Annotated in this window: 53 protein-coding genes and 4 tRNA genes (1 of these 57 running past the window's edge); 26 read left to right on the forward strand and 31 right to left on the reverse strand. The window is 59.3% G+C overall.

The features are described 5' to 3' along the window. Positions 1 to 75: 75 nt before the first annotated feature. From SOP97_RS15255 to SOP97_RS15285, 7 genes are all read right to left on the reverse strand, one after another. Positions 76 to 900: an SDR family oxidoreductase gene (locus tag SOP97_RS15255; RefSeq protein WP_322949972.1), complete on the reverse strand. Its 825-nt coding sequence runs from the start codon at positions 898 to 900 to the stop codon at positions 76 to 78. Positions 901 to 1,043: 143 nt separating this feature from the next. Further along, a complete protein-coding gene (locus SOP97_RS15260; protein ID WP_322949973.1) occupies positions 1,044 to 3,032 on the reverse strand; it encodes an acetyl/propionyl/methylcrotonyl-CoA carboxylase subunit alpha in 1,989 nt (662 codons plus the stop codon). 84 nt (positions 3,033 to 3,116) lie between these two features. After that, entirely contained in the window at positions 3,117 to 3,914 is a 798-nt protein-coding gene (locus SOP97_RS15265; RefSeq protein WP_322949975.1) for an enoyl-CoA hydratase/isomerase family protein, read from the reverse strand. A 133-nt stretch (positions 3,915 to 4,047) separates the two neighbouring features. Continuing rightward, positions 4,048 to 5,208 carry a citronellyl-CoA dehydrogenase gene (gene atuD / locus SOP97_RS15270; protein ID WP_322949977.1) on the reverse strand — a complete coding sequence of 387 codons (1,161 nt, stop codon included), beginning with the start codon at positions 5,206 to 5,208 and terminating at the stop codon, positions 4,048 to 4,050. A gap of 18 nt (positions 5,209 to 5,226) precedes the next feature. Then, positions 5,227 to 6,843 (reverse strand): geranyl-CoA carboxylase subunit beta, encoded by a 1,617-nt coding sequence (gene atuC / locus SOP97_RS15275; protein WP_322949979.1) that lies wholly within the window; start codon positions 6,841 to 6,843, stop codon positions 5,227 to 5,229. Between the two features lie 4 nt (positions 6,844 to 6,847). Continuing rightward, positions 6,848 to 7,717 (reverse strand): SDR family oxidoreductase, encoded by an 870-nt coding sequence (locus SOP97_RS15280; protein WP_322949980.1) that lies wholly within the window; start codon positions 7,715 to 7,717, stop codon positions 6,848 to 6,850. Between the two features lie 131 nt (positions 7,718 to 7,848). After that, a complete protein-coding gene (locus SOP97_RS15285) occupies positions 7,849 to 9,636 on the reverse strand; it encodes an acyclic terpene utilization AtuA family protein (protein ID WP_322949982.1) in 1,788 nt (595 codons plus the stop codon). A 242-nt stretch (positions 9,637 to 9,878) separates the two neighbouring features. Between SOP97_RS15285 and SOP97_RS15290 the strand changes: the two genes are divergently transcribed. From SOP97_RS15290 to SOP97_RS15300, 3 genes are all read left to right on the forward strand, one after another. Beyond that, positions 9,879 to 10,502 carry a TetR/AcrR family transcriptional regulator gene (locus tag SOP97_RS15290; protein ID WP_322949983.1) on the forward strand — a complete coding sequence of 208 codons (624 nt, stop codon included), beginning with the start codon at positions 9,879 to 9,881 and terminating at the stop codon, positions 10,500 to 10,502. 117 nt (positions 10,503 to 10,619) lie between these two features. Further along, the gene (locus SOP97_RS15295; protein ID WP_322950048.1) at positions 10,620 to 11,390 is read left to right on the forward strand and encodes a substrate-binding periplasmic protein; all 771 of its coding nucleotides are present in this window, start codon (positions 10,620 to 10,622) and stop codon (positions 11,388 to 11,390) included. A 122-nt stretch (positions 11,391 to 11,512) separates the two neighbouring features. Next, complete coding sequence (locus SOP97_RS15300) at positions 11,513 to 12,289, forward strand: substrate-binding periplasmic protein (protein WP_322949985.1); 777 nt, start codon at positions 11,513 to 11,515, stop codon at positions 12,287 to 12,289. A gap of 58 nt (positions 12,290 to 12,347) precedes the next feature. Here the strand turns inward: SOP97_RS15300 and SOP97_RS15305 are convergent, their stop codons facing one another. The 7 genes from SOP97_RS15305 to SOP97_RS15335 form a co-directional block, all read right to left on the reverse strand. Beyond that, positions 12,348 to 12,515 (reverse strand): DUF2897 family protein, encoded by a 168-nt coding sequence (locus tag SOP97_RS15305; protein WP_322949987.1) that lies wholly within the window; start codon positions 12,513 to 12,515, stop codon positions 12,348 to 12,350. A 75-nt stretch (positions 12,516 to 12,590) separates the two neighbouring features. Next, the gene (locus SOP97_RS15310; RefSeq protein WP_322949988.1) at positions 12,591 to 13,937 is read right to left on the reverse strand and encodes a class II 3-deoxy-7-phosphoheptulonate synthase; all 1,347 of its coding nucleotides are present in this window, start codon (positions 13,935 to 13,937) and stop codon (positions 12,591 to 12,593) included. A 131-nt stretch (positions 13,938 to 14,068) separates the two neighbouring features. Then, positions 14,069 to 15,823, reverse strand: a complete 1,755-nt coding sequence (locus SOP97_RS15315; RefSeq protein WP_322949990.1) for an N-acyl-D-amino-acid deacylase family protein — start codon at positions 15,821 to 15,823, stop codon at positions 14,069 to 14,071. Beyond that, the gene (locus SOP97_RS15320) at positions 15,820 to 16,560 is read right to left on the reverse strand and encodes a sulfite exporter TauE/SafE family protein (RefSeq protein ID WP_322949992.1); all 741 of its coding nucleotides are present in this window, start codon (positions 16,558 to 16,560) and stop codon (positions 15,820 to 15,822) included. Before SOP97_RS15320 ends, SOP97_RS15315 begins: the two co-directional genes overlap by 4 nt. Further along, complete coding sequence (locus SOP97_RS15325) at positions 16,560 to 17,342, reverse strand: SDR family NAD(P)-dependent oxidoreductase (protein WP_322949994.1); 783 nt, start codon at positions 17,340 to 17,342, stop codon at positions 16,560 to 16,562. The genes SOP97_RS15320 and SOP97_RS15325 overlap by 1 nt, the downstream gene beginning before the upstream one ends. Further along, positions 17,342 to 18,277: a bile acid:sodium symporter family protein gene (locus SOP97_RS15330; RefSeq protein WP_322949995.1), complete on the reverse strand. Its 936-nt coding sequence runs from the start codon at positions 18,275 to 18,277 to the stop codon at positions 17,342 to 17,344. The genes SOP97_RS15325 and SOP97_RS15330 overlap by 1 nt, the downstream gene beginning before the upstream one ends. Next, positions 18,277 to 19,614: a flavin-containing monooxygenase gene (locus SOP97_RS15335; protein ID WP_322949996.1), complete on the reverse strand. Its 1,338-nt coding sequence runs from the start codon at positions 19,612 to 19,614 to the stop codon at positions 18,277 to 18,279. Before SOP97_RS15335 ends, SOP97_RS15330 begins: the two co-directional genes overlap by 1 nt. A gap of 161 nt (positions 19,615 to 19,775) precedes the next feature. On the opposite strand from SOP97_RS15335, the gene SOP97_RS15340 reads away from it, so the two are divergent. Then, positions 19,776 to 20,549 (forward strand): spermidine synthase, encoded by a 774-nt coding sequence (locus SOP97_RS15340; protein WP_274089420.1) that lies wholly within the window; start codon positions 19,776 to 19,778, stop codon positions 20,547 to 20,549. A gap of 21 nt (positions 20,550 to 20,570) precedes the next feature. Here the strand turns inward: SOP97_RS15340 and SOP97_RS15345 are convergent, their stop codons facing one another. Beyond that, entirely contained in the window at positions 20,571 to 21,362 is a 792-nt protein-coding gene (locus tag SOP97_RS15345; RefSeq protein WP_322949998.1) for a crotonase/enoyl-CoA hydratase family protein, read from the reverse strand. Between the two features lie 387 nt (positions 21,363 to 21,749). Here SOP97_RS15345 and SOP97_RS15350 point away from each other — a divergent pair, with 387 nt between their 5' ends. Together SOP97_RS15350 and SOP97_RS15355 are read left to right on the forward strand one after the other, a co-directional pair. After that, positions 21,750 to 23,426 carry a DEAD/DEAH box helicase gene (locus SOP97_RS15350; RefSeq protein ID WP_274089422.1) on the forward strand — a complete coding sequence of 559 codons (1,677 nt, stop codon included), beginning with the start codon at positions 21,750 to 21,752 and terminating at the stop codon, positions 23,424 to 23,426. A 177-nt stretch (positions 23,427 to 23,603) separates the two neighbouring features. Next, positions 23,604 to 24,260, forward strand: a complete 657-nt coding sequence (locus SOP97_RS15355; protein ID WP_322950001.1) for a thiopurine S-methyltransferase — start codon at positions 23,604 to 23,606, stop codon at positions 24,258 to 24,260. A gap of 54 nt (positions 24,261 to 24,314) precedes the next feature. Here SOP97_RS15355 and htpX read toward each other — a convergent pair whose 3' ends face one another. The 3 genes from htpX to SOP97_RS15370 form a co-directional block, all read right to left on the reverse strand. Then, positions 24,315 to 25,187, reverse strand: a complete 873-nt coding sequence (gene htpX / locus SOP97_RS15360) for a protease HtpX (protein ID WP_274089513.1) — start codon at positions 25,185 to 25,187, stop codon at positions 24,315 to 24,317. A 148-nt stretch (positions 25,188 to 25,335) separates the two neighbouring features. Next, entirely contained in the window at positions 25,336 to 25,788 is a 453-nt protein-coding gene (locus SOP97_RS15365) for a hypothetical protein (RefSeq protein ID WP_322950003.1), read from the reverse strand. A 4-nt stretch (positions 25,789 to 25,792) separates the two neighbouring features. After that, on the reverse strand, positions 25,793 to 27,004 hold the full coding sequence (locus SOP97_RS15370; protein WP_274089515.1) for a pyridoxal phosphate-dependent aminotransferase: 1,212 nt from the start codon (positions 27,002 to 27,004) through the stop codon (positions 25,793 to 25,795). A 241-nt stretch (positions 27,005 to 27,245) separates the two neighbouring features. Between SOP97_RS15370 and msrB the strand changes: the two genes are divergently transcribed. From msrB to SOP97_RS15385, 3 genes are all read left to right on the forward strand, one after another. Further along, positions 27,246 to 27,647: a peptide-methionine (R)-S-oxide reductase MsrB gene (gene msrB, locus SOP97_RS15375; protein ID WP_322950005.1), complete on the forward strand. Its 402-nt coding sequence runs from the start codon at positions 27,246 to 27,248 to the stop codon at positions 27,645 to 27,647. Positions 27,648 to 27,772: 125 nt separating this feature from the next. Next, positions 27,773 to 28,258, forward strand: coding sequence for a glutathione peroxidase (locus SOP97_RS15380; RefSeq protein WP_274089517.1), 486 nt, complete (start codon positions 27,773 to 27,775; stop codon positions 28,256 to 28,258). Further along, positions 28,255 to 28,728, forward strand: coding sequence for a MarR family winged helix-turn-helix transcriptional regulator (locus tag SOP97_RS15385; protein ID WP_274089518.1), 474 nt, complete (start codon positions 28,255 to 28,257; stop codon positions 28,726 to 28,728). The genes SOP97_RS15380 and SOP97_RS15385 overlap by 4 nt, the downstream gene beginning before the upstream one ends. Here SOP97_RS15385 and SOP97_RS15390 read toward each other — a convergent pair. Beyond that, positions 28,704 to 31,016 carry a hybrid sensor histidine kinase/response regulator gene (locus SOP97_RS15390; protein ID WP_274089519.1) on the reverse strand — a complete coding sequence of 771 codons (2,313 nt, stop codon included), beginning with the start codon at positions 31,014 to 31,016 and terminating at the stop codon, positions 28,704 to 28,706. The genes SOP97_RS15385 and SOP97_RS15390 overlap by 25 nt on opposite strands. A gap of 98 nt (positions 31,017 to 31,114) precedes the next feature. Between SOP97_RS15390 and SOP97_RS15395 the strand changes: the two genes are divergently transcribed. Together SOP97_RS15395 and SOP97_RS15400 are read left to right on the forward strand one after the other, a co-directional pair. Further along, positions 31,115 to 32,008, forward strand: coding sequence for an ATP-binding protein (locus SOP97_RS15395; RefSeq protein WP_322950008.1), 894 nt, complete (start codon positions 31,115 to 31,117; stop codon positions 32,006 to 32,008). Then, on the forward strand, positions 32,001 to 32,483 hold the full coding sequence (locus SOP97_RS15400) for a GAF domain-containing protein (protein WP_322950010.1): 483 nt from the start codon (positions 32,001 to 32,003) through the stop codon (positions 32,481 to 32,483). The genes SOP97_RS15395 and SOP97_RS15400 overlap by 8 nt, the downstream gene beginning before the upstream one ends. A 58-nt stretch (positions 32,484 to 32,541) precedes the next feature. Here SOP97_RS15400 and SOP97_RS15405 read toward each other — a convergent pair whose 3' ends face one another. Next, positions 32,542 to 33,204, reverse strand: a complete 663-nt coding sequence (locus tag SOP97_RS15405) for a glutathione S-transferase family protein (RefSeq protein ID WP_322950013.1) — start codon at positions 33,202 to 33,204, stop codon at positions 32,542 to 32,544. Between the two features lie 52 nt (positions 33,205 to 33,256). Next, entirely contained in the window at positions 33,257 to 34,024 is a 768-nt protein-coding gene (locus tag SOP97_RS15410; protein ID WP_274089523.1) for a hypothetical protein, read from the reverse strand. A gap of 222 nt (positions 34,025 to 34,246) precedes the next feature. Between SOP97_RS15410 and SOP97_RS15415 the strand changes: the two genes are divergently transcribed. The 4 genes from SOP97_RS15415 (at position 34,247) to SOP97_RS15430 (ending at position 34,657) form a co-directional block, all read left to right on the forward strand. After that, a tRNA-Glu gene (locus SOP97_RS15415) sits at positions 34,247 to 34,322 on the forward strand. A gap of 38 nt (positions 34,323 to 34,360) precedes the next feature. Then, positions 34,361 to 34,436: transfer RNA gene (locus SOP97_RS15420), tRNA-Gly, on the forward strand. Between the two features lie 42 nt (positions 34,437 to 34,478). Further along, a tRNA-Glu gene (locus SOP97_RS15425) sits at positions 34,479 to 34,554 on the forward strand. A gap of 27 nt (positions 34,555 to 34,581) precedes the next feature. Next, positions 34,582 to 34,657: transfer RNA gene (locus tag SOP97_RS15430), tRNA-Gly, on the forward strand. Between the two features lie 110 nt (positions 34,658 to 34,767). Here SOP97_RS15430 and SOP97_RS15435 read toward each other — a convergent pair. Continuing rightward, positions 34,768 to 35,178: a PA2817 family protein gene (locus tag SOP97_RS15435; protein WP_322950016.1), complete on the reverse strand. Its 411-nt coding sequence runs from the start codon at positions 35,176 to 35,178 to the stop codon at positions 34,768 to 34,770. 75 nt (positions 35,179 to 35,253) lie between these two features. After that, entirely contained in the window at positions 35,254 to 37,701 is a 2,448-nt protein-coding gene (locus tag SOP97_RS15440) for an acyl-CoA dehydrogenase (protein ID WP_322950017.1), read from the reverse strand. Positions 37,702 to 37,852: 151 nt separating this feature from the next. Between SOP97_RS15440 and SOP97_RS15445 the strand changes: the two genes are divergently transcribed. From SOP97_RS15445 to SOP97_RS15475, 7 genes are all read left to right on the forward strand, one after another. After that, complete coding sequence (locus SOP97_RS15445; RefSeq protein ID WP_322950049.1) at positions 37,853 to 38,512, forward strand: transglutaminase-like domain-containing protein; 660 nt, start codon at positions 37,853 to 37,855, stop codon at positions 38,510 to 38,512. Positions 38,513 to 38,734: 222 nt separating this feature from the next. Next, positions 38,735 to 39,667 (forward strand): ABC transporter ATP-binding protein, encoded by a 933-nt coding sequence (locus SOP97_RS15450; RefSeq protein ID WP_274089527.1) that lies wholly within the window; start codon positions 38,735 to 38,737, stop codon positions 39,665 to 39,667. An 11-nt stretch (positions 39,668 to 39,678) separates the two neighbouring features. Then, positions 39,679 to 40,458 (forward strand): ABC transporter permease, encoded by a 780-nt coding sequence (locus tag SOP97_RS15455; protein ID WP_322950050.1) that lies wholly within the window; start codon positions 39,679 to 39,681, stop codon positions 40,456 to 40,458. Positions 40,459 to 40,553: 95 nt separating this feature from the next. After that, a complete protein-coding gene (locus SOP97_RS15460; protein ID WP_322950019.1) occupies positions 40,554 to 41,585 on the forward strand; it encodes an efflux RND transporter periplasmic adaptor subunit in 1,032 nt (343 codons plus the stop codon). Beyond that, positions 41,582 to 44,650 (forward strand): efflux RND transporter permease subunit, encoded by a 3,069-nt coding sequence (locus tag SOP97_RS15465; RefSeq protein WP_322950020.1) that lies wholly within the window; start codon positions 41,582 to 41,584, stop codon positions 44,648 to 44,650. The genes SOP97_RS15460 and SOP97_RS15465 overlap by 4 nt, the downstream gene beginning before the upstream one ends. 94 nt (positions 44,651 to 44,744) lie before the next feature. Further along, positions 44,745 to 45,575, forward strand: coding sequence for a nucleoside triphosphate pyrophosphohydrolase (gene mazG / locus SOP97_RS15470; protein ID WP_274089530.1), 831 nt, complete (start codon positions 44,745 to 44,747; stop codon positions 45,573 to 45,575). A 140-nt stretch (positions 45,576 to 45,715) separates the two neighbouring features. Continuing rightward, the gene (locus SOP97_RS15475; RefSeq protein WP_322950021.1) at positions 45,716 to 46,255 is read left to right on the forward strand and encodes a DUF2058 domain-containing protein; all 540 of its coding nucleotides are present in this window, start codon (positions 45,716 to 45,718) and stop codon (positions 46,253 to 46,255) included. Between the two features lie 95 nt (positions 46,256 to 46,350). On the opposite strand, the gene SOP97_RS15480 is transcribed toward SOP97_RS15475, so the two are convergent. From SOP97_RS15480 to purM, 3 genes are read right to left on the reverse strand one after another with little or no spacing between them, the layout of a single operon-like run. Continuing rightward, a complete protein-coding gene (locus SOP97_RS15480; RefSeq protein WP_322950022.1) occupies positions 46,351 to 47,067 on the reverse strand; it encodes a DUF3108 domain-containing protein in 717 nt (238 codons plus the stop codon). Between the two features lie 12 nt (positions 47,068 to 47,079). Continuing rightward, the gene (purN, locus tag SOP97_RS15485) at positions 47,080 to 47,745 is read right to left on the reverse strand and encodes a phosphoribosylglycinamide formyltransferase (RefSeq protein WP_322950024.1); all 666 of its coding nucleotides are present in this window, start codon (positions 47,743 to 47,745) and stop codon (positions 47,080 to 47,082) included. Beyond that, a complete protein-coding gene (purM, locus tag SOP97_RS15490) occupies positions 47,745 to 48,803 on the reverse strand; it encodes a phosphoribosylformylglycinamidine cyclo-ligase (protein ID WP_322950026.1) in 1,059 nt (352 codons plus the stop codon). Before purM ends, purN begins: the two co-directional genes overlap by 1 nt. 321 nt (positions 48,804 to 49,124) lie before the next feature. On the opposite strand from purM, the gene SOP97_RS15495 reads away from it, so the two are divergent. The 3 genes from SOP97_RS15495 to SOP97_RS15505 all read left to right on the forward strand — a co-directional run bounded on the left by SOP97_RS15495 (position 49,125) and on the right by SOP97_RS15505 (position 52,134). Beyond that, entirely contained in the window at positions 49,125 to 50,174 is a 1,050-nt protein-coding gene (locus tag SOP97_RS15495; protein WP_322950028.1) for a DUF2066 domain-containing protein, read from the forward strand. A gap of 121 nt (positions 50,175 to 50,295) precedes the next feature. Next, positions 50,296 to 51,366, forward strand: a complete 1,071-nt coding sequence (locus SOP97_RS15500; protein ID WP_322950030.1) for an AI-2E family transporter — start codon at positions 50,296 to 50,298, stop codon at positions 51,364 to 51,366. 222 nt (positions 51,367 to 51,588) lie between these two features. Next, the gene (locus SOP97_RS15505; protein ID WP_322950031.1) at positions 51,589 to 52,134 is read left to right on the forward strand and encodes a hypothetical protein; all 546 of its coding nucleotides are present in this window, start codon (positions 51,589 to 51,591) and stop codon (positions 52,132 to 52,134) included. A 51-nt stretch (positions 52,135 to 52,185) separates the two neighbouring features. Here the strand turns inward: SOP97_RS15505 and SOP97_RS15510 are convergent, their stop codons facing one another. The 4 genes from SOP97_RS15510 to SOP97_RS15525 form a co-directional block, all read right to left on the reverse strand. After that, complete coding sequence (locus SOP97_RS15510; RefSeq protein WP_322950032.1) at positions 52,186 to 52,470, reverse strand: hypothetical protein; 285 nt, start codon at positions 52,468 to 52,470, stop codon at positions 52,186 to 52,188. Between the two features lie 83 nt (positions 52,471 to 52,553). Further along, positions 52,554 to 52,955: a GFA family protein gene (locus SOP97_RS15515; protein ID WP_322950033.1), complete on the reverse strand. Its 402-nt coding sequence runs from the start codon at positions 52,953 to 52,955 to the stop codon at positions 52,554 to 52,556. 84 nt (positions 52,956 to 53,039) lie between these two features. After that, positions 53,040 to 53,585 (reverse strand): hypothetical protein, encoded by a 546-nt coding sequence (locus tag SOP97_RS15520; protein ID WP_322950034.1) that lies wholly within the window; start codon positions 53,583 to 53,585, stop codon positions 53,040 to 53,042. Between the two features lie 247 nt (positions 53,586 to 53,832). Continuing rightward, entirely contained in the window at positions 53,833 to 54,123 is a 291-nt protein-coding gene (locus tag SOP97_RS15525) for a hypothetical protein (protein WP_322950035.1), read from the reverse strand. Positions 54,124 to 54,511: 388 nt separating this feature from the next. Between SOP97_RS15525 and hda the strand changes: the two genes are divergently transcribed. Then, on the forward strand, positions 54,512 to 55,216 hold the full coding sequence (gene hda / locus SOP97_RS15530; RefSeq protein ID WP_322950036.1) for a DnaA regulatory inactivator Hda: 705 nt from the start codon (positions 54,512 to 54,514) through the stop codon (positions 55,214 to 55,216). A 44-nt stretch (positions 55,217 to 55,260) separates the two neighbouring features. On the opposite strand, the gene SOP97_RS15535 is transcribed toward hda, so the two are convergent. Next, positions 55,261 to 55,316, reverse strand: partial view of a DUF2069 domain-containing protein gene (locus tag SOP97_RS15535; protein WP_322950037.1) — the 3' portion only. It continues 355 nt past the right edge of the window; 56 of the gene's 411 nt are visible here — the last part of the coding sequence; its start codon lies off the right edge, out of view; the stop codon is at positions 55,261 to 55,263.

The raw sequence follows: 55,316 nt of genomic DNA on the forward strand, positions 1-55,316 counted from the left end.
CCCCCCCCCCCCCCCCCCCCCCCCCCCCCGGCTGCTGCTTTTGCCAATAGCCAGGGGGGAGCGTCAGTAGGTCGTTTAGTCGACAAACAAGTCAGGGATCAGCGCACCGCCTTGCGGGTCGAAGCGGTACTGCTCGAAATCGCTCTGACCCTGCTCGCGAAGGAGGTCTTCGTCGATCAGCAAGCGCCCGCTGATGCTGCGCCCTTGGCTGCTGAGGATGGCGTGAGCCGCATCGGCCATGATCGCAGGCGTGCGTGCGCGCTTGAAGGCATCGCGGCTGCCCAGCTCGAACTCGATGGCAGCGGTGGCGATCATGGTTTTCGGCCACAGCGAATTGACGCTGATGGCGTACTTCTTGAACTCTTCATGCATGCCCAGGGTAAGCATGCTCATGCCGTACTTGGTGACCGTGTAGGGGCCGTGTTGGGCAAACCACTTGCTGTCCATATTCAGCGGCGGCGACAGATTGAGGATATGGCCGTTGCTGCTCTGCTTAAGGAACGGCAGGGCGGCCTGGCTACACACCATCACCGCGCGGGTGTTGATCTGGAACATCAGATCGAAACGCTTGGGTTCGAGCTTTTCCACACCGACCAGTTTGATCGCGCCGGCGTTGTTGATCACTACATCGATGCCGCCGAAGTGCTCAGCGGCCTGGGCCATGGCAGTTTTTACCGCGTTCTCGTCACGCACATCGACTTGCAGGGCCAGTGCTTTACCACCTGCAGCCTCAACTTCGGCGGCCACCGAGTGGATGGTGCCGGGCAGCTTGGCATGGGGCTCAGCGCTTTTTGCCGCGATCACGATATTGGCGCCGTCACGCGCGGCGCGCAGGGCGATTTCACGGCCGATGCCACGGCTGGCACCGGTGATAAACAGGGTTTTACCTAGCAGTGACATGGGTTTGCTCCGTGATTTGTGGTTATTCGTCTGGATCACTTCTGTAGGGTGGGTCGGGCGGCGTTCCGCTGAGCGCAGCGATACCCACCAATGTCGCCTGTCGATGGCTATCGCGTTGCTCAACCCATCCTACGACTCAGTGGTTAGTCATCGCTGGCTTCGATCTCCACTAGCAGCTGACGGTTTTTCACCTGATCGCCGCGGCTCACGCCAATCCGGCGGACTACGCCGTTGATGCTGGCCTTGAGCGGATGCTCCATTTTCATCGCTTCCAGCACCACCAGCAGTTGGCCCTTAGTGACGCTGCTGCCTTCCTCGACCAGTACCTCGACTATGGCGCCGTCCATCGGCGCCTTGACGCTGCCCGAGCCAGCACCCGCCGCGCTGCTAACCGGCTGGTGAGTGATGTCGCTCAGCTGCAGGTTGCCGTTGTGGCCATATAGCCAGAGGTTGTCGCCATCCAGGTGATAAGCCAGGCGTTGGCGAATGCCGTCCAGTTCCAGGGTGGCCCAGCGGCCGTCGCTGGCTAGCAGCGTGAGGTTGACCTGCTGTTCGCCAAACGTGGCCAGTAGGCTGGGTTGTGGGCCGTCGGCAATCACGTGCAGTGCCACGTTGTAGTTCTGCTCGCCGTGTTTAAGCACAAAGCGCCACGGCGCGCTGCCGGCATTGCGCCAACCGGCCAGGCCGCCTTGATGCGCACGGGCATTGGCTGATTGCTGGAACAACAGGGCAGCAGCGGCTGCCAGTTCGCGGGCTGTGGGCGGTTGCGGGCTTAGGCTTGGGTCACCGGCGAAGTGCTCGGCGATAAACGCGGTGGTGGCGTTGCCAGCGGCAAACTCGGGGTGGCTGAGCAGGTTGGCGAGAAAACGCTGGTTGCCATTCACGCCCAGCAGCACGCAATCTTCAACCGCGCGCACCAGCTTGCGCCGCGCTTCTTCGCGGGTCGCGCCGTAGGCGATGACCTTGGCCAGCATCGGGTCGTAGAACGGGCTGATGGTTTGGCCTTCAACCAGGCCGTGGTCTATACGGATGCCGTCACGCAGCGCCGGCTCCCAACGCAGCGCGGTGCCGGTTTGCGGCAGGAAGTTCTGCGTGGCGTCTTCGGCGTACAGGCGCACTTCCATGGCGTGGCCGGTTAGGCGAATCTCGTCCTGCTGGAGCGGCAGCGGTTGGCCTTCGGCCACGCGTATCTGCCAAGCAACCAAGTCTTGCCCTGTGATCAGCTCGGTGACCGGATGCTCGACCTGCAGGCGGGTGTTCATCTCCAGGAAGAAGAATTCACCGCTCTGATCGAGCAGAAACTCCACGGTGCCAGCACCGACATAGTTCACCGAGGCGGCGGCTTTGACTGCCGCCTCGCCCATGGCTTGGCGCAGTTCTGGCGTCATCACCGGGCAGGGCGCTTCCTCGACCACTTTCTGGTGGCGGCGCTGCACCGAGCAGTCGCGCTCGCCGAGGTAAACGATATTGCCTTGGCTATCGCCAAATACCTGGATTTCCACATGGCGCGGCTGGATCACTGCGCGTTCAAGAATCAGCTCGCCCGAGCCGAAGGCGTTTTGCGCCTCCGAGCGGGCGGTGCGGATTTGCTCGGCCAGTTCACTGGCGTGGTGAACCAGGCGCATGCCCCGGCCACCGCCGCCGGCGCTGGCTTTGATCATCAGTGGGTAGCCGATACGGCCGGCTTCGCGGATCAGGGTTTGTTCATCCTGGGCCGCGCCTTCATAGCCGGGAATGCACGGCACGCCAGCTTCGAGCATGGCGATCTTCGACAGGCGTTTGCTGCCCATCAGGTGGATGGCCTCGACGGTGGGGCCGATAAACACGATGCCGGCAGCCTCGCAGGCGCGGGCGAAATCGGCGTTCTCCGAGAGAAAACCGTAGCCGGGGTGTATCGCATCGGCGCCGGTTTGCTGAGCCGCTTTGATGATGTTGTCGATCACCAGGTACGACTGATTGACCTGCGCTGGGCCGATGCACACGGCTTCATCGGCTTGTTGCACATGGCGTGCGTCGGCGTCGGCCTGCGAGTAAACGGCTACGGTGCGGTAGCCGAGGTCCTGGGCGGTGCGCATCACCCGGCAGGCGATTTCCCCACGGTTGGCGATCAGAATCTTGTTAAAGGCGGGCATCTGTGTGCTCCTGCTTATGCGTAGCCCGGATGCAATCCGGGGATGGCGTTCCCGGATTGCATCCGGGCTACGGTTTGTTTGCGGCTAATGTGCCCACTTCGGCGCACGTTTCTGCATAAAGGCCATGGTGCCCTCGACGCCTTCGTCACCGGTTACCGCTGCAGCAAACTGCTCGGCGGCGCGGTCCAGCAAAGGTCCGAGTGCTTCGTTTTCTGCGGCCAGCAACAGGGCTTTGGTCTGGGCATTGGCCTGGGGCGCGCATTGGCGTACCTGGCTAAGTACTTGGTGCAGACGCACATCCACCGCTTCGCTAGTGGTTTCGCTGAAATGCACCAGGCCCAAGCGTTCGGCCTCGCTGCCATTGAAGCGGGCGGCGGTCAGGGCCAGGCGCCGGGTCTGGGTCAGGCCGATACGCTTGACCACGAAGGGCGCAATCTGCGCCGGCAGAATGCCCAGGGTGGTTTCCGGCAAGCCGAACTTGGCATCCTGATGGCTGATGGCAATGTCCGAGACGCAGGCCAAACCAAATCCACCGCCGAGCACCGCGCCTTCGAGTACGGCAATCAGCACCTGCGGCGTGCTCTGCGCTTCTTCCAGCAGGCTGCCGAAGGCACGATTCAGGTTGCGGTAGGCATCGCCACCGGCCGATCTGGCGCCGGCCATGTCCTTGATATCGCCACCGGCGCAGAAGTGTCCGCCGGCACCGCGCAACACGATGGCGCGCACGCTCAAGTCGTGTTGCAAGCTTTCCAGCACCGCGCGTAATTCGCTGACCATGGTCAGGCTCATGGCATTGCGGTTGTCCGGGCGGTTGAGGGTGACGTGCAGTACACCGCCTTCAAGGTTTAGCAGGAGGGTTTCGCAGTTGGGTAGAGCGGGCATCCGATATTCCTCTTACAGGTGCGCTGAAACGTAGGATGGGTCGGGCCGCGCAGGTTGAGGCGCGAAGCGTCGATATCCATCGTGTCTGAGTTGATGGGTATCGCTACGCTCAACCCATCCAACGGCGCTGCCTCTAACCTTTCTTTTTACCCGGCAGAATGCCCATCAGCTTGCAGATGATGCCCAGCATGATTTCGTCGGCCCCGCCGCCGATGCTCACCAGGCGTACATCGCGGTAAGCGCGCGATACCGGGTTGTCCCACATAAAGCCCATGCCGCCCCAGTACTGCAGGCAGCTGTCGGTCACTTCACGGCCCAGGCGGCCGGCCTTGAGCTTGGCCATGGAGGCCAGATTGGTCACATCTTTGCCGCGTACATACTGCTCGGTGGCCTGGTAGACCAGGGCGCGCAGGCACTCGATTTCGGTCTGCAGTTCGGCCATGCGGAAGTGGATGACCTGGTTGTCGATCAGCGCATTGCCGAAAGTTTTGCGCTCTTTGCAGTAGTCGATGGTGGCGTTGATGCAGTGTTCCAGGCCTTTGATCATGTTGGCGGCGCCAAAAAGGCGCTCTTCCTGGAATTGCAGCATTTGCATCATAAAGCCTGCGCCTTCATGGCCGATGCGGTTGCGCTGCGGCACACGGACGTTGTCAAAGAACACCTGGGCGGTCTCTGAGCTGCGCATGCCGAGCTTGTCCAGGTGCGGGCTGAGGGTAATACCTGGGGTGTTCATCGGCACCATGATCAGCGACTTGTTGATGTGCGGCTTGTCGTCACTGGTATTGGCCAGCAGGCAGATAAAGTCAGCAGATGGCGAGTTGGTGATCCACATCTTGCTGCCGTTGATCACATAGTCGCTGCCGTCTTTCTTGGCGGTGGTTTTTAGCCCGGCCACATCGGAGCCGGCACCCACTTCGGAGACGCCAATACAGCCAACCATCTCGCCGCTGATCGCAGGCTTAAGGAACTCTTCGCGCAGCTCATCGGAGCCAAAGCGCGCCAGGGCAGGGGTGCACATATCGGTTTGCACGCCGATGGACATCGGGATGCCACCGCAGATGATGGTGCCGAATTCTTCGGCCGCGACGACCGAGTAGCTGTAATCCAGGCCCATGCCGCCGAATTTCTCCGGCTTGGAGATGCCCAGCAGACCCAGGTCGCCGGCCATCTTGAAAATCTCGTGGATCGGGAAGCGCCCGTCTTTTTCCCACTGCTCGACGTGCGGGTTGATTTCCTTGTCGACAAAGTTACGGACCGTACGGCGCAGCTCTTCGTGTTCTTGGGTAAAGATCATTTCTTGTTCTCCGAAGGGTTACAGGCGGGCTACGCCGAAAGTGGTGGTTTTAAGTTGGCGCACAGCGGCTTCTGCACAGATATCCAGCAGGTAGCCGAGCAGCTTGCGCGTGTCACGCGGGTCGATCAGGCCGTCGTCCCACAGGCTGGCGGTGCTGTACAGCGCAGTAGACTGGCTGTCGAGCTTCTGTGCGGTAACGGTTTCCAGCATGTCGAGCATCTTCGGGTCGGCTTCTTTGCCTTCCTTGGCGTGTTTATCTTCGGTGACGATACGCAGCACCTTGCCGGCCTGGGCGCCGCCCATGACCGCGGTTTTGCTGTTGGGCCAGGCGAAGATAAAGCGCGGGTCCAGGCCACGGCCGCACATGGCGTAGTTGCCGGCGCCGTAGGAGCCGCCGACGACGATGGTGAGTTTTGGCACTGTGCAATTGGCCACCGCCTGGATCATTTTCGAGCCGTGTTTGATCACGCCCTGTTGTTCCGATTCGGTGCCGACCATAAAGCCGGTGGTGTTGTGGAAGAACAGAATCGGCGTGTTGCTCTGCTCGCACAGCTGGATGAACTGCGCCGCTTTGGCTGCACCTTGCGGGGTGATCGGGCCGTTGTTGCCGATAAAGCCGCAGGGCTGGCCTTCGATCTGCAAGTGGCCGCAGACCGTCTGGTTGTCGAACTCGTTTTTGAAGTCGAGGAAGGCTGAGCCGTCGGCGATGCGCGCGATGATCTCGCGTACGTCATAGGGCTTCTTCGCGTCGGCTGGCACCAGGCCGAGCAGCTCTTCGACCGGGTACAGCGGTTCGCTGTAGGTCTTAACCGGGCGCGTGGGTAACTGCGCATTCCACGGCAGCATGGCGAGAATATCGCGGGCAATACGCACGCCATCGGCGTCGTTCTCGGCCAGGTATTCGGCGGTGCCGGCGACTTGGGCATGCATCTCGGCGCCGCCCAGTTGCTCATCGGTGGCGATTTCTCCGGTGGCGGCTTTCAGCAGCGGCGGGCCGGCGAGGAACATCTTGGCCTTGCCGCGCACCACCACCACGTAATCTGATAGCCCCGGTTGATAAGCCCCGCCAGCAGTAGACGAGCCATGCACCACGGTGATTTGTGGCAGGCCCATGGCCGACATGCGCGCCTGATTGGCAAAGCCGCGTGCGCCTTCAACGAAAATATCGGCGGCGTAGTTGAGGTTGGCGCCGCCGCTTTCGGCCAGGGTGACCACTGGCAGTTTGTTCTCGAAGGCGATCTGCTGCAGGCGCAGGGTCTTTTTCAACCCCGTGGGGGAGATGGTGCCGCCCTTGATCGCGCTGTTGCTGGCGGTGACCAGGCAGCGCACGCCGGCGATATAACCAACGCCGGAAATAATCCCGCCACCAGCCTGGGTGCCGTCTTTGTCATCGTGCAGCTTGTAGCCGGCCAGCGACGACAACTCCAAAAAAGGTGCGCCGGGGTCGAGCAGTAGATTCAGGCGTTCACGCGGCAGTAACTGACCACGCTTATCGAATTTTTCTTTGGCGGCGGCGGCCTTGTTCAGGCAGTTCTGCTCGATGTCGCGAAAGCTGGCCACAGCGGCGAGCATGGCCTCGCGGTTTTTCGCGAACTCCTCACCATGTACGTCAATCTCGGATTGGATAACCGGCATGGCGTTACTCCTGACCTTTTAAAACATCGGGCACATAGGCCCGATGGAAGCCGTTATAGGACTCGCTGTCTTTCGCTTTGCCAAGCGTCCAGGCACGGGTGCCCTGGCTGGCTGCGCCGTCGATGCGGATGGTGTTGCCGCTGATGAAGTTGGCGCCCGGCGTGAGCAGGAAGACGATGGCGGCGGCCACCTCCGATTCGCTGCCGATGCGTTGCAGCGGCACATGGTCCTTGAGGTTGCGGATCATGGTTTTCATCGATTCGGGGTAAGTGTCCATGCCGCTGGAGGCGATCCAGCCCGGTGCCACGGCGTTTACCCGCACGCCGGCGTGCCCCCATTCATAGGCGGCGGTTTTGGTGAAGTTCTCCATGCCGGCGCGCGCTGCGCCCGAGTGGCCCATGCCCGGCATGCCGCCCCACATATCGGCGAGCATGTTGACGATGCTGCCACCGTGTTTGCTCATGCTTTGCAGGAATACTTCCTTGGCAATCAGAAAGCCGCCGACCAGGTTGGTGCGCACCACGGTCTCGAAGCCTTTCTGGTTGATGCCAATCAGCGGCGCGGGGAACTGCCCGCCGGCGTTGTTGACCAGGTGATGGATCTGCCCACGCTCGGCGACCACGTTTTTGACCATGGCCTTGACGGCTTCCTCATCGCGAATATCGCAGACCTGAAAGCTGGCTTGGCCGCCGTCTTCGATAATTTCGCCGCAGGTGCTTTCCAGTTTTTCCAGCTTGCGCCCCACCAGCACCACGTGGGCACCTAGATGCGCCAGCTCATGGGCGGTGCAACGGCCAATGCCGCTGCCGCCACCGGTGACCATAATGGTCTGGCCGTCAAACAGGCCGGGTTTAAAGACTGAGTCGTATGCCATTGTTGTTATCGTCCTCGTCGTAGGGTGGGTTAGCCGCGAAGCGGCGTAACCCACCGTATATACGTTGCCTCATGACCTGCTCGGCTGAGGTTTTGGTGGGTTACGCCTGCGGCTATAACCCACCCTAGGGATCACAGGTTTTCTGCCAGCGCCTTGGGCACAGGTATCGGGAACTCCAGCAGTTGCTGAGCGAACGCCTTGCCTTGCGGGTCGATGCGCAGGGAGGCGACGCCGCCGCCGCCGAGGGCGTTCTCCAGCAGGAAGTTCAGGCTGTGGCTGGCGGGTAGATACCAACGGCTGACTTTTCCGGTTTGTGGGTCGAGTGCGTGCTGCATCCATTCGGCCACGGCGCCTTCTGTTAGCGCAGCCGCGATCCAGGCCAAGTACTCGGGCTTTCTGGCCATTACGCCGATATTGCTGTGGTTACCCTTGTCGCCGGAGCGCGCCACGGCCAGCTTGATCATCGGCACGCTAACCTCGGCCTGAGCGTTTGGCAGTGGGGCGGTGCTATCGGCGGCAATCTGCGCGCTATCCAGTACCGCAATCTGTGGCAGGGCGACAGAGGTGCGTTCACCGTCGATTTCGACTTGCAGCTGGCAGGCTGATTTGTCGGCCAGGAAGCTGAACAGACGGATAACCGGGTAAACCGTCGGGCGGCCGCCGACGATGCCGGTCAGGCCCGGAGCCATGCCAGTCGCGGCTTGAGCGATCTCGCGGGAGAACAGGATCAGCGCTTCTTTCTTCGCGTGGCGTACGGCGATCTTGATCACGATTTCGCGGGTGTCGGCACGCTGGCCGCGTGGGCCGTAGGTCGCCTCGGAGCCGAGCAGTTCGATGCTGACTTCTTTATAAGGGCCCCAGCCGCGCTCGGCGAACAGCTCCTCGGTTTTGTTGATGATGGCCTGGCTGACGCGCTGGGCTTTCTTCACCGCGTCGATGCCCGCCATTAGGCAACTGGCGGTGCAGCGGAAACCGTCCGGGTGGGTAGCGCTGACTTTGTACTGAGCGGTCGGCGGCAGACCGCGTGCGCCTTTCAGCTCAACGCGGTTTGCGCCGACTTGGCGCAGTTGCACCTGGGTGAAATCGCAGAGCACATCGGGCAGGTAGTACGCCCGTGGGTCGCCGATTTCATAGAGCATCTGCTCGCCTACTGTAAGAGGCGTGACCAAACCGCCGGAGCCCTCGGGTTTGCTCACGACAAAACTGCCATCGGCGGCTACTTCCACCAGCGGGAAGCCGATATGTTCATAGTCCGGCACGCTTTCCCAGTCGGTGAAATTGCCGCCGGTGCACTGCGCGCCACATTCGATGATGTGCCCGGCCAGTGCGGCTTGAGCGAGCTGGTCGAAGTCGTTCCAGGCCCAGTTGAATTCATGTACTAAGGCCGCGCTGACCACGGCGCTGTCGACGACGCGGCCGGTAATAACGATATCTGCACCCAGCTTCAGGGCTTCGACGATGCCCGGCGCGCCGAGATAGGCGTTGACCGAGACACAGAAGGGCGGCAGCGCAGCGCCGGTAAACATCTCCAGTGTGCCAGCCTTGGCCAGCTCGCCGAGCTTGGGTTGCAGGTTGTCGCCATGCAGCACGGCGATCTTCAGCTGCACGCCAGCCTGTTCACACGCAGCCGCCAGGGCCGCAGCGCAGGCGCTGGGGTTGACCCCGCCGGCGTTGCTGATCACGCGGATGTTCTTCTGCGCGATCTCCGCCAGCAGCGGCGCGAGAGTTTCCACGAAGTCGGTGGCGTAGCCTGCGTCCGGCTTCTTCATCCGCGCGCCGGCCATGATCGACATAGTGACTTCGGCCAGGTAGTCAAATACCAGGTAATCCAGCTCGGAGCCTTTTACCAGTTGGGCGGCGGCGGTGCTGGTGTCGCCCCAGAAGGCAGAGGCGCAACCGATGCGTACGGTTTTAGTCATTGGAGTAGGTCCGCAACACATGAATAAGGTGAACTGAGGCTACCAAGCAAGCGCTTGGTTGCAAAGCCCCAAAGTGAATCTTTCTGACCTAAAGTGTGGCCAAGCGCTTGCTTGGGTGGCCGGTGCAGCATAAATTTCACCAATAACGACAAGCACTTGGGTAAACCTGCCGAGAATAAGCCTGTGATTGCAGGCTTGATTAGGTTGGCTTGAGGCATAAAGAGAGTTGGAGAGTACTTAGCGTGGATGATCAACAAGCTCAGGCGGTGATGCGCGATCTGGTGGCCAGCGGGCAGATCACTGACCCGGAAAGTGCGCGTGGCAAGCTGCTGCAAACCGCCGCGCACCTGTTTCGCAGTAAGGGCTACGAGCGCACCACGGTGCGTGACTTGGCCAGCGCCGTGGGCATTCAGTCCGGCAGCATCTTTCATCACTTCAAGAGCAAGGATGAAATCCTGCGTTCGGTGATGGAGGAGACCATTCGTTACAACACCGCGCTGATGCAGGCCTCGCTGGCGCAGGCGACTGACCTTCGCGGCCGCGTGCTGGCGCTGATCCGATGCGAGCTGCAGTCGATTATGGGCGGTACCGGTGAGGCCATGGCGGTGCTGGTGTATGAGTGGCGTTCGCTGTCAGAGCCAGGCCAGGCGTTTATCCTTGAGCTGCGCGATAACTACGAGCGGCTATGGCTTGAGGTGCTGGGTGAGGCCAAGGCGGCCGGTTACTTCAAGGCCGATCCCTTCATCATGCGTCGTCTGCTCACGGGTGCGTTGAGTTGGACCAATACCTGGTTCCGTCCCGAGGGGGCCATTTCCCTTGATCAGCTGGCCAAAGAAGCATTGTCATTGGTTATTAAGGAAACCTGAGTAGATTGAGCTTCGCTGTATGGCACTTTGATAGTATTTTGGCGCCATTGGACTTCGAGTCATGTAGTCCGCCCACTAAGTTGCCGCGCGTCGTTTGCATTGAGGTTCCACTTGGCCATGTTGTTAAAAGCGTTGCTACTTGGCTTGATGCTTTCTCTGGCCTGCGTTGCGCAGGCCGCAGTAGAGGTCCGAGTGGGGGCCTACCATTTTCCGCCTTATGTGATTAAACCGGACAGTGAGCGCGCAGGCGGTCTATTACCCGAGTTGCTGCATGCGCTTAATCAACAGCAGAGCGAGTACCGCTTTACGCTGGTTGCCACCTCGACCATGCGCCGGTACCGCGACTTACAAAGCGGGCGCTTCGATCTGATACTTTTCGAATCGCCGACCTGGGGCTGGCAGGGCATTGCCCACACGGCTCTGAATCTGCAGATCGAGGATGCCGAACTGTATGTCGCGCGCATGCAGGCGGGACGCGACGAGCATTATTTCGATGACCTCAAGGGCAAGCGCATGGCCCTCTACAGCGGCTATCACTATGGCTTTGCCGGGTTCAACGCGGACAAGCAGTTTCTCGCTGATCAATTCAACGCGGTTCTGACTTACTCCCACGACAGTAATTTGATCATGCTGCTGCGCGGGCGAGCGGATGTGGCGGTGGTGACGCGCTCTTACCTGCAGGCTTACCAGCAGCACTACCCCGAACAAAGCCGTGCGCTGCTAATTTCCCAACGGGTTGATCAGGTCTATCAGCATCAGGCGTTGTTTCGCCCGCAGTCGGCCATTTCACCGCCTGTATTTGCCGAGCTGCTCAAACTGCTCCACCGCAGTCAGCAGTTGGACAAGTTACTCAGTCGCTACCATTTACGTGACCTATCCGTGCAATAAGTGACTTAAAGCGCACTGTTTGGTCAGGTTTTCCTGGAGTAGGCTGCGTACATTGATTAATAAGGATGTTCGCTGCTATGGGCTTTATCAGGCGCTGGCTAAGTCGAGTGGGCGGTGTGTGCATGGCTCTGCCATTATCCGCGCCGCTACTCGCTGCACAGGATGTGCGGGTTGCGGCGGTGTATTTTCCGCCCTATGTATTCAAGGCTGAGCAAGTTGGGGCACAGTCGCCGGGCTTACTCCGCGAGCTGCTCACCGCGCTTAACCACGCTCAGACTGACTATCGTTTTGTCATGGTGCCAACGGCTATAAAGCGCCGCTTTGCTGACTTTGAGCAAGGCCGCCTGGACCTGGCAATTTTCGAAAATCCGAACTGGGGCTGGCAGCAAATTCAGCATGTTGCCCTGGATATGCGTCTGGAAGACTCGGAGGTGTTTGTTGCCCGCGCTGAGCAAGGGCGTGATCAAGGTTATTTCGACACGTTAAACGGTAAGCGTTTGGCGCTTTACCATGGCTACAACTATGCCTTTGCCGAGTTTAATTCCGACCCTGACTACCTGAGCAAAACCTTCAACGCCACCTTGAATCATTCCCATGACAGCAGCTTGCTGATGGTCTTGCGTAAGCGTGCCGACATTGCGTTGGTCACGCGTTCTTATTTAGGCGACTTTCTTGAGCGTAACCGGCAATACGCCGGGCAGCTGCTGATTTCCGAGCGGATGGATCAGCGCTATCGCCACCATGTGCTGCTACGCCCTGGGGCGCCTATCGAGCCTGAGCAATTTATGGCGATCTTTGAGTCGTTGCGTGACAACGGTCAGCTGTTGAAGATTTTCAGCCGTTATCAGATCCGCGTCTTACCGCGCGCTGGTCAGGTTGAGTTGTCTACAGCGCCTTAGCCATCAGCCGTAGGCTTCACCTTGGGTAGCGATAGAGGCGCTGGCGTGGTACTTAGCCTTAGTTTTCGCCGGCGTCCTTGGCTTTCTGCTCACGTTCGCGTTGATGAATCTTTGTCAGTTGCTCGTCGCTTAATGGTAGCGGTTTAGCGGTGCGCAGCAGCACCATCAGGCCGCCGACGATGGAGCCCAGCACCAAAATAATAAACAGCCAGATATACCAAGTCATGAGAGAGTCCTCCTGTGGCAAGTATTCACCATACCTGTCGGCGGCGGATCTGTCCGATCAGCCGCCGGCAAGGGTCTAGCGGCGGACTTGTTTGAGGGTTTCAGCGATCAGGAAGGCCAGTTCCAGCGACTGGTCGGCATTCATCCGTGGGTCGCAATGGGTGTGGTAACGATCCGACAGGCCGTCTTCGGTAATCGGCCGCGCGCCGCCGATGCACTCGGTGACGTTCTGCCCGGTCATCTCGATATGGATGCCGCCCGCGTAGCTGCCCTCGGCCTGGTGTACGGCGAAGAACTGCTTCACTTCAGCCAGGATTTGCGCAAAGTCGCGGGTCTTGTAGCCGCTTGAGGCCTTGATGGTGTTGCCGTGCATCGGATCTGAGCTCCACAGCACCTGGCGGCCTTCACGCTGCACGGTCTGGATCAGGCGCGGCAGGCCGGCTTCGACCTTGTCGGCGCCCATGCGCACGATCAGGTTGAGGCGGCCGGGATCGTTATCCGGGTTGAGGATATCGATCAGGCGGATTAGGTCTTCGCTGTCCATGCTCGGGCCGACTTTCACCCCGATCGGGTTGCCGACGCCGCGCAGGAATTCAACGTGCGCGCCGTCCAGCTGACGGGTGCGGTCGCCGATCCACAGCATATGCGCCGAGCAGTCGTAGAAACCGCCAGTGAGGCTGTCCTTGCGCACAAAGGCCTGCTCGTAGTTCAGCAGCAGCGCTTCGTGGGCGGTAAAGAAGCTGGTTTCGCGCACTTGCGCCGCGCCGTCCATGCCGCAGGCGCGCATAAAGGCCAGGGTCTCGTCGATGCGGTCAGCCAGGGCGCTGTACTTCTCGCCCAGGTCCGAGTTGGCGATAAAGTCGAGGTTCCACTGGTGCACCTGATGCAGGTCGGCAAAGCCACCCTGGGCAAAGGCGCGCAACAGGTTCAGCGAGGCGGTGGACTGGTGGTAGGCCTGCAGCAGGCGCTCCGGGTCCGGCACGCGGCTTTTCTCGTCGAAGCCGATACCGTTGACGATATCGCCGCGGTAGGCCGGCAGGGTCACGCCGTCGATGGTTTCATCGTTGGCCGAACGCGGCTTGGCGAACTGCCCGGCCATGCGCCCGACTTTGACCACCGGGCAGCCGGCGGCAAAGGTCATGACGATGGCCATTTGCAGCAGCACCTTGAAGGTGTCGCGGATTTTTGCCGCGCTGAACTCGGCAAAACTCTCGGCGCAATCGCCGCCCTGCAGGAGAAACGCGCGACCCTGGGTGACTTCGGCAAACTGGCGACGCAGTTCGCGGGCTTCACCGGCAAACACCAGCGGCGGATAACCGGCCAGGGTCCGCTCAACCTGCGCCAGTTGCGCGGCGTTCGGGTACTGCGGTTGTTGCTGGATTGGCTTGGTTCTCCAGCTTTCAGGGCTCCAGGGTTGCGACATTGCGGCTCTCGGCTTAGGTCAATTTAGGCGGACGGGCATGGTAACCGATAAGTCCGTCGCTTCAAGCTGATCACCGTGATAGAGCCTCTGCATGATGCTGTGGCTGCCTTTTACGCTGGATAGCGAAGTCATTAGCGTGGCAGCACATCGCGTCCCGGTAAAAAGCGCCCAAAGCCTTGTTGTTGACCCAATTCGGCGGGGTATTCCAGGCCAAGGCGATAGGCGATGCGACCGTTGATCAGGGTTGCATCCACGGCCTCATCATTGCGTTTAACCACCCGCTCCAGGCCGAGCACTTCCATGGGGGCTTCGTGGATGTCATCCAGTGCATCGGTCAGCCCTGCGGGATTAACGATCACCACATCCGCGCGGTCGCCGACGCGGATAGTGCCGGCATCCACACCGATAAAGTCCGCCAGCTCGCCGCTTAAGCGATGGATGGCGTGGCCCGTGTCCATAAACGGCGTGCCGGCCAGTTCGGCGTCGCGCACATATTTAAGGAAACGCAGCGGGAAGTTGTACTGGGCAATGGAGCGCAGGTGCGCGCCGGAGTCGGCAAAGCCCGGTTGGGTCCAGGGGCTGGACAGCAGTTTGTGCATCACCGGCAGGCGCTGGTTGCCGTAGCAGGTGGTCCACTTGAGGTCTTCGCGGTACTGGCAGGCCAGTTCAAAGTAGGCGTCGACCGGGTCCAGGTTACGGGCCTCACCGAGTTGTTTAAAGTTTCTGCCGACCAGGCTGGCGTCCGGGCATTCGGTAACCCAGCAATCAGAGAAATCGCGGTGCCACAGACCCTTGGTCAGCACGGCTTTGACCTGCTTCTTGAACAGCGTGCGGAACTCCGGCTCCAGCACCTTGGCGTAGAGTTCGTCCGGGTCTTTGATGTTGCGCAGAATCTCGCCGGCGCCGAACTCCTCGAAAGCGTTCACGTTGAGCCCTTCCAGGCGCAGGGTGAACGGCGCTGGCAGGGTCTGCCAGCGGAAGTGACCACGCAACACGGTATTGGCCAGCCAGCCGGAAAGACGGGTGAAACGGTGCAGCAGCGGCTGTGACTTGAGGTCCAGGGCAGTGAGCATTGAGCATTTCAGCGGCTTGCGGAACCAGCCGTGGGCTTGATAGAGGAAGGCAAACACGTTGACCTTGGTCACCGCATTCGGCGCGCCCTGCATCACTGCGCCACGCCGACGGAGGATGGCGAACAGGCGGGAGAATTCCTTCCAGCTGGCGAAGGTCGACGGCAACGGGCTGGACCAGGCGCGGTCGCCGTCCATCTTGTCCAGGCGCGTGGTCATGACCGAGAGGCCGATGCAACCGGCGTCCAGCGCTTCTTCCAGCAGTTGCTCCATGCGCTGCAACTCTGCCTCGGTCGGGGTGATCTCCGAGGTGGCGCGCTCAAGGCCCATGACCGCCACGCGTAACTCGGAATGGCCGAGGAACGAGCTGACATTCGGCCCGAGGGCGTGCTGGTCGTAGAAGGCGCGGTAACCGGCGGCGTCGCGCCAGGTTTTCTTCTCTTGCAGGATCGGCAGCACGTATTCACGTGGCACGGCTTCGACGCGGGTGAACAGATCCGAACAGTCCTGGGCGTCGGCCAGCACCATGCTGATCGAGCAGGAACCGATGGTGACGCTGGTGACACCGTGGCGCACGGATTCTTTTAGCGCCGGCGCGGCGATCACTTCGGCGTCGTAATGCGAGTGGATTTCCAGAAAGCCCGGCGTCACCCATTTGCCAGTGGCGTCGAGCACCTCGGCGCAGCCGCTTTCATCCAGCGGGCTGAAGCTGAGCACATCAATGCGTCCATCCTTGATGCCGACATGGCGCAATTGTCCGGGTTGGTCGCTGCCGTCGAAATACAGGCCGTTTTTGATGATGACGTCGTAGTTCATAGCAGACTCCAGGGCGCGAGCAGCAGGCAGCCAGTGACCAGCAGCAACAGGTAAATGGCGATGCGAAAGTGTTGTTCGTTGAAGCGTTGGTGCAGGCGCTCGCCGAGCCATACGCCGACCAGCAGCAACGGTGCATAGCACGCCACTTGTGGCAGCGCTGGCAGCAGGCGACCATCGAGCAGGAAGGCGATGGTCAGCAGGCTGTTGAGGGTGAACCATACAGTGACCAGGGTGGCGCGCAGGCGTGCCTTATCCAGTGCGGTGCCGGCCAGGGCGAATACCAGCAAGGGGCCGCCGGAGGCGAACAGGCCGTGGCTGATACCGGCACACAGGCTGATCAGTCGGCTAAGCCACAATGGGCGCAGGTGAGCGGCGCTGTTGTGGCGCAAACGCCACAGTTCGCGGACGGCAAACCACAGCACCAGCGCGCCAAACAGGCGCTTGGCCAGGACCGCATCCAGATAGGGCAGCAGCGCATAGCCGAGCAGGGTGCCGGCAACCATGCCAGGCAGGATCATGCCCAGCAGCAGGCGGCGGTCGATCATCTGCCGGTGACGCCAGGCCAGGTAGCCGGTCATGCAGATATTCAGCGGCACCAGCACAGGTAGCAACTGCTCGATGGGCAGTAGCAAGGCGCCGAGCGACAGGGCGATGACGATGCTGCCGAAACCGGTAATCGCCTCAAGGGTATACGCCAGCAGGATAAAGCCGCCGAGGGCCAGCCAGATAACATCCATCAGCCCATCTCCGCGGCGAAGCGCGCGCTCATCTTGCGGTAGTAAAAGCCCGGGGCGATGCGCCAGAGCAGGCTGGCCAGCCAGCTGCCACGGTCGGGGAACAGGCGCTCGCGGCCTTGTATTTGCGCCGACAGGATTTGCGCGGCCATCCAGTCGGCGCCGCGAATAGTGCCGATGGTGGAGCGGCCATGGCGGGCTTGTTGGCCATCACCGCCCAAGGCGTTCTGCTCAATGGGGGTGTCGAGAAAGCTTGGGTAAACCAGCAGCATGCGAATGCCGTCGCGCGTGGTTTCGGCGCGCAGCACCTCGAAGAATTGGCTTAGGGCGCTTTTCGCGGCGCAATAACCGGCGCGACCGAGCACCGGCATCCAGCCCGCCATGGAACCGATGGCGATAATCTGCCCACGGCTCTGGCGCAGCAGCGGCAGAGCCCTGAGGGTCAGCTCGACGGGGGCTTGGTAATCCACCGCCATGACCTTGCGCAACACGGCGGGGTCAGTCTGCATGGTCGGCGAGCGATGGGTGATGCCGGCGTTGTTGATCAGCACATCCAGTCTGCCGAAGCGTTCGGCGCAGGTGTGCAGCAATTGCTGGTGCAGGGCGGGATCAGTGATGTCGCCCGCCAGCCCCAGTACGCGCTTTGTGCCCAGCTCGTTCACACGCTTGGCCAGGCCCTCGGCGTTGATGTCGGTGAGCAACAGGTTGCAGCCCTTGGCGTAATAGACGCGCGCAAGCTCCCAGCCGAGGCCGCTGGCGGCCCCGGTAATCAATACGCTGTGCATTATTTTTCTCCGACGGCAGCCAGTTGCGCTGGCACTAAGGTGTCGGCAGCCGGCGGGCGGCGTGACCAGTAGTAGGCCAAGGCCATGCCCGAAACCAGGTGCCAGCAGCCCCAAAAGGCGGCGATCAGCAGCATGCCGGTGACCTGTGGGAAGAAGGTGAAGATGATCACCAGGCCCAGGGCGGAATTCTGGATGCCGACCTCCAGGGTGATGGCGCGGCGTTCAGCCTCTGGCAGGCGGCTTAACCGGGCGCAGCCGTAGCCGATGCTCAGTGCCAGGGCGTTGTGCGCGACCACCAGCCAGAAGAACAGGTGGAAGTGGCTGAGAAATTGGTCGAAGTTCTTGCCAAAGGCGAGGGCGACGAAGCCCAGCATCACCGCCAGGGCGAAAACCCGCAGAGGCTTCTCTACTTTGCGCGACAGGCCAGGGAAGCGCCGGCCGATATACATGCCCAGCGCCAACGGTACACCGAGTACCAGAATCACCATGAGTAGCAGGCTCAGTGGGTCCATGGCGATTTCGCTCAGTAGTGGCCGGGTGTAGGGGTTAAGCCAGGCGTAGAGACCGAAGTTGAGCGGCGTCAGCAGGCTGGCTGCAACGCTGGATACGGCGGTCATGCTCACCGACACGGCGACGCTGCCGCGTGCCATCCAGGTCATGATGTTGGAGAAGCTGCCGCCGGGGCAGGCCGCAATCAAGGTCATGCCCAGCGCCAGTTGTGGGTCGATGCGCAGCGCCCAGCAGGCTAAGCAGGTGAGTGCTGGCAGCAGCAGAAACTGGGCTATCAGGCCAATCACCGGCGCTTTGGGCGCACGCAGAATACGCTTGAAGTCTTCGCCGCGCAGGTCGAGGGAGACGCCGAACATCATCACCGCGACGATGATATTGATCAGCACCAGGCTGCTGGGGTCGAACTGAATATGCACGGCTTCCATCACACGCTCCTTGCCGTGACTTGGCTGGCGTTAGGCGCAGCGGCTAGGCCGGCGCGCAGACGTTGGCTGTGCTGCGCGATGCACTGACGATAGCTGTCTTTGTGCACGTAGTAGGCCATGCGCTCCAGTTGCAGGTACCGGTAGCCGCCATCCAGGCGAATGCTCGCCCGCTCATGTTTGACTGTCTGCAGCTCTTTGGCGGCAGCCGTGTCGGCGTGCAGGTTTTTGATATACAGCGCCACCAGCTCAGCCTGTTCGTCGCGGCCTTGCCAGCCCAGGCCTGAGGCCTCGACCATGCCCATCATGAACAGGTCGTCGTATTCCGGGTGGAAGACATTGAGATACAGCTGCGGCGCACCAGCGTTGCTCGGCCAGTTGAGGTGCGCGCGGTCGATAAAGGGGTAGTCGAGCTTGTAGCCGGTGCCTTGAAGTATCAGGTCGTATTCGGCCATTTCGCCGTCGCTGAACGTCACCTGCCGGCCGTCGACCTTGGCGATGTCGCGGCGCGCCTTGATATCACCATGGCCGAGGTAGTGCAGCACCAGTGAGTTCATCACCGGGTGCGACTCATAGAGTTTGTAATCCGGGTCGGGTAAGCCGTATTGCGACGGCTTGCCGACCAGTGCGCGCACCAGCAGGCCATCGAGCAACTGTTTGAGCGGTCGCGGCAGCTTGATCGCACCACCCAGGGTGTCGGTGGGCCGGCCCAGAGCGAACTTGGGTAAGAAGTAATAACCACGGCGCACCGACAGGTCCACCGAGGCCGCGCGGTGCACGGCGTCCACGGCAATGTCGCAGGCGGAGTTACCGCAGCCGATCACCAGCACACGCTTACCCTCGAATATCGCTGCCGAACGGTAGGCGCTGGAGTGCATCAGCTCGCCCGTAAACTCGCCGGGCAGCGCTGGCTGGTTGGGCGTGTGCAGGGTGCCATTGGCGATCAATACACCGTCGAATCGCCATTCGCGCTGCACGCCAGCGTGCTCGCTGATCAGCTTCAAGCCCTTGTCCAGGCGTTGAATGTCGACCACGCGGGTGCTGAATTGGTAATGCGCATACAGGTCGAAGTGCTCGGCGTAGTCGCGAAAGTAGCGGCGCATTTCATGGTGATGAGGGTAAGCCGCCACCTCATCGCGCATCGGAAACTCGCTGAACTGGGTGGTGCCCTTGGAGGAAATCAGGTGCGCCGAGTCGTACATGGTGCTGTGCGGGTTATCGATATCCCACAGGCCGCCGACATCCGCGTGCAGCTCGAAACCGACAAAGTCGATGCCGTGTTTATGCAGTTGACGGGCTGTGCACAGCCCCATAGGGCCGGCACCAATAATGGCGTACATGGCAAACCTCAATGCTTTCTTATAGTTGTAGTTGTTCAGCGGCTACGGCCCTGAACTGCAAGGTGGTTAATTATTGCGTGACCCAGGCGGTGCACCTCAATGACAATTGGCGCCTTTGCTCTGGCCGAAATGGTCGGGGATGTCACGGTGGAGAGTGGTGGATGCCAGGTTTACCCCCGGTTGGTCAGATGCCCGACCCGTTGTTGATCGCCGAAGTGCACGATGCCTTTGGGGTTATTCAAGTGGTCGAAATGGGCGCTTACCGTTTTCTTGAGTTCGGTGAGGCGATCGAGCAGAGCTGCGTCTACATGCCCGACCCAAGCTGGCTGGAGTACGACTACACCCGCGCGATGCTGCTTGGCGCCTTGTGCCATGAGCATCCGGAAACTGCGTTGTTTCTTGGCTTGGGTGCCGGCAACCTGACCCAGGCGTGTCTGAAGTTTTTGCCGCTGGATGATGTTGAGGTGATCGAGCTGCGCGCCGATGTGCCGCGCCTGGCCATGGAGCATATGGGCCTGGAGGACGATCCGCGGCTGACGATTCGCATTGGTGATGCCCTGGAATTGCTGGAAAGCGCGGAAAAGACCGACCTGCTGTTCGTCGACCTGTATACCGATCACGGTCCGGCGACTGGGCATTTGGCCTGGCGTTTTCTGGAAAACTGCCAGAAGCAACTCAACCCCGGCGGTTGGCTGATTATCAATCAGTGGGCCGGTAGCGACGGTAAGCCATTGGGCGCACCGCTGCTGCGCGGCCTCTATCATCGGCATTACTGGGAGTGTCCGGTGAAGGAGGGCAACGTGGTGTTGCTGGTGCCGGCCGATATGGACCAGCAGCTAGACGTTGACGAGCTGCTGCGGCGCAATGCATTGCTGGCGCCGCAGTTTGGTTATTCGCTGGAATCGTTGATTAAGGCGGTGCGTCCGGCGACCTGATTAGGCACGCGGATACCTGGGTCAGCGCCCCTTAAAGTCGCCGGGACGGCGCTCGAGCATGGCGTTTATGCCTTCCTGGGCATCCTCGCTGGCCATCAGTCGGGTCACGGTGGGGTGCAAGCTGGCGGTCGCGGCGGCCTGACCTTCGACCACGGCCTGGCGGGCCGAGGCCAGTGTGGCTTGCACGCCCAGCGGGGCTTGCGCGGCAATGCGCTCGGCGAGCCAGAGCGCTTTGGGCAGTAATTCCTCACTGGCCAGCACTTCTTGAATAAGCCCTAGCCGATAGGCTTCATGGGCATCGAATTCATCGCCCGTCAGCAGCCAACGCATGGCGTTTCCCCAGCCGGCTGTTTGGTGCATGCGCAGGGTCGCGCCGCCAAACGGGAAAATGCCGCGTTGCACCTCCATCTGCGCAAAGCGGGTGTTGCTCGCGCACAGGTTAATGTCCGAGGCCAGCATCAGCTCGATGCCGATGGTGAAGCAGTAGCCTTGCGCGGCGACGATCACCGGTTTGCTCACCCGTAGCCCGCCGAACACGCCCCACGGGTCGCAGCCGTCTTCAGGGATCTTCCAGCCAGCAGCAAACTGCGCTGCCACATTGGCCAGGTCCAGGCCGGCGGTGAAGTGCTCGCCGTGAGCAAAGACCAGCGCCACCCGCGCCTCGCTATCGCGCTCGAACTCACCATAAGCCCGGCACATGTCATCAAGCATGGGCAGGTCAAAGGCGTTGCGTTTGCTCGCTCGGTCCAGGCCGATCAGCATGATCTGGCCGCGTTTTTCACGGCTGACACGGCCGCTGGTGCTTGAAGTCATGATCGGGAGTCCTTGTGCGCAGGGTGAGTGGGCTTAGGCTTGAGGTTGTTGCAGCGTTGCTGTTTGAGGCTATCAGAGGATGGCTGAATGGCACGTTATAGGCGTTATGTATGCTTTTTTTATGGTTGGGCTGATGAAAAACAGGCACATCGGCCAGGTTTTCCGGTATAGTGCGCGCCGGTCAATTCTTGGCCACGTTCAGGTAGTACAGCTCGCCCGGAGGTTAACTTCGGCAGTTAGTCCGTTTTGCGGACTATCCTTGACGATTCATTTATCACACGTTTTCGCAAATCCCCGCCGACATGGCTGCCAGGGTGACTTTCGGGTCTTACACGGCATGCGTAGCTTTGGAATATGGGTCTTTGCGGATGCACTTGAGGCAGACCCATGACCCAGGAAATCGGCGGCTTCGCCGCTCTCGATCTACACCCCAATGTTCTCGCTGCGGTAATTGCCACTGGCTATGAAGAGCCTTCGGCTATTCAGATTCAAGCAATTCCAGTAATCCTCGCCGGCCACGACATGATCGGCCAGGCGCAGACCGGTACCGGTAAAACCGCTGCCTTCGCCCTGCCAATCCTCAGCCGTATCGACCCGGCCAAGCGTCAGCCACAAGCGCTGATCCTCGCGCCGACCCGTGAGCTGGCCTTGCAGGTTGCCACCGCGTTTGAAACCTATGCCAAGCAAATGCCGGGCGTTAATGTCATCGCCGTATACGGCGGTGCACCGATGGGCCCGCAGCTGAAAGCCATCCGTAATGGCGCACAGATTGTTGTCGCCACGCCGGGTCGTCTGGTTGACCACCTGCGTCGTGACGAGAAAGTGCTGTCGACCATTCAGCACCTGGTCCTCGACGAAGCTGACGAGATGCTCAAGCTGGGCTTTATGGATGACCTTGAAGTCATCTTCAAGGCCATGCCGGAAAGCCGTCAGAGCGTGCTGTTCTCCGCCACGCTGCCGCATTCGATCCGTGCCATCGCTGAAAAGCACCTGCGTGACCCTAAGCACGTCAAGATCGAAACCAAAACTCAGACCGTAACTGCCATTGAGCAGGTGCACCTGATGGTTCACGCCGACCAAAAGCACGCCGCTGTACTGCGTCTGCTGGAAGTCGAAGAATTCGACGCGCTGATCGGTTTCGTGCGCACCAAGCAAGCCACCCTGGATCTGGCCGCCGCGCTGGAAGCCAAGGGCTACAAGGCTGCTGCCCTGAACGGCGACATCGCGCAGAATCAGCGTGAGCGTGTGATCGACTCGCTGAAAGATGGCCGTCTGGACATCGTGATCGCCACCGACGTGGCCGCTCGCGGCCTCGACGTACCGCGCATCACCCACGTGATGAACGTGGACATGCCATACGACCCAGAGTCCTATGTACACCGTATTGGCCGTACCGGCCGTGCTGGCCGTACCGGTCGTGCGCTGCTGCTGGTCACCCCACGTGAGCGCCGCATGCTGCAGGTAATTGAGCGTGTAACTGGCCAGAAGGTTGGTGAAGTTAAATTGCCGGACGCCCAGCAAGTGCTGGACGCGCGCATCAAGAAGCTGACCAACAGCCTGGCGCCGCTGGTGGCTGATGCTGAAGCCAGCCACGGTGAGCTGCTGGATCGCCTGACTGCTGACATCGGTTGCAGCCCGCGTGCGTTGGCTGCGGCCCTGCTGCGCAAGGCCACCAATGGTCAAGCGCTGACCCTGGCTGAAGTTCAGCGTGACCAGCCGTTGGTACCGGGTAGTGGTGGTGCTCCGCGTGAGCGTAGCGAGCGCAGTGAGCGTCCTGATCGTGAAGGCGGCCGTGAGCGTCGTGCCCCAGTACCGTTGAGTGAAGGTAAGGCGCGTTGCCGTACTGCGCTGGGCGCGCGCGACGGTATCGCCGCGAAGAACCTGCTCGGTGCCATCCTTAATGAAGGCGACTTGGCCCGTGAAGACATCGGCCGCATCCAGGTGCGCGAGAGCTTCAGCCTGGTCGAGCTACCGGAAGAAGGTCTTGATCGTCTGCTGGGCAAGCTGAAAGACACCCGCGTGGGTGGCAAGCCGCTCAAGCTGCGTCGTTATCGTGAAGATTAATGCTTCGTTGAGTCAAAAAAGCCCCGCCTAGTGCGGGGCTTTTTTATGCGCATCGATTTTTTTACCTTGCTGAGCATCGGCTTTGCCGTGAGTGGTTGGTTAGGGCACTGTTTGCCGCTTGGTCTTTTCGGTCGCTTTGCGGCAGGATCCACAGTTGAATACTTACAGGGGGGCGGTATGCACGCAGAGTTCTGGCAAGCGCGTTGGTCGCGCAGTGAAATCGGCTTCCACTTATCTGAGGTCAACCCCTATCTGCAGCGTTATTGGCCGGCGCTAGGTTTGCTTGAGGGCGCTCGGGTGCTGGTGCCGTTGTGTGGCAAGAGCCTGGATTTGGCCTGGTTGGCTGGGCAGGGTTATCAGGTTACGGGGGTTGAGCTGGCGCAGCGCGCGGTCGAGGACTTCTTCGCGGAGCATGAGCTGCAGCCGGTGATAAGTGAAGTGGGGGCTTTCAGGCATTACCAGGCTGGTAATGTGGAGATTTATTGTGGTGATTTCTTTGCCCTGACGGCGCAGCAGCTTGCTGGCTGTGTTGCCCTTTATGACCGTGCCGCATTAATCGCCCTGCCTGAACCGATGCGCGAGCGCTATGTGGCGCACTTGACACAAATTCTGCCCGCCGGTTGTCAGGGCCTATTGGTTACGCTGGACTATGATCAGGCGCAAATGGAGGGGCCGCCCTTTGCGGTGGCAGATGACGAGGTGCAACGCTTGTTTGCGGCCAATTGGCAGCTGCAGGGCTTAGCCAGTGCCGATGTGCTGGGCGAAAACTGGAGATTTCTCAAGCGCGGCTTGGAGCGCCTCGAGGAGCGGGTGTATCAACTGCGCAGGCAGTAAATCGTTGCTCGAAAAAAGGCGACCCGAGGGTCGCCTTTTTCATTGCTGTCGAGCTTAGCCGCGCTGGCGCAGGGCTTCGATACGCTCTTCCAGTGGCGGGTGGGTCATCAGCAGGCCAGCCAGGCCGTTCTTGAGGCCACCGTTGATACCGAAGGCCATCATGCTGTTTGGCATATTGACTGGCACTTCCTGTTCGGCGCGTAGGCGCTGCAGGGCGGCGATCATGGCGCCAGTGCCCGCTAGGCGTGCACCGGCGTCGTCAGCTTTGAATTCGCGCTTACGCGAGAACCACATGACGATGATGCTGGCCAGAATGCCGAGTACCAGTTCAGCGAAGATGGTCGCCACGAAGTAGCCAATGCCCGGGCCGTCTTCGTTTTTCAGGATCACTTTATCGACAAAGTTGCCGAAGATCCGTGCAAAGAACATCACAAAGGTGTTTACCACGCCCTGGATCAACGCCAGGGTGACCATGTCGCCGTTGGCTACGTGACCAATTTCGTGGGCCAGAACAGCGCGCACTTCATCGGGCGAGAAGCGTTCCAGCAAGCCTTGGCTAACCGCTACCAGCGCATCGTTTTTGTTCCAGCCGGTGGCAAAGGCGTTGGATTCGAAGGCTGGGAAAATGCCGACTTCCGGCATCTTGATCCCGGCTTCGCGGGACAGCTCTTCCACGGTCTGCAGCAGCCATTGTTCATGACGGGTGCGCGGTTGGGTGATGATTTCGGTCTTGGTGCTCATCTTCGCCATCCATTTGGACAGGAAGAGCGAGACCAGCGAGCCGGCAAAACCGAATACGCCGCAGAAAATCAGCAAGCTGCCGTAATTCTGCCCGGTAAAGCGGTCAACCCCGAGTAATTTCAAGGTGATACTGGCAATGATCAACACCGCAATGTTGGTGGCCAGGAACAGCATAATGCGCATCATGGTGTATTGAGACTCCTCATGGGAAATACCTATTAGGTCGCTGGAAAGCCTTGCTCTGGCTGCTTTGCCTGGCTTTCCAACGGCCTGCTAATTAGTTATGTCGGCTATATAAGGGCGCGCCCCCTGCCACTTCAACCCGGCGACTATTTCAAACTATGTCGCTTGCGCCATTAAGCGTGCTTTCGAACAGCAAGCGGGTGAGGCGGGCGACGCGTTCGCCGTGGCGTTGCTCCAGTGCTTCACGCAGTTGAAACGCCAGGGTGGCATGTACGCGGCGCACGCTGGGTGGCAGGGCGTTGCCTGCTGGCAGTGCATGGGGTACGCCGCGTGTTAGGCGTAAAAAGCCCTTTTCGCTGAGTACGGCCTGGTCCAAGGCATCGTAGCCAATGGTTGAGTCGAAGCGGATGTAGCCTTCTTCAGCCAACCACAGCAGCGCGCCCAGACAGCTTTGATGACGCGGTGTGGGCAGGCCGAATTCGTCGGGTTCTTCCCGGCCGATCAGGTCTTCGACATACAGCGCGGCTTTGCTCGGAAATGCCTGATACAGCGTCAGCATGCCGGCGGCCGCATCCTTGTAAAAGTCGTCGATCTGCAGGTCCATGGGCTTACTGCTGGTAGGTTTTAAGGAAGTTGCCGATACGGCCAATGGCCATTTCCAGCTCATCCACGCGCGGCAGGGTCACTACGCGGAAGTGATCCGGCCACGGCCAGTTGAACGCGGTGCCCTGGACGATCAGCAGTTTTTCCGAGAGCAGCAGGTCGAGAACGAATTTCTCATCGTTATGGATCGGGCAGATTTTCGGATCAATCTTCGGGAAGGCATACAGCGCGCCCATAGGTTTGACGCAGCTTACGCCTGGAATGTCGTTGAGCAGCTCCCAGGTGCGGTTGCGCTGCTCCAGCAGGCGGCCTTGTGGCAGGACTAGATCATTGATGCTCTGGTAGCCGCCCAATGCAGTCTGGATCGCATGCTGGCTCGGCACGTTGGCGCACAGGCGCATGTTGGCGAGGATGTCGATGCCTTCGATGTAGCTCTGTGCACGGTGCTTGGGCCCGGAGATCGCCACCCAGCCAGAACGGAAGCCGGCTACGCGGTAGGATTTCGACAGGCCATTGAAGGTCAGGCAGAGCACGTCTGGGGCCAGCGAGGCGGTGGAGATGTGCTGGGCTTCGTCGTAGAGGATCTTGTCGTAGATCTCGTCAGAGAACAGCACTAGGTTGTGCTGGCGCGCCAGTTCGACGATATCCATCAGCACTTCTTTGGAGTACACCGCACCGGTGGGGTTGTTCGGGTTGATCAGCACCAAGGCCTTGGTGTTCGGGGTGATCTTGGCCTTCATGTCGGCGATATCGGGGAACCAGCCGGCTTGTTCGTCGCACAGGTAATGCACCGGTTTGCCGCCAGCCAGGGCCACGGCGGCGGTCCACAGCGGGTAATCCGGGGCCGGGATCAGCACTTCATCGCCGTTGTTCAAGAGCGCCTGCATGGCCATCACGATCAGCTCGGAGACGCCGTTGCCGAGGTAGATGTCCTCGATGCCAACGCCTTCTACCTGCTTTTGCTGGTAGTACTGCATCACCGCCTTGCGCGCACTGAACAGGCCTTTGGAGTCGCTGTAGCCTTGTGCGGTCGGCAGGTTGCGGATCACGTCCTGCAAAATTTCCTCAGGCGCTTCGAAACCGAACGGCGCCGGGTTGCCGATGTTCAGCTTGAGGATGCGATGGCCTTCCTCCTCCAGGCGTTTGGCGTGCTTGAGCACCGGCCCGCGGATGTCGTAGCAGACGTTGGCGAGCTTGTTCGATTTGCTGAACTGCATGTAAGGAATCCCGAATGGTGAAACGCCGCTGAATTACCCTGCAAAAGACTCGAACTGGCGAGCCTTGGCAGCTTGTAACGCCGGTGACAGACTGGGGGCGAATGATACGTGCCAGCCCGACCTTGGCAAAGGTACTGGTTGGGCTTTTTTATGGCCTGTGTGCCATGACGGCCTGCATTCTGGCCGTTTGATGCGACTATTAAAAATCGCTCCCGGCGATTTTCTATTGAGGAGAGCTGCTGTGGAAAAGCTAGAAAAACCCCTAGAAGACTGGCGTGAAACGCTTTCCGAAGAGCAGTTCCACGTTTGCCGCCTAGGCGGCACTGAGCGCGCTTTTAGCGGCCAGTACCATGACAGCAAGGTGCCCGGTATTTACCACTGCGCCTGCTGCCAGGCCGAGCTGTTTGATTCGGATGCCAAATACGATTCCGGCAGCGGTTGGCCCAGTTACTTTCAGCCGGTCAGCAGTGAAGCGATCGCCAGTCTGGATGATTTCAGTCACGGCATGCACCGCATTGAGGTCAAGTGTGCCAAGTGTGACGCGCACCTTGGGCATGTCTTCCCGGATGGGCCGGCACCTACGGGGCTGCGTTATTGCATCAATTCGGCATCGCTCAAGCTGGTCGCTAAAGCCGGCGCCTGATCATCGTGCAGATAAACGATGCACCTATGGCCCGCTATCAGCGGGCCTTATTTTTAGCAATTAAATTGCATGCAATCTAATTGCTCGCTACCTTGCGTGCACACCCACTCATCAGGACGACCCGCATGAGCAACGCACTCTTCGATATTCCCGTTACCACCATCAAGGGCGAGCAAAAGACCCTGGCCGATTTCGGCGGTAAGGCCGTGCTGGTGGTTAATACCGCGAGCAAGTGCGGTTTCACCCCGCAGTACAAGGGCCTGGAAAACGTTTGGCAGCAGTACAAGGACCAGGGGTTGGTGGTGCTGGGCTTCCCTTGCAACCAGTTCGGTAAGCAGGAACCGGGCGATGAAGGTGCAATCAGCGAGTTCTGCGAGCTGAACTTCGGTGTGAGCTTCCCGCTGTTCAAAAAGGTCGACGTCAATGGCGATGATGCCCATCCCTTGTTCGTTAACCTGAAGAAGAGTGCCCCAGGTCTGCTCGGCAGCCAGGGCATCAAGTGGAACTTCACCAAGTTTCTACTGAGTGCCGACGGCCAAGTGATCAAGCGCTTTGCCCCCACCACCAAGCCTGAAGACCTGACTGCCGAGATCGAGGCGCTGCTGAAATGACCCCGATTAGCCTGCACGCAGAGGAAGGATTACAGCTGGATAATCAGCTGTGCTTCAAACTCTACGCGGCGTCGCGGGCGGTGATTCGCGCCTACAAACCGATGCTTGACCAGCTCGGCCTGACCTATCCGCAGTACCTGGCCATGCTGGTGTTGTGGGAATGGCAGCAGCAGCCACCGGCGTTGCCAACGGTTAAGGCGCTGGGTGAGCGCCTACTGCTTGACTCCGGCACGCTCACGCCGCTGCTCAAGCGCCTGGAGCTGCAAGGCTTGGTGCAACGCAAGCGTTCGGCCAGTGATGAGCGTGAGGTGCACCTGGCGTTGACGCCGGCTGGTTGCGGCTTGCGCGAGCAGGTGCTGCCGCTGAAAAGCCAGCTGCTGTGCGAGCGTGGTGTTGACCTTGATGCGCTCGCCGCGCTGCGTAGCCAGGTGGGTGTGTTGCTCGATCAGTTTATGGTGCTTAACCATTGATCGAGCAGGGCGGCGAGCTCATCCTTGCGGAAGGGTTTGGCCAGGTAGTCGTCCATGCCCGCCGCACGGCAGCGCTCACGCTCATCGGACAGGGCGTTGGCCGTCAGGGCGATGATGGGCAGGTCCGTGAATCCGGCTTTCTGGCGAATCCTGCGGGTGGTTTCATAGCCATCCATAACCGGCATGTTGCAGTCCATCAGGATCAAATCGACCGTCTGGGTTTCCAGTAGGCTCAGGGCTTCTGCGCCATGATGGGCCAGCAGTACGTCGTAACCCAGTTTGCCCAGCATGCCCTTGGCTACCAGCTGATTGACCGGATTATCTTCGACCAGCAATACGCGGGCCTGGCGGTTGCGTGGCAGCTCGCTGGGTTGTTCGAAGGTGGCTGCTTCACCTTGGCTGAGGGTGCGGCGCAAGGCCTGCAGCAGTGCCTGGCGTGACAAGGGGCGGGCGAGCTGTTCGATGGGCGCGAGTGCGGCCACCTGTTCGTTGCTGAGAAAGTTGCCATAGGCGCTGACCAGTAGAATCGGCAGGCCGGAGCGTGCGCGCAGCTCACTCAAGCGCTGCGGGCAATCGCTGATAAGCAAGTCAGCCTCAAGCCTGTCCAGGGCTGCGTCGGCGTCCAGATGTTGATACTGCAGCCCCCAGCTGGGCAATACGCTTGCCAGTTGTTCGCTAAGTCCGGAGTTGGCTGGGCTGAGCCCGAGAATGCGCCCATGCAGTTTTGGCGGGGTGACGCTGCTGCTTTGGGCGGGCAGCGGCAGTTCGACGCAGAAAGTACTGCCAAAGCCTTCCCGAGTTTCCAGGCTGAGGTGACCGTGCATCGCTTCGCAGAGGCGACGTGTCAGGGCCAGGCCGAGGCCGGTACCACCAAATTGTCGAGTGATGCCTACTTCGGCTTGGGCAAACGGATGGAAAATCCGTGTTTGAGCGTCTTCGGCGATGCCAATACCGGTGTCGCGCACAACGATCCTTACGCCGTCAGCCTGCGCCTTGACGCTGATGTCGACGCGGCCAACGCGGGTAAATTTCAGGGCGTTGGACAGCAAGTTGCTGACGATCTGCCTAACCCGGGTGGGGTCGCCCAGGACCTGGGTGGGCAACCGTGGGTCGATCAGGCAGGTCAGCTCAACACCTGGCGCGGCATTCTGCGAAAGCAGATTGGCGGTTTCTTCGACCATGCTGCCGAGATCAAAGGGGATGTGTTCGAGTTCCAGCTGGCCGGCCTCAAATTTCGACAGGTCGAGAATGTCGTTGAGCAGCTCGACCAGCACCTTGCCGGAGTTGTGGGCGATCGTAAGCTGTTGACGCTGTTCGTTGTTCAGTGGGCCATCCAGAGACAGCGCCAGCATGCCCAGTAAGCCGTTGAGCGGGGTGCGGATCTCGTGGCTCATATTGGCCAGGAAGGCCGAGCGGGCCTGGGCCATGTCCAGAGCCGTGCGCTTGGCGGCCTCCAGCTCGCGGTTGGAGTCGAGCAGGCGACTGTTGGCAGCTTCCAGTTGCTCGGTGCGCGCCGAGACCATGTCTTCCAGTTCGGCCAGGTAGCGGGTCAGGCGGTCTTCGGCGTGTTGACGTTGTTCTATTTCGCTGGCGATGCTAGCCAGTTGCCGATTGGTTACGTCGACCAGTACGCCAATTTCATCGCGCTCGTGGCCGGGTGGGTAGGGCAGTTTGCTGTGATGGGGGCTGCGCAAGTCACGCTCGCTGAGTGCGCGGATAAAACCGGTCAGCGGCTTGGTCAGCATGAAATAGAACAGTACCAGGAGGATCAGTGACAGCAGCAGGCTGCGGGCGAATCCGGTAAGCAGGGTCAGCAGAGAGCGGCGCAGGAAGTGGCTGCCAAATGCATAGGTGTCCACTTCAAGGCTCAGTAGCCCCAGCGCCTCGGTGGGCGAGTGGCTGACAAATAGCGCCGTCTCGAAGTGTCGGCGTGGGCCGAAGATAAAATCGCTGATTGCCCGGTAGCGGCTTTCCATCGCGGGCCGGCTGACGCGGGCGAGGGTTAGCTGGTTGTTATCGATGATTTGCGCGCTGATTACTGCGGGTGAGCGCAACAGGCCCAGCACCAATTCTTGGGCCAGCTCGGCGTCGATGTTGTAGGCGATACGTGCCGCAGGGTTATGGCTGATTTCCATCAGCGCATTAATCTCACGGTTGATGGAAGCATCTTCGCTGGCATAATCGATGCCCACTTGGAAAAAGCTGAGCGTCGTGCCGAGGATAAAGGCTACCAACACGGTCAAGCCGGCCTGTTTGAATGACAGGCGTTGGGTTAGCGCTATATCCATATGAGCCGGTTGTCTCGTGTTGAGTTGCTTGCCAAGCATAGCCCATCTGCTTTGCCAGTCGGCAGTGGTTAAGTCGCTCGAAAACCCTGGAGTGTGTTGTGGATTCGCGTTTAAGTGATTTTTTAGTGCGTGCCGATGCGGTGTTGGCCCGACTGGAGCCAATATTGCCGGCGCAGCGGCCGGTGATCGATTGGCAGCAGAGTCTGGCCGCACGTTGGCAGCACGACGGGCGCAGCGGCTTTCTAGCGCCCCTCAGGGTCAATCTGGATGTGCGCCTGGATGATTTGATCGGGGTGGATCGCCAGCGTGCCCAATTAGCGCGCAACACCCAGCAGTTTATTCAGGGGCTACCAGCCAACCATGCGTTGCTCTGGGGTGCCCGAGGCACCGGCAAGTCATCGTTGGTTCGCGCGCTGTTGGCTGAGCATGCGGCAGCAGGGCTGCGCTTGATTGAGATCGAACGTGATCATCTGGCTGACCTGCCGCGTATCGTCGAGCAGTTGAGCGAGTTGCCGCAGCGTTTTGTGCTGTTCTGCGATGATCTGTCATTCGAGGCGGGTGAGGGCGATTACCGCATGCTGAAAACCGTGCTCGACGGCTCCCTGGAGCGTGCGCCGGACAATGTGTTGCTGTACGCGACCTCCAACCGTCGGCATCTGGTACCGGAAAACCAGAGTGATAACGAAAACTGGCAGCGGGTGGATGGCGAGTTGCACCCCAATGAGGCCGTGGAGGACAAGATCGCATTGTCCGATCGCTTCGGGCTGTGGCTGTCCTTCTATCCATTTACTCAGGAGCACTTCCTTGACGTCGTGCGCCACTGGGTTGAGGTGCACGCTGCCCATGCTGGCCTGAGCTGGCAGTGGGATGAAGCGCTAGAGAAGGCAGCGATTCGCTGGGCACTGGGCCGCGGTAACCGCAACGGCCGCTGCGCTTATCAATTTGCCCGTGACTGGGTAGGACTGCAATTACTGAGTAAGACTGATGATTGAGCTACAACCAAGCGAGCAGGGGCTCGATGACTACCCGTTTCTTGCTGCGCAGCTACAGGCTCTACTGGCCGGTGAGCGTGACTTTATTGCCAATGCGGCGCAATTTTCTGCGTTTTTGTTCCAGCAAATTGGCGACCTGAATTGGGCCGGCTTCTACCTGGTGCGGGGCGAGGAACTGGTGCTCGGGCCTTTCCAGGGTAACGTGGCTTGCGTACGGATCCCCTTTGGTCGCGGTGTCTGCGGCGTCGCAGCGGCGAGCGGGAACACGCAGCGGGTCGACGATGTACATGCCTTTGCCGGGCATATCGCCTGCGACAGCGCCTCCAATAGCGAGTTGGTGGTACCGCTGTTCAAGGGCGAGCGGTTGTTTGCTGTGCTGGATCTCGACAGCCCATCGCTGGCGCGCTTTAGTGCGGCGGATCAGGCGGGTATCGAGCGCTTGGCAGAGGTATTTGTCGAACTCACCGATTGTTGAGTCGGCGCAAGTAAAAAAGCCCGGCTTGGCCGGGCTTTTTGCTGTCTGAGGCTGGCGTTTAGGCTTTTACGGTCATCTTGGCGAGCATCTTCTGTTCGCTCGGCAAGACGCCCTGCACCGAGGCGCGCGCCTTGATTCGCGCGTAATGCGCGCTCAGGTTGGGCCAGCGTTCGGCGTCGAGCTGCTCACCACCGTGTTGCATGTTAATGAGTTGGCAGGTGAGGGCCAGGTCGGCCAGGGTTAGGCTGTCGCCGGCTAGGTATTCGGCTGCCCCGAGGGTTTTCTCTAGGTAGTCGAAATGAGGCGGGAGCTGCTCATGCATTGCTTTGTGGACGGCGGCCTCGTCGCTGCTCTTGCCCATGCTTGGCTTCAAGACCCGATTGCGAAATACGGTGAAGGTGCATAGCGGTGCCAGCTCGTAATCGGCATATTTTTCCAGCCAGCGTACCTGAGCGCGTTGTGCGGCATTTTCCCCGAGCAGGCTTGGGCGTTCTGGATGTTTCTCGTCGAGGTATTGGCAAATGACGCTGGAGTCAGCGAGGGTCTGTTCGCCGTCTTTGAGTGCAGGAATGCGCGCCAGTGGGTTCAGGTCTTTAAACCAGTCGGGTTGAGCGAACGGCAGGACGATTTCAAGTTGATAGTCCAAGGCCTTTTCAGCGAGCAGCAGGCGGACTTTGCGGACGTAGGGCGACAGGGGGGCACCGTAAACAGTCAGGCTCATGTGTGGCTCTCGTTAGCAGGGCGTTAGCGCACTGGCTGCGCGCCGGAGTGGGTTAATCGTAGATGTTGTTCTTCTTCCATTCGTTCTCGCCCAGCGATTCCAAACCGGCGTCTAGTTCGCTGGGCTGCTCGGCAGCAGGTGTGCTGGTTTCCAGCACCATGGCATTGGCGCGGTCGAGCTGTTCTTGGAATTTCTTCAGGGTGGCTTGGTAAGGGGCTGGGTCAGGTTGTTTGCGCAGGTACTGTACGCCCCGCTCAAATGCTAGGCGTGCCTGGCCGGGCTGGTTCTTTTGCAAGGCTTGTTGGCCAAGGTTGCCAAAAAACTCGATATGCACCTGGGTCAGCATGTGCCGTACTTCTTTCAGCCAGTGCTTAGCATCGTTGCTGGGGATAATGCCGTCTTTGGCGCAACGGGTGAGCTGGCCATGCAGGTTCTCCAGCTGGAAACGCACATCCTTGGCCTTGGCTTCATTAATGATGGGTTGCGGCGGGTTGTTGACGGGAATCGACTCGCCCTGGGCGATCAGCTTACGCAGCTCTTCAGTGCGCGCTTTGAGGGTGCTATTGCCTTTCTCCAGCTGCAGCATGCGTTCACTGAAGTGCAGTTGCAGGCGGCTCAGCAGTAACTTCAGTGCGGGCGTCATCAGCTGGCCTGGGAGGGTTTCAGCGAGGTCGGTGCTGCGGCGCAAGCGATCATTGAGGTCGGCCTTGATGCGCGCCTTCTCCAGTTTGTTGTTCTCGACCATATGATTGATGTAGGCAATGATGATCAACAGACCGATGCCAGAAACAATCAATATGGTAATCACGAGTGGGGACATGGGTGCAGTCTCTCGATTACCGGTATTGGCCGAGTGTAGTGCCTTAGCGGTGAGGCTCATAGAGCAGCGGTGTTTTTGCAGCTGAAGTCTTTGATTTATAAAATTTTTTACATTGAGGTTGACGGGCCTGCAAAGGCTCAATAGAATGCGCGCCACTTCATAGCGCAATGCCAAACAGCAAAGCGTTTAGAAGCCGGATAGAAGTTGTAGTTTCCGGGCTGCGTCCCCTTCGTCTAGTGGCCTAGGACACCGCCCTTTCACGGCGGTAACAGGGGTTCGAGTCCCCTAGGGGACGCCACTTCTTTAAGAGGTGTGCTGCTTAAAACCAAGTTGTATGCGGGAATAGCTCAGTTGGTAGAGCACGACCTTGCCAAGGTCGGGGTCGCGAGTTCGAGTCTCGTTTCCCGCTCCAAATTAAGAAATTCTGCTCAGGCAGGGTTTCGAAAAGTTCCAGGTCCCCTTCGTCTAGTGGCCTAGGACACCGCCCTTTCACGGCGGTAACAGGGGTTCGAGTCCCCTAGGGGACGCCATTTTTGTTGTTGCTACATGCTGTAATTGCGGGAATAGCTCAGTTGGTAGAGCACGACCTTGCCAAGGTCGGGGTCGCGAGTTCGAGTCTCGTTTCCCGCTCCAAATAAACGAAAAAGCCGCTCACTGAGCGGCTTTTTTGTGTCTGTTATTTTTGCTGCGTATAAAAAAGCCCGCCGGTGATGCCGTACGGGCTTTTTGTTGCTGGTAGCGGCTTAGTGCGTGCCGCCCTGGGCAGGCATCGCTAGCAACTGCTTTTCCTGGTTCCAGTCGAAGGGCTCGTCGTTTTCTGCGGCGTAGAAGCGGCGCTCTTCAAGCGTCTGGTACATCTCGATTTCTTCATCTGGCATAAAGTGCAAGCAGTCACCGCCAAAGAACCACAGCAGGTCGCGGGGCACCAAGTGGGCGATTTGCGGGTAGCGCTGGAAGATCTGGCTGATCAGGTCCTGGCCGAGGTAGAGGCTGGCTTCGGGGTCTTCAGGTAGATCGCTGAGCAACTCATCGTAGCGCTCTAGGTACATGGCGTGGCTGTCATCGAGAATTTGCTCGGCTTCGCCCAGGGCCACCAGGATGGTGCGCAGGTGCTGGAGCAGGGCGAGGTGGTGGTCGATGTGAACGTTGGCCATGAGGCAATCCTGTAGGTAAAACGGGCGGCGCAGTATAAGCCCGGCGCCGCCCGCTGTCCTGATTGAGGTGTATCCCTAGCGCACCTTGCCAGGGCTGAGGGTCAACTCGTCCTTGGCAAAGTCATCGACATCGATCACCATACGGCGCGCCGCTTCTGCTTGTTGCAGGCTGTGTGCCTCCTCAGGGCTGAGAACGCCAGCAGCCAGCGCGGCATCAATCAGGCTTTGCCCGGGTGGCTCTTGCACCTGGCCTGCCTTGACGGCTTTGTGCAGCTTCTTCTGCAGGGGTTGTGTGTCCTGCAGCAGGTTCATCGCATATTGCAGAGCCCCCACCGGGTCCTGCTCGGCGTGTGGGCGGTAGCAGCCTTCGAGCAATTCCTCGAGTGCCGGGTCACCGCTGTTGCGACCGGTAATGGCGGCGACTTGCGCATCCAGTTCATCACTCGGACCTTTGTGGCGACGTCCCAGCGGCAATACCAACAGGCGCAGCGTGCAACCCAGCAGCTTGTTGGGGAAATTACTGAGCAGTTCTTCCAGTGCCTGTTCGGCCTTGTTCAGGCTTTCTTCCATGGCCCAGCGCAGCATCGGTTGCGAATGCTCTGGGTAGCCGAGGTCGTGGTAGCGCTTGAGCGCTGCTGAAGCCAGATAGAGGTGACTGAGTACATCACCCAAGCGCGCAGACAGGCGCTCGCGGCGTTTCAGTTCACCGCCGAGGATCATCATGCTGGTGTCCGCGAGCAGGGCAAACGAGGCTGCCAGGCGATTGAGGGCACGGAAGTAGGGGCGGCTGACGCTATCCCCTGGCACCTGGCTAAAGACGCCAAAACCCAGGCTGAGCAGTAGGCTGCTGGCGGCGTTGCTCACAGCAAAGCCGATATGTTGCAGTAGCAGCCCATCAAACTCGTGCAAGGCCTGATCTTGATCCTCATGGTTGGCCAGGGCCATTTCCTTGAGTACATAGGGATGGCAGCGAATCGCGCCTTGGCCAAAGATCATCAAGTTGCGCGAGAGAATATTCGCGCCCTCTACGGTGATGAAGATCGGCGCACCTTGCCAGGAGCGCGCCAGGTAGTTGTTCGGACCCATGATGATGCCTTTACCGCCGTGCACATCCATGGCGTGACTGATGCATTCGCGGCCGCGTTCGGTCAGGTGGTATTTGAGGATGGCCGAGAGCACAGAGGGCTTCTCGCCCAGGTCTACCGCGTTGGCGGTGAGGATGCGTGCGCTGTCCATCAACCAGGCGTTACCACCGATACGCGCCAATGCTTCCTGAATGCCTTCGAAGGCGGCCAGTGGCACGTTGAACTGCTCGCGGATCTGGCTGTACTGGCCGGTGGTCAGGCTGGTGAACTTGGCCGCCCCGGTGCCGACTGCGGGCAGGGAGATCGAGCGGCCAACGGACAGGCAGTTCATCAGCATCATCCAGCCCTTGCCGAGCATCTCCTTGCCACCAATCAGGTAATCCAGCGGGATAAACACATCCTTGCCGGCGTTCGGGCCATTCATAAAGGCAGCGCCGAGCGGCAGGTGGCGACGGCCGATTTCTACGCCCGGTGTGTCGGTGGGCACCAGGGCCAGGGTGATGCCCAGGTCTTCCTCTTTACCCAGCAGGTGCTCGGGGTCGTAGGCTTTGAATGCCAGGCCGAGCAGGGTCGCGACCGGGCCGAGGGTGATGTAGCGCTTTTCCCAATTCAGGCGCAGGCCGATGACTTCCTCACCTTGCCATTGGCCTTTGCAGATGATCCCGGTGTCCGGCATCGCGCCCGCGTCAGAACCTGCCAGTGGGCCGGTCAGGGCAAAGCAGGGGATGTCTTCGCCGCTGGCCAGGCGCGGCAGGTAATGGTCACGCTGGGCGTCGGTGCCGTAGTGCATCAGCAGTTCAGCTGGGCCGAGGGAGTTGGGCACCATCACGGTGGAGGCCAGGTCGCCGGAGCGGGTGGCCAATTTCATCGCCACTTGCGAGTGGGCGTAGGCGGAGAAGCCTTTGCCGCCATATTGCTTAGGGATGATCAGGGCAAAAAAGCCGTGTTTCTTGATATGCGCCCAGGCCTCGGCGGGCAGGTCCATTTGCTGGCCGATCTGCCAGTCACTGACCATGGCGCAGAGTTCTTCTGTCGGGCCGTCGATGAAGGCCTGTTCTTCTTCAGTGAGTTGTGCCTTGGGGTAGGCGAGCAGGGTGTCCCAATCCGGGCGGCCGCTAAACAGCTCGCCATCCCACCACACGGTGCCGGCTTCGATGGCGTCGCGTTCGGTGGCCGACATCGGCGGCAGGGTTTGCTTGAGCCACTTGAACAGTGGCGCGCTGAGCAGGCTGCGGCGTTGCTGCGGCAGCAGCAGGGGTACGGCGACGGCGAGCAGTAACAGCCACAACACAACCATCAGCCAGGTCGGTGCGTGGCTGAAGAGCCCCATCACAAGCAGAAAACCTGCCGTTATGCCCAGTGCAGGCAATGGCGCACAGCGGCGGTGAGCGAGAAAGGCCGTGCCAATTAGCAGGGCGAGCAACCAGAGAGCGAGCATGCAGAATCCTCCGTGATGATGATGTAGTTCAAGCACCATCATGAGCATAGTCGCCATGGATGGCGACAAGAGCGGTGAGCTTGGCCGAATCGTCGTGACATTGGCCGGTCTCGCGTCGCTAGACTGGTTCCTCAGCCATGGAGAAACCCCGATGCGTGAATACCTCGACCCCGGCCGCTTCATCGATAGTGACCACCCAGCGCTGGTGGAGTTCGCAGAAAAGTTCCGTGGGGCCAGTCGCGACCCGCGCGAGCAGGCCGTCAGCCTGTACTACGCCGTGCGCGATGAGGTGCGTTACAACCCTTATGTGTTCAGCCGTGATCCTGAAACCCTAAAAGCCAGCAGCGCACTGCTGGCGCGGGAAAGTTACTGCGTGCCCAAGGCCGTCTTGCTTGCCGCCTGCGCCCGGCATTGTGGTATCCCCGCGCGTATTGGCCTGGCCGATGTACGCAACCATCTGGCCACTGAGCGCCTGCTGGAAATGCTGCGCAGTGACGTCTTCGCCATGCATGGCTATACGGAGCTGTACTTGGATGGTCGCTGGGTCAAGGCCACGCCGGCGTTCAATCAGGCACTGTGTCAGCTGTTTAATGTGGCGACGCTGGAGTTTGATGGCCGCACTGATAGCGTGTTCCACCCGTTTAACCAGCAGGGTGAGCGTTACATGGAGTACCTGTGTGACCACGGGCAATTTGCCGATGTACCGGAGCAACTGTTCTTCGAGCATTTGGCGGTTTGTTACCCGCACCTGTTTAGCGAGCAGGGGGTGTCGATCGATGGGGATTTTGCTGCTGAAGTGGCTTCGTCTTGAGTGCAAACAGCTTGAGGTATCGATAGCCCTGATAGGCACCATCGCAAATGCTCGGGTTTATTCCGCCGCCGGCACTGGTAGGCTGTTGCCAGCCTCGGGCGTATCAGTATTCCCGTAAAGGGCTGCGATAGAGAGCGTCCAGGCGCTAGACTTGGGCAGCTTTGCGCTGCGTAGCGCAGCCTCCTCTTATATTTCTTCTATTTATCAGGTGCGCGCATTTTTATGAGTACCGCTCTGTCTATTCGCCAGTTGACCAAGACTTACGGCAACGGCTTTCAAGCATTACACGGCATCGATCTGGATGTGGCGGAGGGCGATTTTTTCGCCTTGCTCGGCCCCAACGGTGCCGGCAAATCCACCACCATTGGCATTCTCTCGACCCTCGTAACCAAAAGCAGTGGCACAGTGAATGTGTTTGGTCACGACCTTGATAAACAGCCCTCGGCGCTCAAGCGCTGCCTGGGTGTGGTGCCGCAGGAATTCAACTTCAACCAGTTTGAAAAGGCCTTCGACATCGTCGTGACCCAGGCCGGCTATTACGGCATCCCCGCGAAAATCGCCAAGGAGCGTGCCGAGCAATACCTCAATCAGCTCGGTCTGTGGGGTAAGCACAACGTGCCGTCGCGCGAGTTGTCTGGCGGCATGAAGCGGCGTCTGATGATTGCTCGCGCGCTGGTGCATCAGCCGCGCTTGCTGATCCTCGATGAGCCAACCGCTGGGGTCGACATCGAACTGCGCCGCTCGATGTGGAGCTTTCTCACCGAGCTGAACCAGCAGGGCATCACCATCATTCTGACCACGCATTACCTGGAAGAGGCCGAGCAGTTGTGCCGCAATATCGGCATCATCGACCACGGCCGGATTGTCGAGAACACCAGCATGAAGGACCTGCTCAAGACCCTGCATGTAGAAACCTTCCTGCTTGATCTGAAGGAGTCCTTGCTGGTGCCGCCGCAACTGGTTGGCTACGCGGCGCAGCTGCTGGACCACCACACCCTTGAGGTGCAGGTGGACAAAAGCCAGGGCATTACCGAGTTGTTCCGCCAGCTGGCCCTGCAGAACATTGAGGTGCTCAGCCTGCGCAACAAAACCAATCGCCTGGAGGAGCTGTTCGTGTCTCTGGTAGAGAAGAACCTGGCAGGAGGCGCGGCATGAGCACGACTTATCTGAACTCAGAGCTGGCCGCCAATATGGTGGCCCTGCGCACCATCGTTTACCGCGAGATTCGCCGTTTCACCCGCATCTGGCCGCAAACCCTGCTGCCGCCAGCGATCACCATGGTTTTGTACTTCGTGATCTTCGGCAACCTGATTGGTCGGCAGATCGGCGACATGGGCGGCTTCACCTACATGGAGTACATCGTGCCGGGGCTGATCATGATGTCGGTGATCACCAACTCCTACGGCAACGTGGTGTCGAGCTTCTTTGGCAGCAAGTTCCAGCGCTCCATCGAGGAGCTGATGGTCTCGCCGGTGTCGCCGCACATCATCCTCACCGGCTATGTGATCGGCGGTGTGCTGCGCGGTCTGGCGGTGGGCTTTATCGTCACCATGCTGTCGATGTTCTTCACCAAGCTGCAGGTGCATCACTTGGGCGTGACGGTGTTGGTGGTGCTGTTGACCGCGACCATCTTCTCCCTCGGTGGCTTTATCAACGCAGTGTTTGCGCGCAACTTTGATGACATTTCGATCATTCCGACCTTTGTGCTGACGCCGCTGACCTACCTGGGCGGGGTGTTCTACTCGATCAGCCTGCTGCCGCCGTTCTGGCAGACGGTATCGCTGGCCAACCCGGTGTTGCACATGGTTAACGCCTTCCGTTACGGCATTCTTGGGGTCTCGGATATCCGTATCGGTGTGGCGATCAGCTTTATGCTGGTGGCCACCGCGGTGCTTTACGGCGTGTGTATCCGTCTGCTGGTGAGTGGCCGGGGTATGCGTCAGTAGCAAGACGCAGGCGCAAATATGGGGAAACAGTTTTAACGGCTGATCTGCCCGGCTCGGCCGTTAGACTCAGCCTCTACAATAATTAGGGGTTGTATATGTTTGCTCGCGCGCCTGCTCTCTCAGTTATCGCCGCTGTAGTGTTTTCATGGGGCAGCCCGCAGGTGTCAGCCAACCCAGGACCACTGGTCGAGGTGGTCACGGTCGAGAGCAGCTTGGTGCGCGACGAGTTGGTGACCTTTGGTTCACTGCGCCCTGACGAGTCGGTGATGATCCGCCCGGAAATTGCCGGCCGCATCGCCCAGCTGCATTTTCGTGAAGGTCAGCGCATCGAGGCAGGCGCCTTGTTGGTCAGCCTGGATGATTCGATTGCCCGCGCTGAACTTGCCCAGGCACGGGCCAACCTGAACTTGGCGGAAAAGAATTTTCAGCGGGCGCAAATGCTCTTTAAGCGCGGTGCGAGCAATGCACAGGCGCTGGATGAGGCCAACGCTGAACAGCAAGCCGCGCGGGCCAGCCTGGCGCTGTCGCAGGCGCGTCTGGACAAGACCCGTATCCTCGCGCCCTACGACGGCGTACTGGGTTTGCGAGCAGTCAGCCCCGGCGATTACCTCAGCGAAGGCCAGGACATCGTCAACCTGGAAGTACTCGACCCGCTCAAGGTGGACTTTCGCATTCCACAGAAAGCCGTCAGCCAGATCCGTCTCAAGCAAACCATCGAGATCAGCCTGGATGCCTATCCGGGCGAACGCTTTAGCGGCGAGATTTTCGCCATCAATCCGCGTCTGGACGAAGCCGGACGCAGCCAGGCGATTCGTGCGCACATTGGCAACAGCGAAGGCCGTCTGAGCCCAGGGCAGTTTGTGCGGGTGTCGGTCATCCTGGCTGAACGACCGGATGCCCTGGTGATTCCCGAAGAGGCAGTGATGCCGGTCGGGGAGCGTTTGCTGGTCAACCTGGTGGTGGACGGCAAGGTCGAGCTACGTGAGGTCACGCTGGGCAAGCGTCTAAACGGTAAGGTCGAAGTGGTTAGCGGCTTGCAAGGCGGTGAAACCCTGATCAGTGCCGGCTGGCAAAAGGTGCGTGCCGGTTCGCCGGTGCGTATCAAGGCGGTGGAGCGTGCGCTATGACCCTGTCGGATATCTGTATCCGGCGGCCGGTGTTTGCCACCGTGCTGTCGCTGATTGTGGTGTTGCTCGGGTTAATGGCCTACGACCGCTTGGCGGTGCGTGAGTATCCGAATATCGATGTGCCGATTGTCACGGTTAACGTCAGCTATCCGGGGGCCAGCCCGGAAATCATGGAGTCTCAGGTCGCCCAGCCGATCGAGGACGTGTTATCGGGGATCGACGGGCTGGACTTTGTCAGCTCCATCAGCCGTTCGGAAAACACCCAGATCACTGCGCAGTTCCGCCTGGGCAGTAACTCCGATGAAGCCGCCAACGATGTGCGTGACCGCCTGGGTCGGGTGCGCGGACTGCTGCCGGATGAAATTGCCGAACCCATCGTGCAGAAGGTCGAGGCGGATGCCCAGCCGGTGATCTGGATCGCTTTCTACAGCGAACGCTACAGCGCCATGGAGATCACCGACGTGCTGGAGCGGGTGATCAAGGATCGCTTGCAGACTATTCCCGGCGTCTCCGAAGTGCAGATTCGTGGCGCGCGCACCTTCGCCATGCGTATCTGGCTTGACCCAGAGAAGCTCGCGGCGCACAACCTCACCGTACAGGACGTGGAAGACGCCCTGCGCCGACAGAACGTGGAAATTCCGGCTGGGCGCATCGAGTCGCAGCAGCGCGAATTCACCGTGCTCTCGGAAACCGACATGAACACCCCGGAGCAGTTTAATCAGCTGATTCTCGACGACTCACGCGGCTACCTGCTACGCCTGGCGGATGTCGGCTATGCCGAAATTGGCGCGCAGGATGAGCGCAGCATCGTCCGTTACAAAGGCCAGCCGGCGGTGTCGATGGGCATGATCAAACAGGCCACGGCCAACCCGCTGGACATCTCCGATGGGTTAACGGCCGCCATGGATGATGTGCGTGCGCTGCTGCCTGAAGGTATGGAAATGGCGGTGGCCAACGACAACTCGCTGTTTATCCGCGAGTCGATCGACAACGTGTTCATCACCATCTGGGAAGCGGTTGGGCTGGTCATCCTGATCATCTTTATCTTCCTGCGCTCGCTGCGTGCCACCATCATTCCGCTGGTGACTATTCCGGTGTCGCTGATCGGTGCGTTCGCCCTGATGTCACTGATGGGCTTCACCATCAACACTCTGACGCTGTTGGCCATGGTGCTGGCCATCGGCCTGGTGGTGGACGATGCCATCGTCATGCTGGAGAACATCCACCGGCATATCGAAGAGGGCATGCAGCCGCTGCAGGCGGCGCTCAAGGGTAGCCGTGAGATCGCCTTTGCGGTGATCGCCATGACCCTGACCCTGGCAGCGGTATTCGCGCCCATCGGCTTTATGCAGGGCACCACCGGCAAGCTGTTTACCGAGTTCGCCTGGACACTGGCCGGCGCGGTGCTGGTCTCGGGCTTTGTGGCCCTGACCCTAACGCCAATGATGTGCGCGCTATTGCTTAAGCCGCACCAGGCCGGTGAGCGGCATAACCGCCTATACAACCTGATCGAGAATTTCCTCAACAACCTGACCTACAGCTACAAACACCTGCTGGCCAAGGCGCTGAGTGCCTGGGTGCTGGTGGTCGGAGTCTTGCTGCTCACCGTGGTGGCCTGCGTGTTGCTGTTCTCTGGGCTTAAGTCCGAGCTGGCGCCAACCGAGGACACCGGCACGATAATTGGTGTGTTCAATGGCCCGGACGGCGCCACCATCAATTACACCGGGCGTTATGCCAAGGAGATTGAGGATGCCTACGCCAGCATCGCGGAAACCAACCGCTATCTGGTCGTGGCAGGCTTTCCCACCGTGGCCCAGGGCATTTCCTTTATGAAGCTGGAGGACTGGGCTGATCGCTCGCGCAGCCAGTTTGAAATCCGGAACGAGCTGTTGCCCAAGCTGCAGGACATCGCCGGGGTGCGTGCCTTCCCGGTCAACCGGCCGCCGCTTGGGCAAAGCGCGCGTAACCAGCCGGTGAACTTCGTGATTCGCTCGTCGATGGAGTACAGCGAGCTGCAGGGTTATGTCGATGAATTGCTTAATTCGCTACGCGAATATCCGGGGCTGGAAAGCCTGGACAGCGATCTCAAGCTCAACGCGCCGCAGCTCAAGGTAGCGGTCAATCGCGAGCAGGCGGTGGCGGTGGGTACTGACGTGGCAACGATTGGCCGCAGCCTGGAAAGCCTGTTCGGCAGCCGTCAGGTGACGCGCTTCAAGCAGAACGGCGAGCAGTACGACGTGCTGGTGCAGTTGCAGGGCGTGGACCGCAGCAACCCGCAGGATCTCGACCGCGTCTATGTGCGTGGACGTGACGACAGCATGGTGCAGTTGTCCAACCTGATCGAGGTGCGCGAAACCGTGGCGCCGCGCGAGCTCAACCACTTCAACCAACTGCGTGCGGTGACGGTGAGTGCCAACGTCGGCAGCGGCTACACCCTCGGCGAAGCCCTGGCGCACCTGGAAAACACTGCACGCACGGTGTTCCCAGCCGAGACCCAGTACGACTACACCGGCACCTCGCGCGACTTTAAGGAATCCAGCGCCGGAATTGCGCTGATCTTCGCCCTGGCCCTGGCGTTTATCTTCCTGGTGCTGGCGGCGCAGTTTGAGAGCTTCAGCGACCCGTTGATCATTCTGTTCAGCGTACCGTTGTCGATGGCCGGGGCTTTGCTGGCGCTGACCCTGTTCGGCGGCACCTTGAATATCTACTCGCAAATTGGTCTGGTCACGTTGATTGGCCTGATCACCAAGCACGGCATCCTCATTGTCGAGTTCGCCAACGTGTTGCTCCGTCAGGGCCATGAAGTGCGCAGTGCGGTGATCGAGGCGTCGGTGGCGCGTCTGCGACCGATCCTGATGACCACCGGGGCGATGGTGCTCGGTTCGCTGCCATTGGCGATTGCCACGGGCGCGGGTGCGGAAAGTCGCCAGCAAATCGGCATGGTGATTGTCGGCGGCCTGCTGGTTGGCACCTTCTTTACCCTGTTTGTAATCCCGACCCTGTACATGCTGCTGCGTCGTTGGCAGCCGATTAAACCGCACGATGAGGGCATGACAGCAGCCTAGGCTGGGGTGACCGGCGCGTTGCGTTAAGCAACGCGCTATCATCGGCGTTTGCACCGCTAACCCTCCTACGTAAGCGTATTAATTGGGATGTGTTATGTACCAACTTAACGATTTGCTGCACCTGATGGCCCGTCTGCGCGATCCGCAGCATGGGTGCCCGTGGGACCTCAAACAGAGTTACGCGACCATCGTGCCGCACACGATTGAGGAAGCCTATGAGGTGGCCGACGCCATTGAACGTGGCGACTTTGACCATCTGCCGGGTGAGTTGGGCGACCTGCTGTTTCAGGTGGTGTATTACAGCCAGCTGGCGCGCGAGGAAGGGCGTTTCGAGTTTGCCCAGGTGGTCGACGGCATTACCCGCAAACTGCTGCGCCGTCACCCGCATGTATTCCCTGATGGCGATCTGTATGGCGCGCCGGATGTCGCCAAGCTCGAAGAGGCCGCCGTCAAGCAGCGCTGGGAAGAACTCAAAGCCGAAGAACGCGCCGAGAAAGCCGCTGTGCCTGAACAGCTTTCGTTGCTGGATGATGTGCCCACCGCGCTGCCGTCGCTGAGCCGGGCGATCAAATTACAAAAGCGTGCCGCTCAGGTCGGGTTTGACTGGCCAGAAGCCCTGCCGGTGGTCGACAAGGTGCGCGAAGAGTTGGATGAAGTGCTGGAGGCCATGAGCGAGAACGATCCCGAGGCCATTAGCGAGGAGATCGGCGATTTGCTGTTTGTGGTCAGTAACCTGGCGCGGCACCTCAAGGTTGACCCGGAAACGGCCCTGCGCGCGGCCAATGGCAAGTTCGAGCGGCGCTTTCGTTTTATCGAGCAGAGCTTGCGCGAGCAGGGGCGGGCTATGCAAGATTGCGCCCTGGATGAATTGGATGCGCTGTGGGGCGAAGCCAAAAAACTCGAAAAGCTCACCCCAAGTTGCTGAGCCCTAGGGTGGATGACGTTCTTTTCATCCACCACTGCCAGGGACACGGTGGATGGGTGAAGCGTCATCCACCCTACGAATAACGCATTACGATTACGCTGGGTACGCCCATTCAATATTGATGGTTGGAAAGGTAGGTTATGGCTCTCTCACTACGCGATCAGTTGCTTAAAGCCGGGCTGGTCAACGAAAAGCAGGCCAAGCAGGCCAGCAAGGAAAAACAGAAGAAGCAGCGTCTGGAGCAGAAAGGCCATATCGAGAAGGACGAGTCGCAAAAGCTCGCCGCTCAACAGGCCATGGCCGAAAAGGCGGCGCGTGATCAAGAGCTCAATCGCCAGCAGCAGGAGAAGGTCGAGCAGAAGGCCCGCGCCGCGCAAATCAAGCAGTTGATCGAGGTGTCACGCCTGCCCAAGCTGACCACCGAGGATTACTACAACTTCGTTGACGACAAAAAGGTCAAGCGCCTGTCGGTCAACACGCTGATGCGCAACAAACTCAGCAGCGGCTCGCTGGCCATCGTGCGCCACGGCGGCGGTTATGAAGTGATCCCGCGTGAGGCGGCGCTGAAGATTCAAGAGCGCGACGCGCAACGTGTGGTGCTGCTCAACACCCCAACCGAAGCCCCGGATGCCGATGATCCGTACGCGGCGTATCAGGTGCCGGACGACCTGATGTGGTGAATGGCTAAGCGGGCCGAGCACCAGTCGGCCCTGCTTGTCGAAATCCGCGCAATAAAAAGCCGAGCATTAAGCTCGGCTTTTTATTGCGCTCTGTCTCAGTCCTGGCGGCCTTCAACGGCTCTGCCGTCAACGTTGCCTTCTTTGAGCATGATCTGGTATTCCTTGCCGTCTTTTTCGACCTGATGCAGGCGGACCAGCAGGAACTCCCAGTCTTTGGCGAACCAGAGGATGGTCTTGCGGCTGCTCTGGGTCGGGTCACGCACGCGCTCGACCTTGATCGCATCGATCAGCCCGGCCTTGGTACGCACTACTTCCTCACCCAACACGCGGAAGTCATACGTCTCCACTTCGTCGCCATCGACCACCTGATAGCTCATGCTTTTCTTGCCGGCGGCCACGTCGTATTGCAAGGCCAGTTGGTAGGTCGATTTGTCCAACAGGCCGCGGTTCAGTGGCAAACGTACTGGGGTGTCGCGGTCACTGCCGATGACTTGCTTGGCCTCCCAGTCAAAGTCCTGCTCAATTTTCTTGGCTTTGCCCAGGCCGCCGCGCTGATACAAATAGGTCTGGGGTAGGAAGGTGGTGTTATCCACGCGCAGAGTGCTTTCTTCGGTCAGGCTGGCGACCAGCATGGAGGCTTCAAAATTGAGCTTCCAAACGCCATTGTCCAGCGCTTGCAGGCTGCGCTCGGCGCTGCCGCTGACGGGCAGTTGCTTCCAGTCGGCGGTGTAGCTAGCGGAGAAGGGTTTTAGCTCAACGGCGAATGCCGGCAGGCTCAGTAGTGTTAGTGCGAACAGTAAGGCGCGACCCATGGTGTCTCCTGTTTACGTTCGAATAAGGTATCCGGTGCTCGGTAACAGTTGCTCGTCCAACATCGCCCCTTGCGCCGTTAGGTGCAAGCGGCCTTCGGCAAACCAGCGGACTGCCATCGGGTAAATTACATGTTCTTGCTGGTGCACGCGCTGCGCCAGACTGCTTTGTGTGTCATCTGGCTCCACCGTGACCACAGCCTGTACGACCAGTGGTCCGCCATCGAGTTCCTCGCTGACGAAGTGCACGCTGCAACCGTGCTCGCTGTCACCGGCTTCCAGTGCCCGTTGATGGGTATGCAAGCCTTTGTATTTGGGCAGCAGAGACGGGTGGATATTCAGCAGGCGTCCCGCGTAATGGCGGACAAAAGTCGGGGTGAGAATACGCATAAAACCAGCCAACACCACCAGCTGCGGATCGTAGCTGTCGATCGCCTCGACCAGTGCAGCGTCGAAGGCCTCGCGGCCCTCGAACTGTTTGTGGTCGAGTACCACGGTGGCGATGCCGGCGGCCTGTGCACGTTGCAAACCATAGGCATCAGCGCGGTTACAGACCACCGCGCTGATCCGGACCGAACTGCGCGTGGACGCGTCAGCGTCGGCCTGGATGCTGTCAATCAGCGCCTGCAGGTTACTGCCGGAGCCTGAGATCAGCACCACCACATTGCACGGTGCCGGCATTAGTGCTGTTTCAGGTTGTTCAGCACGACCTGAGCAGCGCCTTCAGCCGCTTGGTTGATCTGGCCGATCACCCACGGCTGCTCGCCAGCGGCGGTCAGGGTTTGCAGGGTGATTTCGACTTGATCCTGCGCTACGCAGATGACCATGCCGACGCCGCAGTTAAGTACGCGGTGCATCTCGTGCTCATCCACGTTGCCTTTTTCTTGCAGCCAGTCGAATACCGCTGGGCGCGTCCAGCTGGCCACGTCGACCACCGCTTGTGCGCCTTTTGGCAGTACGCGCGGGATATTGTCGAGCAGGCCGCCGCCGGTGATGTGGGCCATGGCTTTAACCGCGCCGGTGTCTTTGATCAATTTGAGCAGCGGCTTGACGTAGATACGCGTCGGCGCCATCAGCAAATCGGCCAGCGGCTTGCCATCAACCTCAGTGGCTTCGATTTCGGTGCCGGAGACTTCGATGATCTTGCGGATCAGCGAGTAACCGTTGGAGTGCGGACCGGAGGACGGCAGGGCGATCAGGGCGTCACCGTTGGCGACTTTCGAGCCGTCGATGATCTCGGCTTTTTCAACTACACCGACGCAGAAACCGGCCAGGTCGTAGTCTTCGCCTTCATACATACCCGGCATTTCAGCCGTTTCACCGCCAACCAGGGAGCAACCGGCCAGTTCGCAGCCCGCGCCGATGCCGGTCACTACGGTGGCCGCTACGTCAACGTTGAGCTTGCCGGTGGCGTAATAGTCGAGGAAGAACAGCGGCTCGGCACCGCAGACCACCAGGTCGTTGACGCACATGGCGACCAGGTCTTGGCCGATGCTGTCGTGCTTGTTCAGGTTCAGTGCCAGGCGCAGCTTGGTGCCGACGCCGTCGGTGCCGGAGACCAGTACAGGCTGCTTGTAGCCAGCCGGGATCTCGCACAGCGCGCCGAAGCCGCCCAGCCCACCCATGACTTCCGGACGTGCGGTGCGCTTGGCCACGCCTTTGATGCGTTCAACCAGGGCTTCGCCCGCGTCGATATCTACACCTGCGTCCTTGTAGCTGATGGAGGGTTGCTTGCTCATAGATCCAGGCCTTTAGGGAAAGTTCGGATAGGCGCCGCCAGGTAGGTTGGCGGTCTGCGAAGGCGCGCGATTTTATCAGGCTTACCCGGCAGCGGCCAGCCGCCACCGTTGCGGGTGTTAGGCGCGCTGTTTAAGGTGACCGCGTGTGCACAATCTGCTCGCTGCGGGCCATGCGCCGCTTAAAATGGCTTTGGAATGCCCTTTAACAGCCCCTAAACTCGTGACACTGTGCTGTTTTCGCCCGCCTTGCGTGCGAGCGCTGGTCGAAACTGTTGTTAAATCTGCCCGGTAAGCCACTTTCCGTCCGTCGAGAATCCACCCATGCGTTTGACCGCTCGCCTGCTTCTTGCCTGTTTGACACTGTCTGGCCTGCCAGCCTTGGCCGCCCCCGTGAGTGATCTGTACCAAGTCCGCGAGGCGGTCAGCAGCCAGCAGCCAGAGGAGCGCGCGGCTGCTCTGGGCCGTGCTCTGGATACTCTGGTGCTGCGTTTGACCGGCAAAACTGATGCCGCGCAGAGCCCAGCACTGGCGGCGCTGCGCAAGGACCCGCAACAGATTGTCAGCCAATATGGTTATGAAGGTGACACCTTGCTGGTCGACTTTGACCCTCACAGTACCGGGCGCAGCCTGCGTCAGGCGGGGCTGGCGTTGTGGGGCGCGAATCGTCCAAGCATCCTGCTCTGGTGGTTGAGTGATGCCAGCGATGGCAGCCGCCTGCTTGGCGATGGCCAGGCCGCTGCTGCAATGTTTAATCAGGCCGCACAACACCGTGGCCTGCCACTGCGCCTGCCGTTGGCCGACCTCTCCGAGCAACTCCTGGCCGTACCGGAAAACCTTGCCAGCAATGACCCTACTGCCTTGCGTGAAGCGTCCGAGCGCTACGCTGCCGATGCTTTATTGGCGGTTGTCGCACGTGAAGCAAACGGCCAGTGGCAAGCCGAATGGCGGCTATGGCTGGGTGACGAGCGTGAGCAGGGCAAGGTTCAGGGGGCTGATCAGGCCGCGCTGGCAGACGCTATCCTGTTGGCGGTTAATCAGCGTCTAGCGCCGCGTTTTATTGTCGCCCCCGGCGCTACCAGTCGTTTGACGGTAGAAGTGCAGGGCGTTGATCTGGCGCGTTACGCCGAATTGCAGCGCATGCTTGAGCCATTCGCCGCGCAACTGCTCAAGGTACAGGGCGACACGCTGACCTTCGCGGTCAATGCCAATGTCGAGCAATTGCGTGCACAGCTGGGCCTGGCGCAGTTGCAGGAGGTGCCGGCCGAGGTGGCGGTGGTCGATACCGAGCAGGCGGTTACGCCGCCCGCCACAGGTGCTGAGCCTGCACTGCCAGCGCCGCCGCGTGACCCTGTATTAAGGTTTCGCTGGTAGGCTACGGCAGTCGCACACACCCTGATTGACCAAACCGCAGCCCGATAGCTGCGGTTTTCTTATACCGCGCCCCTAAGCGTGGGGCTTTCTGGATAACGCGTTGGCATATGGAGCGCAGAGCATGATCGACTCGCATCGTTGGATATGGATAGTCGCAGCGTTGCTGCTGGGTGGCCTGTTGTACTTGCTCGCCCCGATTCTCTCGCCATTCTTGATTGGTGTGCTGTTGGCCTATATGGGCGACCCGCTGGTTGATCGCTTGGAGCGTTGGAAGTTCTCGCGGACCTGGGGCGTAGTGGTGGTCTTCGCGTTGATCACCCTAGTCATGGCCATTCTGTTGCTGGTCCTGGTGCCGTTGTTGGGTAAGCAGCTGGTGCGCCTGTATGAGCTGGTGCCAGAAATACTCGACTGGATGCAGCACCAGGCGTTGCCATGGGTTCAGCTAAAACTGGGGCTGAGTGAAGGGTTCTGGCGTTTTGATCAGTTGAAGGAAGCGATGTCCGGGCAGCTGGGTAAAACCACCGATATCGTCGGCATACTGTTGTCCACGGCCACGGCTTCTGGGCTGGCATTGATGGCCTGGTTGGCCAATATGCTGCTGATTCCGGTGGTGAGCTTCTACCTGATGCGCGATTGGGACCTGATGGTCGCCAAGCTGCGCAGCCTGTTGCCGCGTGGCCGTGAAGGTTTGATTGTGCAGCTCTTCTCGGAGTGCCACGAAGTGCTGGGGGCGTTCTTGCGCGGCCAGTTGCTGGTGATGCTGGCGCTGGGTGTGATGTACGCCACCGGGCTGATGCTGATTGGCTTGGAGCTTGGCTTGCTAATCGGTGTGTTGGCTGGCTTGGCCAGCATCGTGCCGTACCTGGGGGTAGTCGTGGGGATTGGCGCGGCAATGACGGCGGGGCTGTTCCAGTTCGGCGTGGATTTCTACCCGTTGCTGGGCATCGCCACGGTATTTATCGTCGGGCAAATGCTCGAAGGCATGCTGCTGACCCCCATGCTGGTGGGTGATCGCATCGGCCTGCACCCGGTGGCGGTGATCTTCGCGATCATGGCGGGTGGTCAATTGTTCGGCTTCACTGGCGTCCTTCTGGCGCTGCCGGTCGCTGCGGTGATTATGGTGTTAGTGCGTCATTTGCATGAGTTCTATAAACAGTCGAATACCTATGGCGCATCGCCGGAAAGTGACTGAGTTGTAAGGTTTACGATTCGATTGATTTGCGTGTGTTTAAACGCTCTAACCGGTTTAGGCGCAACGCATCATGCAAATAAGAAGGGGGCATAGCGCATGGCCATGCGCGGCGGAGAATGCCCCCCGTGCCACCTTGTAAGGTCAGGATATTGCCGCCGTTCATAATCAAGTGACGGGCAAGCGTTTGGCGCAGTAGGCGCGAAGCGAAAGGGAGAGGTAGGCATGAAGGCAGAGTGGGACGACGCCCCCGAGTGGATCAATAGCCGCCGCAAAAGAAGCGCAGCAGCGGTGCTGCTACCCGGCTTGCTTGGAACATGCATCACCCTTGGCGTCCTGTATTTCGCTAGCCAAGCGCTGTTAAAGGGCACCGTGCAGCAGATCATTGAGAAACGACAGCTGCCAAAGCCCGTTCCAGTGGCCGAAATAATACGAGCAGAACCCGCAGCCAATAAAGACTGGGACAGCCTCGTGAACGAGGCAGCAAGCCGGCATATAGAAGCTGAGCCGCCTAGGGCAACAGAACAACCCACCCCAAATGCCAAGCAGACGGTATTCAATGATTTAAATTACACACCGCAAGGTGCTGTAAATATCATCCAGGCGACCAGTACCTACCCCATTGAAAAGCCAGCGCCTAAAATCAATAAGCCAAAAGAAATCGTTGTGGTCGGCAAAGAGTCACGATTAAGAGACTTGTGCCCGCACAGAGAGGGCAGCATAGAACGCAGAAATTGCAGAATGAGAATGGACTTAAACGGTGGTCGGTAGCGCCAATATTTAGTGGTGACCGTCAGATAGTGAGCAAGCTTAAATAACTTGTTATGTGTTGCTCACTAGCCAAGCTGAAAGAAAAAGTACGCCACTGATCCCGAACGTGAGCACTGCCAACCCCTTGGGTATCTTTATTTTTCTTCTTGGCACCCCTCTGATGGTGCCATGAACAAAAACCAAAATGAAAAAGGATACGATGATCCAGGCGCCCAGAGAGATCAATATGTCAAATGGCTCAGCGTTCTCGATAAATATGGTCGTTCCCAACGCAGCGATGATCAGTGCAAAACCAATCATTACTATTATGTCAAAAGCAGAGTAGCGATTATTCATGTCGGTAACACGTAACGCCTGGCTTTGCTGAGGGGCGGAGCGTAGGTGCGTCCGAAAACAGCCGCTGGTTATTTGATGGTGGCTCAACCTGGGAGCCCCTCGAACTTTGGCACCTCTTCCAACTCCATATCCCAAACAGCTTTGCTGGATGAAAAGATATGCGCAGTTGGCAGCATGGTGAGTTCAGTATCTAAACACCCTGCAGGAACGACGAGCAAACCTGCGGTCTGGGTATTTGGCAATGCTGAACCACACAATTTACAAAAGCTTTTGTTATGACGAGTACCAGAGAGCGTAAAGGAAGTCACAGCATCTGCACCCGACCGCCAGACCAATTTAGCTGAACGCGAGAATAGATTTGCAGCATGAGCCGAACCTGTATCTTTTTGGCAATGCTGACAATGGCACAGGTAAAAGCTGTCGAAATCTCCTTTTACCTTAAAGCTCACGGTGCCGCACAGACAAGAACCGAAATGATCAGTCATCAGAACTCCCTCTATGGTCTGTGGGTGAAAATACATAACGTTTGGTTAAGGGGCGGGCTTTAACCTGTCCCAGTGAGCGCGTGGCTAGGTTTCAACTCCATCGTTATGGTGGTTTTGACGAGCCCTTTTTAATTTAACGCTGACTAGCATTGCGACGGTTGCAATCATTACTGAGGCTAGTATGGTAATTGTTGGTAATGCAATACCTATTAGGTCTTTAAAAGGTGAGGAAATTGCTGGTTTATTAATTACGGTTGTTAGTGCTACTACCATGGTTCCCATTGCTGCCGTAATTCCTAAGACCGTACTGATTCGCTCATTTTGTTTTTTGCGGAATTCAGACTCGATAGATAAGCGTTCAACTGTTACTGCGGCAGGCAGAGCTTCAAATTTTTCAGTGTTTACGAGATGCGCTAGTGTTTCGCAATAATTCTTCTTTGTTTCAGCGGAAATAAAGCTGGAATCCATGATCTCTTTGATAAGCTCTTCAGCTATTTGTTTAGCTTGATAAGTGTCGGCGCGTTCTACTTTGTATTTTCTGGCGGTGGCGTTAATAAGCGAGGAGAGTACCTCGTTGTCTGGGATATGCCCTTCGGATATGCCCTTCGGATATGCCCGGCCTAAGCGCATATACAACTTCTCGATTTACAGTTAAGATTTTTTGAGCGTATTCTTTATTGTCTTTCTTAGAGAAAAGATAACGAGTTATAAGAGTTACGATTAGGCCGCTAAGTATTCCTCCGCCTACCCCTACAACCCACGAATTATTGAATATTTCCACAATATTTCCTTGAGACCTAACGATTAAGCTAAGGGGCTGGCTTTAGCTAGTCCCAGTGAGCGAAGCGAACGGTTTGAGCGCCTTGCTGGGCGGCACTTAATTGCAGATGTTTTGCCACTGGCCATTTACCTGCATGTATTGGCACTTAGTAGTTCCAAGTGGCGGCAGATCTACTGAAGGCAGTGGTTTTAGCTCAGTAGATGGTAGTGGTGTTAGTGGCGCAATTTCTACAGATGGTAAATCAAAACTGTTGTCACATATATCTTGAACTTGGCAGTTCATTCCATGGTTGTCACAAACTTGAGCTTTCCTGCATACGGCTTCTGATAAATTTGGAGTTGTTGCCAGAAAAGCGACTGCAAACAGGATGCTGATTTTGGCATTCATAAATTTCTCCGCTGTGATGCCCAACTATAAATTAGACGACATTGATGTCGCATAACCCACCTTAAGGTGTCTGATAACGTTCCTTGTCACTCACTAAGTCTTTGAGCGCCATGCGGTCGCGAATAGCGACAGAGAAACCGGCGGGGTGAAAAGCGACATGAGGCAAGCCCGAGTGCCGTACTGCAGCACGATGAAGGCTAGAAACTACTGATAGGGCGCGCGCCTGTCTAGCCAGCTGTCGGAAATCGTCAAAGCCTGGCGGTTCGGGGCTGGCAGCATCCAGTAACGACTCGCGTTATCCATCAATGACTTAGCGAGCAGAAGGCTATAAACTTTCGGCTCTTTACGGTGAGCCAGCCTGCGGTTCCGACGAGCCGCCCAACCCAGCATGACACCCATACAACTGCCTTTAGGTGTGCGTCTGCGTGATGACGCCACTTTCGCCAACTACTACCCCGGAGCCAACGCTGCGGCGCTTGGCTATGTCGAGCGTCTGTGCGAGGCCGATGCGGGCTGGACGGAAAGCCTGATCTATCTGTGGGGCGCTCAAGGTGTTGGCTGCAGCCATTTGTTGCAGGCCGCTTGTTTGCGCTTTGAGCAGCGCGGCGAGCCGGCGGTTTACTTGCCGCTGGCGGAGTTAGTCAGTTACGGCCCGGCGCTGTTGGATAATCTGGAGCGCTACGAGCTGGTCTGCCTGGATAATCTGGATGCGGTGGTCGGTGACAGCGAGTGGGAAGAGGCGCTGTTTCACCTGTTTAACCGTTTGCGTGACAGTGGCCGGCGCTTGTTGCTGGCTGCCAACGCTTCGCCGCGTGAATTACCGGTCAAGCTGGCTGACTTGCAATCGCGCCTGACCCTGGCGCTGGTGTTTCAGTTGCGCTCACTGTCTGATGAAGACAAGTTGCGTGCTTTGCAGCTGCGCGCCTCGCGCCGCGGCTTGCACCTGAGTGATGAGGTTGGGCGCTTTATCCTGACGCGTGGCGAGCGCAGCATGAACGCCTTGTTCGACTTGCTGGAGCGGCTGGATCAGGCATCGCTTCAGGCGCAGCGCAAGCTGACGATTCCCTTCCTTAAAGAAACTCTAGGCTGGTAAGCCTGATTGAGCGTCGGGTCACGCTCAATCAGCACCGTTAAGGCTTAGTTTTCCCCAGCCAACTTGCGCTCGTACTGAAAACGCCAGCGGGTGAACATCA

Origin of the sequence: Pseudomonas spirodelae (genome assembly GCF_034653255.1) — a bacterium.
Taxonomy (GTDB): domain Bacteria; phylum Pseudomonadota; class Gammaproteobacteria; order Pseudomonadales; family Pseudomonadaceae; genus Aquipseudomonas; species Aquipseudomonas spirodelae.

Bases quoted from the DNA above. Each gene is read 5' to 3' on its own strand.
- SOP97_RS15255 (WP_322949972.1), bottom strand. From the start codon at position 900: ATGTCACTGCTAGGTAAAACCCTGTTTATCACCGGTGCCAGCCGTGGC.
- SOP97_RS15260 (WP_322949973.1), bottom strand. From the start codon at position 3,032: ATGCCCGCCTTTAACAAGATTCTGATCGCCAACCGTGGGGAAATCGCC.
- SOP97_RS15265 (WP_322949975.1), bottom strand. From the start codon at position 3,914: ATGCCCGCTCTACCCAACTGCGAAACCCTCCTGCTAAACCTTGAAGGC.
- atuD (WP_322949977.1), bottom strand. From the start codon at position 5,208: ATGATCTTTACCCAAGAACACGAAGAGCTGCGCCGTACGGTCCGTAAC.
- atuC (WP_322949979.1), bottom strand. From the start codon at position 6,843: ATGCCGGTTATCCAATCCGAGATTGACGTACATGGTGAGGAGTTCGCG.
- SOP97_RS15280 (WP_322949980.1), bottom strand. From the start codon at position 7,717: ATGGCATACGACTCAGTCTTTAAACCCGGCCTGTTTGACGGCCAGACC.
- SOP97_RS15285 (WP_322949982.1), bottom strand. From the start codon at position 9,636: ATGACTAAAACCGTACGCATCGGTTGCGCCTCTGCCTTCTGGGGCGAC.
- SOP97_RS15295 (WP_322950048.1), top strand. From the start codon at position 10,620: ATGTTGTTAAAAGCGTTGCTACTTGGCTTGATGCTTTCTCTGGCCTGC.
- SOP97_RS15300 (WP_322949985.1), top strand. From the start codon at position 11,513: ATGGCTCTGCCATTATCCGCGCCGCTACTCGCTGCACAGGATGTGCGG.
- SOP97_RS15305 (WP_322949987.1), bottom strand. From the start codon at position 12,515: ATGACTTGGTATATCTGGCTGTTTATTATTTTGGTGCTGGGCTCCATC.
- SOP97_RS15310 (WP_322949988.1), bottom strand. From the start codon at position 13,937: ATGTCGCAACCCTGGAGCCCTGAAAGCTGGAGAACCAAGCCAATCCAG.
- SOP97_RS15315 (WP_322949990.1), bottom strand. From the start codon at position 15,823: ATGAACTACGACGTCATCATCAAAAACGGCCTGTATTTCGACGGCAGC.
- SOP97_RS15320 (WP_322949992.1), bottom strand. From the start codon at position 16,560: ATGGATGTTATCTGGCTGGCCCTCGGCGGCTTTATCCTGCTGGCGTAT.
- SOP97_RS15325 (WP_322949994.1), bottom strand. From the start codon at position 17,342: ATGCACAGCGTATTGATTACCGGGGCCGCCAGCGGCCTCGGCTGGGAG.
- SOP97_RS15330 (WP_322949995.1), bottom strand. From the start codon at position 18,277: ATGGAAGCCGTGCATATTCAGTTCGACCCCAGCAGCCTGGTGCTGATC.
- SOP97_RS15335 (WP_322949996.1), bottom strand. From the start codon at position 19,614: ATGTACGCCATTATTGGTGCCGGCCCTATGGGGCTGTGCACAGCCCGT.
- SOP97_RS15340 (WP_274089420.1), top strand. From the start codon at position 19,776: ATGCCAGGTTTACCCCCGGTTGGTCAGATGCCCGACCCGTTGTTGATC.
- SOP97_RS15345 (WP_322949998.1), bottom strand. From the start codon at position 21,362: ATGACTTCAAGCACCAGCGGCCGTGTCAGCCGTGAAAAACGCGGCCAG.
- SOP97_RS15350 (WP_274089422.1), top strand. From the start codon at position 21,750: ATGACCCAGGAAATCGGCGGCTTCGCCGCTCTCGATCTACACCCCAAT.
- SOP97_RS15355 (WP_322950001.1), top strand. From the start codon at position 23,604: ATGCACGCAGAGTTCTGGCAAGCGCGTTGGTCGCGCAGTGAAATCGGC.
- htpX (WP_274089513.1), bottom strand. From the start codon at position 25,187: ATGATGCGCATTATGCTGTTCCTGGCCACCAACATTGCGGTGTTGATC.
- SOP97_RS15365 (WP_322950003.1), bottom strand. From the start codon at position 25,788: ATGGACCTGCAGATCGACGACTTTTACAAGGATGCGGCCGCCGGCATG.
- SOP97_RS15370 (WP_274089515.1), bottom strand. From the start codon at position 27,004: ATGCAGTTCAGCAAATCGAACAAGCTCGCCAACGTCTGCTACGACATC.
- SOP97_RS15380 (WP_274089517.1), top strand. From the start codon at position 27,773: ATGAGCAACGCACTCTTCGATATTCCCGTTACCACCATCAAGGGCGAG.
- SOP97_RS15385 (WP_274089518.1), top strand. From the start codon at position 28,255: ATGACCCCGATTAGCCTGCACGCAGAGGAAGGATTACAGCTGGATAAT.
- SOP97_RS15390 (WP_274089519.1), bottom strand. From the start codon at position 31,016: ATGGATATAGCGCTAACCCAACGCCTGTCATTCAAACAGGCCGGCTTG.
- SOP97_RS15400 (WP_322950010.1), top strand. From the start codon at position 32,001: ATGATTGAGCTACAACCAAGCGAGCAGGGGCTCGATGACTACCCGTTT.
- SOP97_RS15405 (WP_322950013.1), bottom strand. From the start codon at position 33,204: ATGAGCCTGACTGTTTACGGTGCCCCCCTGTCGCCCTACGTCCGCAAA.
- SOP97_RS15410 (WP_274089523.1), bottom strand. From the start codon at position 34,024: ATGTCCCCACTCGTGATTACCATATTGATTGTTTCTGGCATCGGTCTG.
- SOP97_RS15435 (WP_322950016.1), bottom strand. From the start codon at position 35,178: ATGGCCAACGTTCACATCGACCACCACCTCGCCCTGCTCCAGCACCTG.
- SOP97_RS15440 (WP_322950017.1), bottom strand. From the start codon at position 37,701: ATGCTCGCTCTCTGGTTGCTCGCCCTGCTAATTGGCACGGCCTTTCTC.
- SOP97_RS15445 (WP_322950049.1), top strand. From the start codon at position 37,853: ATGCGTGAATACCTCGACCCCGGCCGCTTCATCGATAGTGACCACCCA.
- SOP97_RS15450 (WP_274089527.1), top strand. From the start codon at position 38,735: ATGAGTACCGCTCTGTCTATTCGCCAGTTGACCAAGACTTACGGCAAC.
- SOP97_RS15460 (WP_322950019.1), top strand. From the start codon at position 40,554: ATGTTTGCTCGCGCGCCTGCTCTCTCAGTTATCGCCGCTGTAGTGTTT.
- SOP97_RS15465 (WP_322950020.1), top strand. From the start codon at position 41,582: ATGACCCTGTCGGATATCTGTATCCGGCGGCCGGTGTTTGCCACCGTG.
- mazG (WP_274089530.1), top strand. From the start codon at position 44,745: ATGTACCAACTTAACGATTTGCTGCACCTGATGGCCCGTCTGCGCGAT.
- SOP97_RS15475 (WP_322950021.1), top strand. From the start codon at position 45,716: ATGGCTCTCTCACTACGCGATCAGTTGCTTAAAGCCGGGCTGGTCAAC.
- SOP97_RS15480 (WP_322950022.1), bottom strand. From the start codon at position 47,067: ATGGGTCGCGCCTTACTGTTCGCACTAACACTACTGAGCCTGCCGGCA.
- purN (WP_322950024.1), bottom strand. From the start codon at position 47,745: ATGCCGGCACCGTGCAATGTGGTGGTGCTGATCTCAGGCTCCGGCAGT.
- purM (WP_322950026.1), bottom strand. From the start codon at position 48,803: ATGAGCAAGCAACCCTCCATCAGCTACAAGGACGCAGGTGTAGATATC.
- SOP97_RS15495 (WP_322950028.1), top strand. From the start codon at position 49,125: ATGCGTTTGACCGCTCGCCTGCTTCTTGCCTGTTTGACACTGTCTGGC.
- SOP97_RS15500 (WP_322950030.1), top strand. From the start codon at position 50,296: ATGATCGACTCGCATCGTTGGATATGGATAGTCGCAGCGTTGCTGCTG.
- SOP97_RS15505 (WP_322950031.1), top strand. From the start codon at position 51,589: ATGAAGGCAGAGTGGGACGACGCCCCCGAGTGGATCAATAGCCGCCGC.
- SOP97_RS15510 (WP_322950032.1), bottom strand. From the start codon at position 52,470: ATGAATAATCGCTACTCTGCTTTTGACATAATAGTAATGATTGGTTTT.
- SOP97_RS15515 (WP_322950033.1), bottom strand. From the start codon at position 52,955: ATGACTGATCATTTCGGTTCTTGTCTGTGCGGCACCGTGAGCTTTAAG.
- SOP97_RS15520 (WP_322950034.1), bottom strand. From the start codon at position 53,585: ATGCGCTTAGGCCGGGCATATCCGAAGGGCATATCCGAAGGGCATATC.
- SOP97_RS15525 (WP_322950035.1), bottom strand. From the start codon at position 54,123: ATGAATGCCAAAATCAGCATCCTGTTTGCAGTCGCTTTTCTGGCAACA.
- hda (WP_322950036.1), top strand. From the start codon at position 54,512: ATGACACCCATACAACTGCCTTTAGGTGTGCGTCTGCGTGATGACGCC.